41 protein-coding genes and 1 pseudogene (2 of these 42 only partly in view) are annotated in these 57,671 nt (G+C 41.6%); 16 read left to right on the forward strand and 26 right to left on the reverse strand.

Annotation, left to right across the window (positions count from 1 at the left end; genetic code table 11):
• The 7 genes from NO991_RS10745 to NO991_RS10775 all read right to left on the reverse strand — a co-directional run.
• A protein-coding gene (locus NO991_RS10745; protein WP_371352004.1) for an MFS transporter crosses the window boundary here: on the reverse strand, window positions 1–368 show its 5' portion. Its footprint begins 820 nt before the window's first position; the window shows 368 of its 1,188 coding nt (coding positions 1–368); it begins with the start codon at window positions 366–368; its stop codon lies off the left edge, out of view.
• Window positions 365–1,657, reverse strand: coding sequence for a lysine N(6)-hydroxylase/L-ornithine N(5)-oxygenase family protein (locus NO991_RS10750; protein WP_300358249.1), 1,293 nt, complete (start codon window positions 1,655–1,657; stop codon window positions 365–367). The genes NO991_RS10745 and NO991_RS10750 overlap by 4 nt, the downstream gene beginning before the upstream one ends.
• Window positions 1,650–3,194, reverse strand: a complete 1,545-nt coding sequence (locus tag NO991_RS10755) for an aspartate aminotransferase family protein (protein WP_300358247.1) — start codon at window positions 3,192–3,194, stop codon at window positions 1,650–1,652. The genes NO991_RS10750 and NO991_RS10755 overlap by 8 nt, the downstream gene beginning before the upstream one ends.
• Before the next feature lie 464 nt (window positions 3,195–3,658).
• Window positions 3,659–4,228, reverse strand: coding sequence for a PepSY-associated TM helix domain-containing protein (locus tag NO991_RS10760; RefSeq protein ID WP_300358245.1), 570 nt, complete (start codon window positions 4,226–4,228; stop codon window positions 3,659–3,661).
• Complete coding sequence (locus NO991_RS10765; RefSeq protein ID WP_187489954.1) at window positions 4,221–4,691, reverse strand: DUF4920 domain-containing protein; 471 nt, start codon at window positions 4,689–4,691, stop codon at window positions 4,221–4,223. Before NO991_RS10765 ends, NO991_RS10760 begins: the two co-directional genes overlap by 8 nt.
• Before the next feature lie 88 nt (window positions 4,692–4,779).
• On the reverse strand, window positions 4,780–5,415 hold the full coding sequence (locus NO991_RS10770) for a response regulator transcription factor (RefSeq protein WP_054551862.1): 636 nt from the start codon (window positions 5,413–5,415) through the stop codon (window positions 4,780–4,782).
• A gap of 3 nt (window positions 5,416–5,418) precedes the next feature.
• Window positions 5,419–6,315, reverse strand: coding sequence for a sensor histidine kinase (locus NO991_RS10775; RefSeq protein ID WP_371352005.1), 897 nt, complete (start codon window positions 6,313–6,315; stop codon window positions 5,419–5,421).
• 404 nt (window positions 6,316–6,719) lie between these two features.
• Here NO991_RS10775 and NO991_RS10780 point away from each other — a divergent pair, with 404 nt between their 5' ends.
• The 4 genes from NO991_RS10780 (at window position 6,720) to NO991_RS10795 (ending at window position 10,900) form a co-directional block, all read left to right on the forward strand.
• On the forward strand, window positions 6,720–7,532 hold the full coding sequence (locus NO991_RS10780) for a MipA/OmpV family protein (protein WP_371352006.1): 813 nt from the start codon (window positions 6,720–6,722) through the stop codon (window positions 7,530–7,532).
• A gap of 15 nt (window positions 7,533–7,547) precedes the next feature.
• A complete protein-coding gene (locus tag NO991_RS10785) occupies window positions 7,548–8,201 on the forward strand; it encodes a hypothetical protein (protein WP_054551859.1) in 654 nt (217 codons plus the stop codon).
• A 112-nt stretch (window positions 8,202–8,313) separates the two neighbouring features.
• Window positions 8,314–9,681, forward strand: coding sequence for an alkaline phosphatase PhoX (locus NO991_RS10790; protein ID WP_300358235.1), 1,368 nt, complete (start codon window positions 8,314–8,316; stop codon window positions 9,679–9,681).
• Window positions 9,682–9,823: 142 nt separating this feature from the next.
• Window positions 9,824–10,900, forward strand: coding sequence for a hypothetical protein (locus NO991_RS10795; RefSeq protein WP_300542366.1), 1,077 nt, complete (start codon window positions 9,824–9,826; stop codon window positions 10,898–10,900).
• Here NO991_RS10795 and NO991_RS10800 read toward each other — a convergent pair.
• From NO991_RS10800 to NO991_RS10810, 3 genes are all read right to left on the reverse strand, one after another.
• Window positions 10,897–11,592, reverse strand: coding sequence for an ATP-dependent Clp protease proteolytic subunit (locus NO991_RS10800; RefSeq protein WP_300583197.1), 696 nt, complete (start codon window positions 11,590–11,592; stop codon window positions 10,897–10,899). The genes NO991_RS10795 and NO991_RS10800 overlap by 4 nt on opposite strands.
• A 43-nt stretch (window positions 11,593–11,635) precedes the next feature.
• On the reverse strand, window positions 11,636–12,556 hold the full coding sequence (locus tag NO991_RS10805) for an alpha/beta fold hydrolase (protein ID WP_235376970.1): 921 nt from the start codon (window positions 12,554–12,556) through the stop codon (window positions 11,636–11,638).
• Between the two features lie 158 nt (window positions 12,557–12,714).
• The gene (locus NO991_RS10810; RefSeq protein WP_054551854.1) at window positions 12,715–15,084 is read right to left on the reverse strand and encodes a TonB-dependent receptor domain-containing protein; all 2,370 of its coding nucleotides are present in this window, start codon (window positions 15,082–15,084) and stop codon (window positions 12,715–12,717) included.
• A gap of 251 nt (window positions 15,085–15,335) precedes the next feature.
• Between NO991_RS10810 and NO991_RS10815 the strand changes: the two genes are divergently transcribed.
• The 5 genes from NO991_RS10815 (at window position 15,336) to NO991_RS10835 (ending at window position 24,294) form a co-directional block, all read left to right on the forward strand.
• Window positions 15,336–16,589 (forward strand): MFS transporter, encoded by a 1,254-nt coding sequence (locus NO991_RS10815; RefSeq protein WP_138619685.1) that lies wholly within the window; start codon window positions 15,336–15,338, stop codon window positions 16,587–16,589.
• A 308-nt stretch (window positions 16,590–16,897) separates the two neighbouring features.
• Window positions 16,898–20,458, forward strand: coding sequence for an ImpA family metalloprotease (locus tag NO991_RS10820; protein ID WP_371352007.1), 3,561 nt, complete (start codon window positions 16,898–16,900; stop codon window positions 20,456–20,458).
• Between the two features lie 139 nt (window positions 20,459–20,597).
• Complete coding sequence (locus NO991_RS10825) at window positions 20,598–21,071, forward strand: VOC family protein (RefSeq protein WP_054551851.1); 474 nt, start codon at window positions 20,598–20,600, stop codon at window positions 21,069–21,071.
• Window positions 21,072–21,167: 96 nt separating this feature from the next.
• Window positions 21,168–22,481 (forward strand): DASH family cryptochrome, encoded by a 1,314-nt coding sequence (locus NO991_RS10830; protein ID WP_371352008.1) that lies wholly within the window; start codon window positions 21,168–21,170, stop codon window positions 22,479–22,481.
• Window positions 22,482–22,611: 130 nt separating this feature from the next.
• Window positions 22,612–24,294, forward strand: coding sequence for a sensor domain-containing diguanylate cyclase (locus NO991_RS10835; RefSeq protein WP_235372885.1), 1,683 nt, complete (start codon window positions 22,612–22,614; stop codon window positions 24,292–24,294).
• Here the strand turns inward: NO991_RS10835 and NO991_RS10840 are convergent.
• From NO991_RS10840 to fucP, 8 genes are all read right to left on the reverse strand, one after another.
• Window positions 24,280–24,849: a DUF2799 domain-containing protein gene (locus tag NO991_RS10840; protein ID WP_300358851.1), complete on the reverse strand. Its 570-nt coding sequence runs from the start codon at window positions 24,847–24,849 to the stop codon at window positions 24,280–24,282. The two genes, NO991_RS10835 and NO991_RS10840, sit on opposite strands and share 15 nt — an antisense overlap.
• 116 nt (window positions 24,850–24,965) lie before the next feature.
• Window positions 24,966–26,633: an asparagine synthase-related protein gene (locus tag NO991_RS10845; protein WP_300358854.1), complete on the reverse strand. Its 1,668-nt coding sequence runs from the start codon at window positions 26,631–26,633 to the stop codon at window positions 24,966–24,968.
• A 112-nt stretch (window positions 26,634–26,745) separates the two neighbouring features.
• Window positions 26,746–28,629 (reverse strand): propionyl-CoA synthetase, encoded by a 1,884-nt coding sequence (locus NO991_RS10850; protein ID WP_138619532.1) that lies wholly within the window; start codon window positions 28,627–28,629, stop codon window positions 26,746–26,748.
• Window positions 28,630–28,789: 160 nt separating this feature from the next.
• A complete protein-coding gene (locus NO991_RS10855; protein WP_371352009.1) occupies window positions 28,790–31,006 on the reverse strand; it encodes a tetratricopeptide repeat protein in 2,217 nt (738 codons plus the stop codon).
• Window positions 31,006–31,764, reverse strand: a complete 759-nt coding sequence (locus NO991_RS10860; RefSeq protein WP_300358862.1) for an ABC transporter substrate-binding protein — start codon at window positions 31,762–31,764, stop codon at window positions 31,006–31,008. Before NO991_RS10860 ends, NO991_RS10855 begins: the two co-directional genes overlap by 1 nt.
• An 84-nt stretch (window positions 31,765–31,848) precedes the next feature.
• On the reverse strand, window positions 31,849–32,229 hold the full coding sequence (locus NO991_RS10865) for a hypothetical protein (RefSeq protein WP_054551843.1): 381 nt from the start codon (window positions 32,227–32,229) through the stop codon (window positions 31,849–31,851).
• Complete coding sequence (locus NO991_RS10870) at window positions 32,229–32,609, reverse strand: hypothetical protein (protein ID WP_300358869.1); 381 nt, start codon at window positions 32,607–32,609, stop codon at window positions 32,229–32,231. The genes NO991_RS10865 and NO991_RS10870 overlap by 1 nt, the downstream gene beginning before the upstream one ends.
• A 150-nt stretch (window positions 32,610–32,759) precedes the next feature.
• Entirely contained in the window at window positions 32,760–34,037 is a 1,278-nt protein-coding gene (fucP, locus tag NO991_RS10875; RefSeq protein ID WP_300581461.1) for an L-fucose:H+ symporter permease, read from the reverse strand.
• A 155-nt stretch (window positions 34,038–34,192) separates the two neighbouring features.
• Between fucP and NO991_RS10880 the strand changes: the two genes are divergently transcribed.
• The gene (locus NO991_RS10880) at window positions 34,193–35,323 is read left to right on the forward strand and encodes an ROK family transcriptional regulator (RefSeq protein WP_300361222.1); all 1,131 of its coding nucleotides are present in this window, start codon (window positions 34,193–34,195) and stop codon (window positions 35,321–35,323) included.
• Between the two features lie 32 nt (window positions 35,324–35,355).
• On the opposite strand, the gene NO991_RS10885 is transcribed toward NO991_RS10880, so the two are convergent.
• Entirely contained in the window at window positions 35,356–37,395 is a 2,040-nt protein-coding gene (locus tag NO991_RS10885) for a prolyl oligopeptidase family serine peptidase (protein WP_371352010.1), read from the reverse strand.
• A gap of 141 nt (window positions 37,396–37,536) precedes the next feature.
• Complete coding sequence (locus NO991_RS10890) at window positions 37,537–38,769, reverse strand: TMEM143 family protein (protein WP_300419993.1); 1,233 nt, start codon at window positions 38,767–38,769, stop codon at window positions 37,537–37,539.
• A gap of 236 nt (window positions 38,770–39,005) precedes the next feature.
• Here NO991_RS10890 and NO991_RS10895 point away from each other — a divergent pair, with 236 nt between their 5' ends.
• From NO991_RS10895 to NO991_RS10905, 3 genes and pseudogenes are all read left to right on the forward strand, one after another.
• Complete coding sequence (locus tag NO991_RS10895) at window positions 39,006–39,914, forward strand: GGDEF domain-containing protein (protein WP_054551839.1); 909 nt, start codon at window positions 39,006–39,008, stop codon at window positions 39,912–39,914.
• A gap of 59 nt (window positions 39,915–39,973) precedes the next feature.
• The gene (locus NO991_RS10900; RefSeq protein ID WP_054551838.1) at window positions 39,974–40,558 is read left to right on the forward strand and encodes a YqaA family protein; all 585 of its coding nucleotides are present in this window, start codon (window positions 39,974–39,976) and stop codon (window positions 40,556–40,558) included.
• Window positions 40,559–40,652: 94 nt separating this feature from the next.
• Window positions 40,653–42,239 (forward strand): annotated as a pseudogene (locus NO991_RS10905) (L-lactate permease).
• Between the two features lie 58 nt (window positions 42,240–42,297).
• Here the strand turns inward: NO991_RS10905 and NO991_RS10910 are convergent.
• Both NO991_RS10910 and NO991_RS10915 read right to left on the reverse strand, forming a co-directional pair.
• Window positions 42,298–44,238: a phytase gene (locus tag NO991_RS10910; protein ID WP_371352011.1), complete on the reverse strand. Its 1,941-nt coding sequence runs from the start codon at window positions 44,236–44,238 to the stop codon at window positions 42,298–42,300.
• Window positions 44,239–44,296: 58 nt separating this feature from the next.
• Window positions 44,297–46,597, reverse strand: coding sequence for a TonB-dependent siderophore receptor (locus NO991_RS10915; RefSeq protein WP_054551835.1), 2,301 nt, complete (start codon window positions 46,595–46,597; stop codon window positions 44,297–44,299).
• Between the two features lie 284 nt (window positions 46,598–46,881).
• On the opposite strand from NO991_RS10915, the gene NO991_RS10920 reads away from it, so the two are divergent.
• Together NO991_RS10920 and NO991_RS10925 are read left to right on the forward strand one after the other, a co-directional pair.
• Window positions 46,882–47,799 carry a sensor domain-containing diguanylate cyclase gene (locus NO991_RS10920; RefSeq protein WP_138599929.1) on the forward strand — a complete coding sequence of 306 codons (918 nt, stop codon included), beginning with the start codon at window positions 46,882–46,884 and terminating at the stop codon, window positions 47,797–47,799.
• A complete protein-coding gene (locus NO991_RS10925) occupies window positions 47,783–48,781 on the forward strand; it encodes an AraC family transcriptional regulator (protein WP_166339122.1) in 999 nt (332 codons plus the stop codon). Before NO991_RS10920 ends, NO991_RS10925 begins: the two co-directional genes overlap by 17 nt.
• A gap of 36 nt (window positions 48,782–48,817) precedes the next feature.
• On the opposite strand, the gene NO991_RS10930 is transcribed toward NO991_RS10925, so the two are convergent.
• From NO991_RS10930 to NO991_RS10940, 3 genes are all read right to left on the reverse strand, one after another.
• Window positions 48,818–49,888 carry a cytochrome-c peroxidase gene (locus tag NO991_RS10930; protein WP_054551832.1) on the reverse strand — a complete coding sequence of 357 codons (1,071 nt, stop codon included), beginning with the start codon at window positions 49,886–49,888 and terminating at the stop codon, window positions 48,818–48,820.
• Window positions 49,881–52,532, reverse strand: coding sequence for a TonB-dependent receptor plug domain-containing protein (locus tag NO991_RS10935; RefSeq protein ID WP_300360209.1), 2,652 nt, complete (start codon window positions 52,530–52,532; stop codon window positions 49,881–49,883). Before NO991_RS10935 ends, NO991_RS10930 begins: the two co-directional genes overlap by 8 nt.
• A 291-nt stretch (window positions 52,533–52,823) precedes the next feature.
• Entirely contained in the window at window positions 52,824–55,583 is a 2,760-nt protein-coding gene (locus NO991_RS10940) for a cadherin-like domain-containing protein (RefSeq protein WP_300360211.1), read from the reverse strand.
• A gap of 263 nt (window positions 55,584–55,846) precedes the next feature.
• Here NO991_RS10940 and NO991_RS10945 point away from each other — a divergent pair, with 263 nt between their 5' ends.
• Window positions 55,847–57,199: a magnesium transporter gene (locus NO991_RS10945; RefSeq protein WP_054551829.1), complete on the forward strand. Its 1,353-nt coding sequence runs from the start codon at window positions 55,847–55,849 to the stop codon at window positions 57,197–57,199.
• Here the strand turns inward: NO991_RS10945 and NO991_RS10950 are convergent.
• Window positions 57,196–57,671, reverse strand: the 3' portion of a protein-coding gene (locus tag NO991_RS10950) for a LysR family transcriptional regulator (RefSeq protein ID WP_300360215.1). It continues 424 nt past the right edge of the window; the window shows 476 of its 900 coding nt (coding positions 425–900); the start codon falls outside the window, past its right edge; its stop codon occupies window positions 57,196–57,198. The two genes, NO991_RS10945 and NO991_RS10950, sit on opposite strands and share 4 nt — an antisense overlap.

Genomic DNA, 57,671 nt, shown 5'->3' on the forward strand with positions numbered 1-57,671 from the left:
TCGATACTTAGAACAAAGGGGTAAATAAGCAGGTAACTTGCTTTAAATACCAGCATCAGCTGTGATAACAGCCAAAAGCTCCAAACGTTTTCGCTGTAAAAGCACGCAACACCCAATAGCCCAGCCATTATTTGGGTGATCACCCATAAATACAGCTCGTGCACGTGCTGCGCTATTTTCGCCCATACAGGAAAAGCACACATCACAGTGATGCAGCAAACAGCGATATAGGCACCAATGTGATTACTTGATTGCAAACCAAATTGGGCACTAAAAAACTGCGGGTAAAAGGGCAAAATCATGGTGTCGCAAACAACAGAAATAATCGTCAGCAGCACCAAGCTTGATTTTAATGCGGGCTGTTTCATGCTATTTGCTTCTGTTTTTCGTTGACAACATCGGGTAAACCAAACTCTTGAAAGGCAATTTGTGTTTCAACAGGGTAGGGTGCATAACCTAAAATTGAGCGCAAAATATGGCTGTTTCGATAGCAGGCCATGCCCAGATCTGGCGTTACAAATCCATGGCTGTGTAGCTCAGCATTTTGTACAAACAGCCTTTGTAGCTTGTCGATACTATAATTTCGCTCAACAGCAAAACACCCGTTATCTAGCCAATTTATTTCGCTCATTAAGCCACTTAGGAAATCGGGTAGCTGATAACTAAAGCCTGTTGCCATAATGACCTGATTACTATGTAAGCTAAATTCAGCCTGCTGTTCAGTGTGTCTAAAAACTAACTTACTGCCTTGTTTTTTAATGAGCTCGCTGTTGGTTAGTAACCTTGCGCGGTTCACACCTTGAATATCAAGTTGATAGAGCTGATCATAAATCTGATTAATTAACTCTGAGTTGATGCCTTTGTATAAATTACGTTGCTTGGCTAGTAACTCCTGTTTGGTTGTCTGTTCTAGGTTATAAAAGTAATCAACATACTCAGGAGAGGTCATTTCTAGCGTGAGTTTCGTGTACTCAAGAGGAAAGAAACGCGGCGCTCGCGTTACCCAATTGAGTTGGTAGTTATGCTGTTTAATGTCACACAACAAATCATAAAATACTTCAGCAGCACTTTGCCCTGAGCCAATCACAGTGATGCTCTTGCTATTTACTAATTCATCCCGCTTATACAGATATTCTGTGGCATGGCAGAGCTGTGTATCTTCAGCCTGAACAGCGGGTGGATAATAAGGTGAGGGACCTGTGCCCAGTACCAAGTGACGACAATAAAGCGTTTTTGTTTGCTTTGCAGATTCAACAGTGAGTACATAGAGCTGCTTTGTTTGATCAAACTGGCTATGAATGACTTTATGACCAAATTGTATGTTACTTAATTGGCTTGCTGCCCATTGGCAATACTGGTTGTATTGCTCACGCAGTAAAAAGAAGCTTTCTCGAATATAAAACTGATACAGCTTACCTTGTTGTTTCGCATAGTTTAAAAAGCTGTATGGATTGGTTGGATCTGCCAATGTAACTAAATCCGACATAAACGGTGTTTGTAATGTAACGCCATCGAGCATAAGCCCAGGATGCCAATTAAATTCATCACGTTGCTCTAAAAATAGCGAATCAAGTGTTTCAATTGGTTCAGCTAAACATGCCAAACTGAGGTTGAACGGACCAAGACCTACGGCAATTAAATCGTATACTTTATTCATGGCTAGTTTCCTCAACTTTTAGGCGTGCCTTGATGCTGTAGGCGCAGGCTTTAATATCAGCTGCAATACTTTTAATGTCTTCAATCTGTGTGTTTGGATTAAGTAACGTGAACTTTAAGTAGTTGATACCTCTAAATTTGGTGCGAGCAATGGCACACTCACCTTGTTTGAATAGCTCATCTTTAATTTGATAATTAAGCAGGTTTAATTGCTCATCACTGAGGTTTTTATCGTTAAAGCGAAACACTAAGGTGCTGAGTTCAGGTTGGTGAATTAGCTCAAATTCAGGGTCTTGTTTGAGCGCCACATAACTACTACGGGCTAATGCCATAACAGAAGAAAACACTTTGCCAATCTGTTCGTGGCCCATAATGCGTAAAGTTAGCCAAAGTTTTAAGGCATCAAAACGGCGAGTCGTTTGAATGCTTTTATCAACAAGGTTTGGCGCTGCTTGTGGGTTGTCGTTAAACGGATTTAAATAATCAGCATGATGAGTTAAATGTTTAAAATGCTTTTTATCAGCAACAATAAATGCACTGCTACTAACAGGTTGTAAGAATGATTTGTGGTAATCTAACGTCACCGAGTCAGCCTGTTCAATGCCATTGAGTAAGTGACGGTGATCGTCTTCAGCAAGTAGTCCACAGCCATAAGCGGCATCGACATGAAGCCATAAATTATCAGCTTTGCACCGCGCTTTTAGCTTTTCGATAGGGTCTATTGAACCAAAGTCAGTTGTGCCTGCGGTAGCGACAAGCGCTATAGGAATATTGCCTTGCGCTTTACATTCATTAATCGCTGTATCAAGTGCGGCTAGGTCCATTTTAAATTCTTTATCAACTGTAACCGGAACAACCGCGTTATAGCCAAGGCCCAGTAAAGCGGCTGACTTTTGAATACTAAAATGGCTGATTTCAGAACAAAAAATACGGTAGCGATGGGCATCAGGACTTAAACCAAAATCGCGAATAAGGTGTCCAGACAAGCGCTCTGCAGCATGGTCTCTAGCAAGTAACAGCGCCATTAAATTAGATTGACTGCCGCCACTTGTGAATATGCCATCGGCAGTAGCACTTAAGCCAATGCGTTCGATACTCCAGTCAATTAACTTTTGCTCAATGAGCGTCCCGCCAGCACTTTGGTCCCAGGTGTCTAACGAAGAATTTATAGCAGTTAATAACTGTTCGGCTATCACCGCAGGGTAAGCAACGGGGCAGTTTAGATGGGCAATATACTTTGGATGATGAAAGTAGACAGCATGATCTAAATACAACGATTTTACTTCATTTAGCGCTTGCTCAACGTTATTGAGAGGTTGATTTAGTTCTACTCTGGCTATTTGTTTACTGAGCTCTTTGTGGCAGACGCCAGAATGAACTTGTTTTGCAGAACGCAGCGCTTGATGGATGAGCGACATTGTTTGCATTGAAGCCATCTCATATTTGAGTAAATTATTTTCGTTAAAAATAAACGCATGGGGCTGTTCATCAACGTTTATTGATGAATGAGCATTAAGCACGGGGGCTAATTGATTCACGACTCAATTCCTTCTTGGTTAATTTGAATCGGGATCGTAATGATAGTGATTATCAATATCAATAATGATAAATCATTAATTTACTTTACAATTTAATTACCTTTTATAAGTTGAAAGTGTTTTGTTTTTAAATTTATTTAGTAATAAATAATTGCAATTTAGTCATAAATTATGACTAAACTAGTCCCTTTTTTAGGTTCTGTTTGACAGCGTTTTTTGCTTTTTCGATGAAAATGCTCACAAATAAAAGCAATAAAGCCATCATTTTAAAAAACAATAATAGGTAGGTGAGAGGTTTTAAGAGCTAAGTAAACACACTCTAAGTTGCTATAAAATACGCAAGCACAGGGAGGGTTCTGTGAATAGTTATTTTAAAAAAGACTGTGTTACAAAGTAGGTGAGGATTAAATTAATTAAAAAAGTTGCCATCGTTCTTTGTGAGGATGGCAACAGGGAGCTTTAGCTTATAAAAACACATAAGCAGCGGGGAGCAACATACCGCTAATGACTAATACTGAGCGGCTGCCCCATGGGCTATTTTTACCTTTGATCATAAACAAGCCGCTGATCGCTAAAAACAGCAGCAGCCCTGCAAAAATATCAGAAAAAATAACCCACGAAGCGGTTGTCTCGTTCAAGTGTAAACGGTTAAATGCTTGAAATACATGACGAGGCTCAATGGCTTCATAACTTATGATATCTTTATTAAGTTTAAGGCTGAGATTGTTACCGTTTTTTAAAAACACCTTAAACTCTTGCGGCGACACCCAATAAGAAGCCTTTACCGGCTCGCTTACATCAGCATGAGAGATAATTTGTTCAATCAGCAACTCGTCATTATCTAATTGCCAAGTTTCATCGCCCACACTGATTTGCTGGTGGCTTACTTTGTAGTTTGGGTTCCAATCATCTTTGTGGTTCACTGCAATGCCAGAAACCGCAAAGATAATCACTAAACCAACACAAAAATAACCAATATCGCGGTGTAAGTTTCTGTTTAACTTAAACCAGTTGATACCTCGTTTGTTACTCAATGATTTCAACTCCGCTCGGTACGAGCTGATAAATAGCCATTGCTTCAGTCACAGAGTTTACATCAAAGCTTTCGCCGGCTTGCTGCGCTTTGTGAGCAAGTAGCGCTTTAGTGCGGCCAAGGCTAAGCTGAATTTTATCGAGCTTACCGGTTACGATAGCTTTACTGCCTTTAGCCGTCATTGGGAATACCATGTCGCCATCTTCAACTTTGATACGTAAGTTTTCAAAGCGTTTGTCTGATGCGAGCGTCATCCAGCAACCACGTTTTTCGCAAACCCCAGTGATAGTCCCTTCCACGGTAATTGGACTTGCAAGGTAATCGTCTGGTGAGGCCATAACCGTCGAAATTTTAATGAGTTTGTCACTGTCGACTTGATTGCCAAATTGTAAGCTAAAGGCGTGTTGGCTAAAGCTTAAAAGCGCCAATGAAAATGCAATAAATGTTTTTGATTTTAGGAACATAGCGGTTGCTTCTTTAAAAAAATTAAGCCTTAGTTTAAGCGATTTACTTGTATGATAAAAGCTTAATGAGATTAAAAATGATTTGCAATTATATCAAACCTAGATCAATTGCTTTTAATGCTGCACGGGTTCTATCACGTACATCTAGCTTTCTGAGAATAAAAGACACTTGATTACGGATAGTCCCTTCAGACTTATAAAGTGCCTCGGCGATTTCACTATTTGAATAGCCTGCAGCGATTAAATTGAGCACTCTAAGCTCGCTTTTACTTAATTTATCAGGAGTTGCTAAAGAAGTATCGGTTGTTTTAGTGGGCTTATTCAAAATTCGCTCGGTGATCGCAGGAGCTAGCGCTGAGCCACCTTTAGCAAGTGTTTCGATGGCGCTGACCAAGCGCTCTAAATTAATATCTTTTAACGCATAACCCTTAGCGCCATAGCGAATACATTCTAGCACTTGTTCACTATCATCAAAGGTCGTGAGTACCAGTACTGGTTGCCTCAGCTGTTGTGCTTGCATACTTTTCAGTACGCCAATACCGTCTAGAATAGGCATGCGAATATCAAGGAGTACAACATCAATAGAATGTTGCTTGAGCATCTCAAGAGCCGTTTGGCCATTGTCAGCCTCAGCCACGACTTGAATACTTGCTTTAAGAGCGAGTAAGCTTTTTAAGCCTTCTCTTAATAATGTTTGGTCATCAACGAGTAATACCCTAATCATTTTTTACGCCAAAGTATGTGGATTAAGTTTATGAGGTAACGTTGCAGCAATCGTAAACCCATTATTATTTTGTTCAAACTCGATTGCCCCTCGCACTAAAGCTAAGCGCTCTTGCATGCCTGTTAAGCCATTGCCTAAGTTCAGCTTGGGCATTTCGCCGCCGTTATCATAAATAGTGAGATGCACTGAATCAGCTTGGAGGTCTAAGCTTACCGACAGCTCAGTCGCATCACTGTGTTTAATACAATTCGTAATCGCTTCTTGCACAGTATGAAATAACGTTTGTGCTAATAACGTATCACTTATTTTTATATTTTCATCGTAATTGAGTGTGACATTTAAGCCTGTAACATGGCTGCACAGTGAATTAAGCGATGCATGCAAATCAATGGTTTGGTTTTCTCTCATTGACGAGACAGAGTCACGCACATCATTTAATAACAAGCGGGTAATTTGCTGTGCTTTAGTTATGTGTTTTGGTGCTTCATGATTAGCACAATGATTGGCGACTTCTAAGTGAATACTGAGTCCCGTAAGGTGGTGGCCAAGGGTATCATGTAAATCTCTGGCAATACGAATACGTTCATCGCGAGTTGCGGTGTCGTTTAAAAGCGCTTGAGTTGCTTTTAATTCACGTAATAAATGGGCTGCTTGTTCTTTGGCTTTACGCTCAGAAATAAGCCGAGTAGCAAAGCGATAGGCAAAGCTATTGTATAAAGTGAAAGCCAACCCGTTGAGCAATACAAATTGCTTATCAAAGCCATAGTGAAGCGTCAGCGCCATCAAAAAGGGCAGGCAAATGAGTAAATAGAGGCTGGCTTTGTTTGGCTCGTAATCGCTGAATTTAACTAAGAAGATGATCAATAGAATTGCAACAAAGCCAATATTAAATAGCCACATCAATAGCACAACATTAGCGATAGTGAAGTTCAAAATACGGGTTTGATAGTGCTTAAATCGTGATCTGAAAAACTCAAAATAAATTAAAAAAGCAAAAAAGCTTATAAATAACACACTGATCAAAAACGTATTTATTGTACTAAAACTTAGCTGCGCCGATTCTGCTCTTTGCGACCAAGCGTGCAGAGTATAAATAAACACAAACCCCCAGGTGATTGCTGAGAGTATGAAATCGCTTCGATGTATCAACGTTTGCAAGAGTTTGTTCATACGCTTAGTTTAATCCGCAATTATTCGTTTATGTATATGACAAATGTCACGATTAAATATGTGACATTTGCAGCAAGTCAGCCCTAATGGTGAGGCGTTAAACTGCATTAAAACACCAATATAGGGACATTATCATGACCAAACATGAATTTCTGCGAAATAGTCTTTTTTCTTATCTGCTGATAGCAGCTTATTGTTTAGCAGCATTATTTGTTGATGATGCCAAGGCCGATGAGCAATCACAGCAATGGCAAATGGAGGTCGGTGCTGCACAATTGGCCATTGATACAGCATGGCGAGATTACGATATTCAAACCATGGTCTTGCCATACTTCAACGCCCGAAAAGGCAACTGGCGCATAGGGCCTAAATATGGCTTAGTGCAATATGCCTTTTTACAAGGCGCAGAATTTGAAGCGTCAATGGGGCTTAGTTTCCGAGATGAAACCTACGATAGCAGTTTAATCTTTAGTGATGATTTGTCGGATGATGAGGTTTTCACTGACTATAAAGACGGCAAAGGTGAGCTAACCTTCAGAACTCAGCTGCAATATAAACAGCTTTTTGTTCGTTTAGCGCAAGATATTTCGAATCACTCCGATGGACTTACGTTTCTTGCCCGCTATAACCTACCGATTTATGGCCAAGGATTAGGGTTACAGCTAAGTGCTGATCTCGGTTTTTATTGGCAAGATAAAAAATACACTCAATACCTGTATGGCATAGCTAATGGCAATATCGCCCCTGAGTTTGGCAGATATGAATATCAGCCAAGTGCAGCCCTTAACCCATTCACCTCGCTAAACCTGACTTATGTTTTTAATGAGCAGTGGTCTGTTTTTACGAGCTTGCGGTATGAGCAACTTGACTCAACTATAAAAAAAAGCCCGCTCGTGGGAGAAACTGCCAAGCAGCAATTCACTGCAACTATAAATTATCGTTTTTAGAAAAAGGGATGAGCAATGAATTATCTACTGAGATTATGCATTTTACTCTTACTAACTGGTTGCAATAGCGCTGAAGAGGAAGTGTTTGACGAAGACGATTTATACCAAGGTGTCTATGAAAGTGACTATTATGTTTATAACTTTAGCGAGTACCCGGTTGATTTTTATATGATGAACCTACGAAACAACACACCAACAAGCGCAATTTATAAGGAGCAGAACTTCCAACAATCAATCGATGGCTACGGTGGTTTTGAAAAGCTTAACTTTAAGCGTTCTGTGGTCGGAAAGGTTGGCTTTGCAGCTTTTTATGATGCTGAAATAAAAGCTCATCTACAAAAGTGGGTTGTTAGTGATATAGCTAATTATGTGATCATTTATATGGATGGCGAAACGCTGAAACTGGCTTTTTTAGCACGCACTGAGGCTGTAGATAGTGGTGATTACCCTGTGGTTAGGCTGGTTAGTTTTATCGGCAATACGAACTACAGCTATAAACTTGCTAATAGTGAATTAACTGAAGCAACAGCAACAGCTTATATACCGTTAACTCATTGCGCTAGTGACTTACAAATTGCCGGTTTTGAATTTGATTTTTGTAACTTAGAGCAGCGTGGTTACTTAATTGTGCTGCTACCTAATGAGCAACTAGCAATCATCAAAGAGTAGTGCTTTATGACAATTTCGTGAATATTGTGATAATGTAACTTTTTATAGTTTCATTGCTTTATAATGCCTTTTTTATTTGTATGATAAAGCTGGTTTTGAGCTTGGAGTTAGCATGGTTTCACGTCGAGAATTTTTAGTAGGGGCGGGCACATTAGCCTTTTTAGGATTATCAAAAAGTGCCATAGGTAAAGTGTCGTTAGGTGATTTAAAAACAACGGCTGTGGGCTTTGGTCCGTTAATTCCTGATCCAGATAAATTGCTCGACTTACCCGAGGGCTTTAGTTATCAAGTAGTTTCAAGCCTAGGTGAGAAAATGTCTGATGGGTTTACAGTACCGGACAAAGCTGATGGCATGGGCTGTCTAGCGCTTGGTAATGACCGTGTTGCATTAGTGCGAAACCATGAGCTGAAACCAAAAGACTTAGCGAAAGCTGAAGCAAGTATTGCCAATCATAAAACACCTCTGGCTTTTGATACTAACAGTGACGGTGTGGCGTTACCGGGTGGCACAAGTCATATCGTGTATAACTTAAAAACCCATCAAAAAGAGCAAGAGTACTTGTCATTGGTCGGCACTATTCGTAACTGTTCTGGCGGTATTACGCCATGGGGCACCTGGCTTACGTGCGAAGAAACCACCGATACTAAAGCCGATGGATTTAACCAAGATCATGGTTATATTTTTGAAGTACCCGCAAATAGCAAAGGCTTAATTAAACCTGAGCCATTAAAAGCCATGGGTCGATTTAACCACGAAGCGGCTGCCGTTGATCCGCGTACGAGCATTGTTTATTTAACTGAAGATAAAGGTGATAGCGTCTTTTATCGTTTTATTCCAAATGAATATGGCAAGCTGCATAAAGGCGGGCAATTACAAGCGATGGTGGTAAAAGGTAAGCCACAATTCGATAGCCGTAACTGGAATAATAAAGCCATGGGGCTACATCAAGAGCTTGAGGTTGAGTGGGTCAATCTAGATAACCCTGAAAGCCCTAAAGACGACCTACGCCTACGCGGCTACAAACAAGGTGCAGCATTGTTTGCTCGCGGTGAAGGTATTCACTGGGGTGATAAAGAGCTTTATTTTTGCTGTACCAATGGTGGTAAAAAACAACTTGGTCAGGTTATGAAATATCAGCCATCAGAATTTGAGGGCACAGATAAAGAAGCACAGCAACCTGGTAAGATCTCGTTGTTTGTAGAAAGTACTAGCAAAACTCTCTACAACTTTGGCGATAACCTAACCGTATCACCTAATGGTCACTTAATTGTTTGTGAAGACCAATACACCGATGTGGTTGATAATCATCTTCGTGGTGTGACACCCCAAGGCCAAGTTTATAATTTTGCCCGCTTAGTGGCGCAAACTGAGCTGGCTGGTGCCTGTTTTTCACCCGATGGTAGCACTTTGTTTGTGAACGTTTACTCACCTTCAAAAACACTTGCTATAACAGGCCCATGGCATCAATTTAGTGTTTAATTAAAGTCTATTTTAAATAGCCACTGCGAGGTGGCTTTTTTTGTATCACGAAAATTTATGTTCCTCTTTTTATAATCAGCTGTTCTAGTTAGAATCACTTTGTTTCACAGGAAAATAATAATAAAACGAAAATGGAGTTGATATGTCTGTTACTGAGCAGAGTCGAGAGCAAGTTAAAGCAAAACTAGTTAAGCAAAGTCCACTTGCAGCCGCAATAGGCGTAGCGTGCTGGAGTATCCCAATCATTATTTTATGGATCGCAGTATTTTCAATTAAAAGTGCTATTGGGCCAGTAATGTTAGTGATTAGCGGCGTACTCGTTGGCCTAGCCGTTCGTATTCATGGGCGTGGCTATGATCGTATCTTTTCAGTTATTTCACTTATTGCATACCTATCTGTAATCGCTGTTGCGCTCAGTTCGGAGGTTTTGATCAGCGGTACATTGTCTTTATCAATTTATGCTTTGTTATTTGCACTTGGCTGTTGGTCAGCAGCATTTATTGCACGTAAAAGCATTCCATTTATTGACCATAAGTTATTTGCTGAGGTGTATGAATCGGGGGAGCTGGCAGGGTATAAAAAAATTAAAAATCATTGGTTGGTAGTATTACCGAGTACCCTAATTGCTACATCATGTTTGAGTTTTGCAGGCGCCGTTGGTGCATTTGCTCACCAGCAGTATTTGTTTGTTGAAAAACAGGTGGAGCAAGAGCAACATCAAGCAGCTAAGTTTAGAGCAAAACATATTCCAACAGATGATGAGTTTCTTGCAACCTTGTCTGACAAAAAAGCATTTAGCTATGCTTTTGCCTACTATTCGGGTCGTCACTTTGATGAGCGAGGCGTTTATCAGGGGAATTTTCCACAAGATACATTTAAATCAGAAACTATTTTACGTTATCTCGTTGAACATAAAAATGAACCTAGAGCGCAATTTATTCTGGGAAGAATGCTTGCTTTTGAGCGTGGTGAAGCACTCATGGCAAGCTCAAGGCAGAGCGGTGATCAGTTCGCTCGGCTATATGACATTTATCAATTCGGTTGCCATATAGATGCAAAGCAAGGACGTACGCTATTGCAAAGCTTTAAAAAACTCGTAACAGAGCAGTCGGTGATCATCGATATTCAGCAAATGCAGAGTAATGATTTTCGTGATTATTGCGACATTCTAGATGACACCGAATTTGATTACCGTTATATCCGTGATTACAAAAGCTAATCCCCAAGGTCACTAATTATTAGTAACGGAAAGTTCTTTGCTGAGCTGGGCTGCCAATCTGCAAACTCAATATTACTCACATTCAGTGTATTGAGTGCTTTTTTTGAGTAGCTCCAGCCTCTGGCTTTTTGTGCCACAGCTGCACGTTTTAGCTCTTTAGATAAACCAATCGTTAGCAAGTCATGATTAACTCCGCGTTTTGCATAAAAGGCTTTTTCACGAGCCATGGCTTTTGCGATTATTTCATCGTATTGAGTGCGCAAAGCCTGCCACTTGGTTGTTTTTTCTGGCTCTTTTAAATGGCTTACCATGGCATCAATATCGCTATCTCGCCAGCGAGCTGAAGCGGCATCGCCGTGCCAACCGACAATGGCGTTCTTAGCTATGGTGGTAGGGTTTCCTGCAAGTAATACGTAATTAGCACACGACGAAAAGCAAAATTGTTTTACATGAACTTTTAAATTATGCGCCAAAATCAATTCGGCGAGATCCATACCTAAATCAATGTTTCCGCCACCACTGGTGATTTGTATGCTGTTTATGTTTTGCTGCTCAGCCAAAAGCTGTGCAACATGTTGATTGTTTTTGGCATTAATTTCGCCTTGATAAATAATGCGCTGCTCGCTCAGTGACACACCGGCAAAGCTTAACCAAGGGATGATTAAAAACAGACTAAAAAATACACGTAACATAAAACGCTAACCTTATAAATTATATGATAATTCTATCATGCTTTTAGGGTTTTTTAGCGGCTTTTTTGGCGCTGACTTTAGCTGCATGTTTAGCTATCCACTTAGTCATTTTTTTCATTAAAGCGGGCGGAAAATCATGGCCCATTCCGGGCACGACTCTTAACTTACTGCGCTTTATTAACAGGGCGGTGTTGATACCCGCAGACAGCGGCATAACAAGATCAGCACTGCCGTGAATTACTAACGTGGGCGCTTTAATCTTTTTTAGTAATTGCTCGCGATAAGGCGTTGCGGCAATGGCTGCAAGCTGACGTTTAAAGCCTGTTTGATTTGTGTGGGCCCGCTCAATATAGCGTTCAGCGTTGGCGTATAAAGCGTGTTCATCTTGTGGGTAGGCTGGGCTGCCAATGAGTTGGTTGAGCCTAACATTGTAATCAATCGCGGCTTCTTTATTATTGCTTCGGGGGCGTATTTTAGCGAGCTTTACCAACAGGTTAATGTTTGAACCCGAAAACGATAACGGCGAGCTACTCGACATAATTGAAGTTAAGCTCAGTACACGTTTTTTATACTTTGCCGCGGCAATTTGCGCAATCATGCCACCCATCGACGCCCCCACTAAGTGCGCTTTTTTGATAGCCAGTGCATCCATTAATTCTTTTACATCGCGAGCCATGTCATCGAGCGAATAGGGCAGCTTTGCGCGAATGGGTAATCGGCGGCTAAGCCAATGCTTTACTAGACTCGGCTTGCCTAACTCATCTAACGATGAGGATAGCCCTGCATCACGATTATCAAAACGAATAACCCGAAAGCCTTTTTCGACCAAGCCAAAATATAGCGACTCTGGCCAAACGGTAAATTGAGCACCTAAGCCAATAATTAAGATGATCACCGGCGCATTTTTATCGCCTTCATCTTGATAACTAATACAGATACCGCTGGCTGTAAGGATATGTTCCATAGACTGACAAATAGGCTTACGCAGGTACCATCAGCTTAATGTGTGAAGTTGGCAATTTAGTGACAGTAAAAAGAATACTGATAATAGGAGCAGTAATAGGGACGGTAAGAAAAATAGACAGCATATGACTACATGCTGTCTATTTTCAGGGAGTTTACTTAGAAGTAAGCGGTAACGCCAATCCAGAAGTTACGGCCTTTATCTTTAACGTTGTAGTCGTCTGTGAATGTAACTTCGCTAACTACACCGCGACCTGTTAGGTATTCGTACTCACCATCGCCATTTAGGTCGGTATAGCTTGTGCTATAAGAGGTGAAATCTTCGTCTAATAGGTTGTTTACACGGGCATTGATTTGCACGTACTCATTTACATAAAACTGCGCACCTAAATTAAGTAGGTTGTAGTTTTTGTAATACAGCGCTTTATCGTGCACGTTATCCCAACCGCGGTAACGGTCTGAACGATATACACCTTGTAGGTATAAGTTCATAAAGTCTGTCGCTTCCCAGTTTAGGGTAAGGTTTGCCATGTGCTCAGCTGAGTTAGTTAATGGTTGACCTTGTTCAGGACCGCTCTTTTGTTCGCTATCAGTCCAGGTGTAGTTACCGTTAACAGACACTGTTTTAGTGATTGTGTATTGACCAGCAATTTCAACACCTTGAAGGTCTACTTCGTCGATATTGATCTTTTGGCTGTAGCTATCGTAGCCAAGCTGATCATATTGACCTAGGTTCACACATGGACGTACGTCGTTAGTTTGTTCACAGCTTAAAATTGTATCGCCGCTGGCAATTTTGTCTTCAAACTTGGTGTTGTAGTAAGTCACGTTAATGTTGTGATCGCCATCAAGTGAAGTCCAGTAAAGTGCAACTTCTGAGTTAACACTGGTTTCTGGTTCTAATTCAGGGTTACCTGCAAATGGGCTTGTGCCTTGGCCACCAAATCCGGTGATCCCGTCATAAAGGTCAGTTGTTTTTGGTGTTTTGTAACCTGTACTTACACCACCTTTTAAGGTCCAAGTGTCAGATAAGTTATATACACCGTAAACACGAGGTGATACTTGGCTACCAAATACATCGTGGTCATCGTAACGAGCACCTAGTGTAAAGGTGAAGTTATCAGTTGCCATCCAGTTATCTTCGGCAAAGATTGAGTACATGTTTTGCTCTTGTACTTTGCCAGCTTGATCACTTTCAAGACCAAATACACCGTCTTTTAATTCACCGTCGATAAGCTGGCCACCAATTGCTAGGTTATGGCTGCCAAAGCGCCCCTCGATTGGAATATCAAAACGTAAGTCATAGGTATATTGGCTGCTTTCAAGTGGGCGAGCAGGGCGTGGTAAGAATGTTTCTTCAGCTAAGTCTTTACGTGCTTGCTCGTCCATTCCTTCGTATTCGCCAGTACCATCGTACATAGCTTGCAGCTCTAATCGCTCGCTTACACTCAGTGGTAAAGTACGGCCATTGTTTTGCGTATCAACATAAGACACAGAGGCTTTTACCGTTGCCCAGTTAAGATCGCCATCATAACTGAGTGACCACCATTCACGGTCAAACTCTTGGTCTGCCGCGTAACCTGCGCGCGGGTTTACTTGGCCGCGGCGATCTTGCCAAATTGATTCAATGTTATCTTTAGTACCAAGTGGGTAAGTAATGGTGCCTGATTCAATGTCGTAGCTAGGTGTGTTGTCGTACACTTGGCTTGAATTGTCATAATCAAAACGTAAATGATGAGATTCAAACGGGGTATAAGTTAACGTAAAACCATACTGCTCATTTGTGTTATCAACGGTACGACCGCCACTGCCAAAGCCTAATGAACGAGTATGTACAACACCGTTAGGATCGGTCGCAGGTTCAAATGTTGGCGATGATGCTTGTTGTTCGTAAACACTGCCGCGCACACCTAAACTTAATACGTCTTTAATTAGCGGGCCCATCACACTAAAGTCAGTGGTAATGTCATCACCAAAATCATCGTTTTGCTGTAGTGAACGGCTAAAAGATACTGCACCACTCCAGCTGTCAGTGTGCTTTTTAGTGATGATATTGATTACACCACCCAGCGCATCTGCACCATAAAGTGTTGATGCAGGACCGCGAATTACTTCAACTCGCTCAATCGCATCAACCGGTGGTACGTGGTTAAACGCGTTGCCACCAAAATTGTTTGGGTAAATGTCGCCATGGTTATTTTGGCGTTTACCATCAATTAGTAACAGGGTGTATTCACCTGTTAAACCACGCATACTCACACTGCCTTGGCCCGTTTTATCACGAGTTGTGCCAATGTCGATACCTTCTAAATACTGCACAGCATCAAGTACTGAGGTGAAGGCATGAGACTTAATATCTTCATTGGTGATAATTGAAATACTTGCAGGTGCTTCGGTAACTTTTTGCTCAAAACCTGTTGCAGTGATTACTAAGCGTTCCATATCTTGTTTTGGCTTAGCGTCATCAGCAAAGGCTGAAAAATGTGTTGCTATGGCAAGTGCCAGTAAGCTTGGTTTTATTGATTTCATTGTAGGGTTCCAGTTCTTTTTGTAGGTTATCCCTTTGAGGGACGCTGCGTATAGTACAGAAATGAAAAGCACAATCAATAATTATTCTTATTTAGATTAATCTTTTTCAAGTTGCATTTACAGTTATTACAACTTTTTTCTATTTATGTTTTTGTTGATTAGTAAAATAAGATGATTAAAGCGAAGTCAATTTACAATCTTAAAGCCTGTTAATGTATAGTGCTTCCATCATCACCATAAAAATTAAAATAATGAATTCAGACATCTCTTTAGCGCGCTTTAAGCAGTTTCCTGTGCTTATGTGGATCTTCTTATTTGGCTCGTTTATTACCCGTGGCAGCTATTACATGGTATGGCCATTTCTCGCGGTGATTTTGTACGAAAAGTTTGCTTTATCGGCAACAGAAGTCGGGTTGGTACTTACCAGTGCTGCGGTGATTTCGGTGTTTACCAGTTTTATTGGCAGTAGCCTATCCGATAAAGTGGGCCGGCATACGCTGATGTACATTACCGGCGTGCTGTATATCATTTCTTTCTCGCTGTTGGCTGAGGTAGAAACCGTGGCCGGTTATGTGATTGTGATGACCTTATGCTCGATTGCGACTGCGCTTTGGCGACCATTAACCAGTGCGGCAATTGGCGATATTATTGATGATGCACAAACTCGCGAGCTGGCCATGCAGTCGCTGTACTTTATTGTTAATGTGGGCTGTGCGGTGGGCCCATTAGCTGGGGTATGGCTAGGTTTAACCGGTGAGCAGTCGAGCTTTTATATTACCGCAGGGGCATTTGCTATTTTATTAGTGCTGCTTGTTTGGGGCTTTAATTTTAGTGATAAAGCCGCCAAAAGTACTGCCGCAATCGACGAGCCAGAAGAGAAAAAACCAGCTGTACAAGGCAAGCAAATCTTACGTATTCTATTTGCAGATAAGCTGCTGCAGTGTTTAATTTTAGCCAATATTATGTGCATGTTTATTTATGCGCAAATGGATAGTTCACTCATACAATACCTAACTCGTGCAGAGGCACCCGACCTACTTGCATTGATTTCTGCGCTTATTTTTACCAATGCGTTAGTGATCATTTCAAGTCAATTTCTGCTGTTAAAAATGATGGCGCGATTTAGCCTAACGGTGCGCATTCAAATTGGCTTGGTGCTATTGATGGTGTCGCAGTTTTGGCTAGCACTTAATCCAATCGATTTATTCTGGGGCTGGATTGGTGCGATAGTGGTGATGAGTTTGGCCGAAACCATTTTGTTTCCGACGATGAACGTTCACCTTGATAGGTTGGCGCCTTCACATCTTCGTGGTGCCTACTTTGGCGCAGCTTCGTTTTATGATTTAGGGTTTGCTTTAGCGCCACTAGGAGGTGGTTTAATTTTAGACTATTATGATGGCCCAACGTTATTTTTCGCAGCGGGAGGGCTTTGCATTGTGGTGATTTATTTATACGCCATACTCGAAAAGTTACCCAGACCCGATTTTGCAAACCCAAGCTCGTAACCTTTAAATAGCCCCTTCATGGGGCTTTGTATGGCTTAATACCAACCCGCAATAATACTTAATCATTTTGAGGGATTAAACCTGTCGCTAACTGCGTTAAAAATTTCTCATTTAGAACAACTAAATAACGAAATTTTTGCCTTGTTATCAACGAGGTTTCATTGCCTCAAAATAGACTACTTAATTAAGCGGATTGGTATAAACAATTAAATGACAGCGATATCAATTTACGTATTTTTTCCGAGATATTAGTTTGTAGTATCGGCTTATAATGTTAAAAAATTGTTTACCATACCGATAAGAACTCAATGAACGCACCTTACTCTTTGTGCAAACGCTCGCTATTATGCTCGGCTGTATTGCTAACACTTGCTGCTTGTGGCGGCTCAGGCTCAGATGAAAAACAAACAACAACCCCTCCTGTAACCGAAACACCACAAAATCAAGCGCCGCAAATCAGTGGTCAATCACAGACTTTACGTGTTGGTGAAACCTTAAGCTTTAGTCCTGAAGTCTCTGATCCAGATAATGACCCTCTTACTTTGTCTGTAACAAACTTACCAAGTTGGCTAAGTTTTAATGAAGCCTCAGCAAGTATCAGTGGCACGCCAGAGCAAGCAGGTAAGTATGCAAACATTGAGTTTACGGTCACTGATGGGCAGCTGTCTGCCCAGCTTTTGATTGATATTAATGTAGAAGCCAAGCTTGTCGAAAATACGCCGCCAACGCTCACGTCTACACCATCGGATAGCAATGAAGGCCAAGCTTATACTTACCAGCTAACATTTACTGATGCACAAAATGACACTGTGGTAATAAGTGAAGTTAGTAAACCTGATTGGCTTAGCTTTGATGCGACTAACCTCAGTTTTAGCGGCACGCCCTTGTTTGCGAATACGGGCGAACAGCAAATTCGTTTTCGTTATTCAGATGGCGAAGTGACGCAGCAGGCAGAGCAAACATTTAACATCGCTGCCAGAGCAAACTCAGCGCCGGTGGTTTCTCCACTGAGTAGTGAAGTGCGTGCTGAGCAGGCATTGAGTGTGCAGTTAGTCAGCAACGATGCAGACAACGATGATGTGAGCTTAACCGTAACAGGTTTACCAACGTGGCTAAGTTTTGATGAGCAAACTAGCATCTTATCAGGCACCGCGAGTAATGAAGAACTTGGTGAACATAAATTCACAATCACAGCCTCTGATTCACGTACAGAGACTAGCTTCGAGTTTGTGTTAAACATTACTCAAAGTTATGTGGCCGAGGCACTCGAAACGGGTAATGCGCTGGTTGTGCCAAACAGCGAATTACTTCTTGATGCGACACTTAATGAAATTGATACCCACAAAGCGCGCTTTCAAAGCATTAAAAATAGCTTATTTGGGTTTGGCTCAAGCCCCACCCTTGATGAATTAAGCTGGTATCCAACTTGGGATGCAACGCTATTAAATGCCAAGTATCCATTCAATGAGCCGCTACTACTTACCAACAATAGTTGGCAAGATGGCTACGAGACAAAAATTAGAAATCTTGCTGTAGTCGGGACTAGTGATGGTGAGCAAGGCCGTTACTTGGTATTTGGTAGTAATCCTTATCGAAATACCATTAACGAGCAAATGACTCAGTTTTTGAAAAACAGCACCACATGGTTAGCTGGCAGAGAAATAACCGCAGAGCAGCCACTCAAACTTGTATTAGCACAACTAGATCAAAGCTATTACTTTCAAGATAGGATCAAAACGCGAGAGTGGTTTGATAGTCAATATGAAGGCATGGTGAGCTATAACGACAATGCAAGTTGTGACAACGACGCTTTAGCAGCGTGTTTAACATCTGACACGGATATCCTGATTATCTCTCAGCATGAGCGTGAAGGATTAAATATTGATAATGTTGTGGCTGCAGTAAAGCAAGCGCAAGCAAATGATATTGCAGTGATCTATATTCAGCGTGATGGTAGTCAAACGGCACTAGGTAAAGCGCTATTTGAATTACTCCATGTGAGCGTTGCAGGTGATAACTACTGGCACCGGTTAGAATTGGCAAATTGGAACCCAATTGCTATCAACGACAGCTTGCCAACTGATGCGCAAACTATTAAAGACTTACTTAGCCGCTTTAAAAGCAGCGAATTTAGTGTTGATTTAAGTGCTTGCGATAATCGAAGCTGTCCAGCTGAAAGCCAATATCAGCAACAGTTTAGTGATGCGGCAACGATCATTAATTCGGTGTTCAGAGGTTTTGACCAAGCTAAAACAGATATTTTTACTGAGCAAGGCTATCGCTTTTATCAGTTACTGGCGCTGCTTGCAGATCATTATCGCCAAGTAGTGAGCTTCCCGATGGATAAACTAAGCACCGATAATACAAGCTTCTTTCGTGCCCTGTTTACTGATCATGCGGTATTAAATATACGTAAAGTTAACCCACTTCAAGTTGATATGGGGAATTTCAGCCGTAGTGATTTTAGTCATGTAACACCTAAAACCGTCACCGTGAATATGCAGAGTAAGGCGTATTTTCGCTCAACGGGTGTGTATGCCTTGCCGGGGCAAACATTTGCTATAAAACGCACCGATAATCAAGCAGTGAATACCAAGGTGTTCGTTAATACTCTGCGCGATGGCGCAACACATTACATGAGCAGCAATGGCTATAACCGACCCGCTAAATTGCAGTCGGTTCATGTGCCTATAGAGACAAATGAAACAGTCTATTTTACGTCACCTTATGGTGGGCCAATTCAAATTGAGTTTGATCAAAATGATTTAGATGTCAGCTTTGAATTTAGCAATGTAGGTGAGCACCCGTATTGGCGTAGCAGCAGTGATGATGAGCGCTTTGCTGAGTTGCTTGAAAAAGGCGACTATGATTGGGCTGAGGTCGCAACCGGTGGCTTTGAAGTGCATTCAAAGCTCGAGAAAATGCGTATTTCAATTAACGATGGTTATTGGCCTGTAGCGTCTGACTTCGCCCATGCTGTAGAGCGTTATACCCATAACTATCCGCATGTACTTGCTGGTTTCAAAGGGCCGGGCATCGATGTGGTTAGCGAAATTCATGACTTTGCGAGTGAACGCAATATTGAAGTACAAACAATTGATATTGTAAAACATATGAACGCTGACCAACCGACCTGTGGTTGGGGCTGTTCGGGCAATCCGTATGACGCAGGTTGGAATTTTAATCCAACAGGGCATGGCGATATCCATGAGTTAGGGCATGGACTTGAAAAAGGGCGTTTTCGTATCGAAGGGTTTGGTGGTCATTCAAATACCAACTTTTACTCCTACTACAGTAAGTCGAAGTTTGAAGATGAAACCGGCTTTTCGGCATCGTGCCAAAACTTGCCATTCGAGAACTTGTTTGATCATTTACAAGCCAGTAAACAAAGCGCAGACGCATTTGCTTATATGCAAGATTTAGCGATGTCAGAGTGGTCGCAAAGTCACGCTATTTATTTACAAATTATGATGGCCGCACAGGCACACAATAAGCTTGAAAACGGCTGGCATTTATACCCTCGCTTACACATTTTGGAGCGTGCGTTTAATCTAGCTGATAACAGCGAGACTAATTGGCAGGCACAAAAAGATACACTTGGCTTTTCAAGCTACAGCTTGTCAGAGGCACAAAGCATAGGCAACAATGATTGGCTATTAATAGCGCTTTCAGAAGCAACCGAGCTCGATTTGATCAACTACTTCAGCATGTGGGGCATGGCAACGTCAGACAAAGCAAAACAGCAGGTTAAAGCGAAAAACTACACGGTATTAGGTGATGTTTACTATGCCTCATCTGCCACCGGCTATTGTACGACGTTAAATCAAACAGAAGTTGCAATTGATGGGACGCAAAGCTGGCCTGAATAATACACCGCGTTGTTAAGTTGATTGGTATTCGTATTTAAAACGCCAGCGAAATATTTCGCTGGCGTTTTTATCATTAGATTAGTGAAATTAGCTACAACTGCTACCTTTATAACTCACACATTTAACGTTGAGGTGTAACATGGCTGTTTCTGCAATCCCAAAAGGTTACCATGCGGTAACCCCGTATTTGGTTATTGAAGGTGCCACTAAGGCGATAGAGTTCTACAAACAAGCTTTTGCTGCTGAACTTGTAATGCAAATGCCTCTGCCTGATGGTGGGGTGGCACATGCTGAAATAAAAATAGCCGACTCTCATATTATGCTTTCTGATAATTGCCCTGATGTGCAATTTAAGTCGCCGCAACAACTTGGCGGTACGCCGGTGAGCATTATGCTGTATGTTGAAGATGTCGATGCTGTTTTTGCTAAAGCATTATCGCTTGGGGCGAAAGAGCTGCGTCCAGTACATGACCAATTTTATGGCGATAGGTCAGGGACTCTAGAAGACCCTTTTGGTCATATTTGGACTATAGGTACACACAAAGAAGACCTCAGTGAGCAAGAGCTTATGCAGCGCATGAGCGAGCTTATGAGTAAAGAGCAAGATGCTTAATACCTATCTGCAAATTATAGTTAATCATTTTGTTCTGATATTTAAATCCGGATAAGAAGGGTATTCGTATGTATGTTAAAACATATGAGTTATCCCATGAAAAAACGAGTTTTATATTGGCTACAAAATGATTTACGCCTAGCTGATAATGAAATTTTATCTGAATTAGCAGATTTTGCTGGCGAGCTTGATTTAGTGTTTGTGATTGAACCGCGTTGGTTTAGGCAAACTAATTACCAACAGAAGCCATATGGGGAACATAAGTACAACTTTTTACTTGAGAGCCTATCTGCATTTGCAAACGCAGTTGAGAAACTTGGCCAAACACTTCATGTGATCACAGGTGAGCCTGAGTATGTAATCAGCCAGCGTTTGCAAAAATATAATATTGAAACATTGGTTTGTACCGAGCAAGTTGGCGTTTATGAGCAAAAACAGCTCGAAAAAATTAAAGCTTTATGCCCTCAAGCTGCCGTGAAAACTTATCAGCAAGATACCTTGTTTAAAGCAGCGGACTTACCTTTTCAGCTTGATGAATTACCAAAAAATTTTACCGCCTTTCGAAAAAAGGTAGAAGCTGAGCCAACCTTTATAGCTGCACCGCGACCTGCGGTCAGCCGATTACCTCACCCAGTACAGTTATGCGCTGAACACAATATTGCTGACGTAGTTACCCAGTCAGCTAACTTTAAAGGAGGTTTATTTGCAGCTCAGCAACATTGCAGTGCGTACTTTTCCTCAAAAGCACCAAGCAGCTATAAAGAGACTCGCAATGAGTTAGATGGCTTTAGCAACAGCACTAAGTTTAGTGTTTGGCTCGCTGGAGGCACAATTAGTGCTAAACAACTGTATAACGAAGTTGAAAAATATGAGCATCAAAACGGTGCAAATGAGTCGAGCTATTGGATAAAGTTTGAATTGCTATGGCGCGAATATTTCAAATGGCATGCACTGCAAGCGGGAGCAAAGCTTTTTTTATTCAAAGGTCAAAAGCAAAATGCGCCGCTAACAACGTTTAACAGCCAGCGTTTCACTGCTTGGTGTAATGGCTGCACTCCATTTCCATTGGTAAATGCGATAATGCATGAACTCAACACAACAGGCTTTATATCTAACCGCTCGCGGCAGATTGCAGCAAGCTGTTTGGTTAATGAGTTAGCTCTTGATTGGCGCTATGGTGCAGCTTACTTCGAACAGCAACTTATTGATTATGATGTGGCTGCAAATTGGGGCAATTGGCAATATATTGCGGGTGTCGGTGTCGACCCGAGAGGTGGGCGTCACTTTCATATCAATAAGCAAACAGCGCTTTATGATCCTTTGTCACGTTACATTCGCAAATGGAATGGCGAGCAAACGACCACAACGCTTTTTGACTCGGTTGATGAGGTTGACTGGCCGTCAAAGTGAAAAATACCAATCCGCAATAAATCTGTAAGAGTATATTTATTTGATTATATTTTAGTATTTTTTGCCTTTTTAACTAAAATAATGAATAAGACTTAATTGTTTATCATTAGGCTAGTTATTAAGGCAGATTATGGCATTTAGTGAAGCTTACAATGAACTAAAGTCGCAGCTAGGACTAGATATTGCACAGTTGCTTCTCGAAAGTGGTGATGTGGGAGTTTGGCTCTGGAATGTGCAAACAGGCGAAACAATTTTTAATGATAAATGGGCAGATATCATTGGCTATTCTCTGTGCGAACTAGAACCCGTTTCAATTGATACTTGGCTTACCTTTGCTCACCCTGAAGACTTAGTGAAATCTGAGCAATTATTAAATGAGCACTTCGAAGGTGAATCAGCGCGATATGTCTGTGAAGCGCGTATGAAACATAAACGAGGCCACTGGGTTAAAGTGCTTGATAAAGGCCAAGTACAAACGTGGGATGAAAACGGTAATCCAGAATGGATGGTTGGAATACATATTGATATTACGGAACAATGGCAAAAAGAACGCGAAATTGAATTCCTACATCAAGAACTAAAAAAGTTCACTGATAACCTCCCAGGCTTTGTTTATCAATATGTAATAGACAATAAAGATGAAGCGTTTTTCCCATTTGCTACATCAAAAGTATTTGATATCTATGGCTGCTCTCCCAAAGATATTGAGTCATCAGCAGATAGAGTTATGCAAGCGATACATCAAGATGATCTGGAACGTATTGTACGAAGTATTGAGCATTCACGTGCAGAGCTAACTGATTGGTGTGAAGTGTTTCGCGTTAACCACCCCAAAAAAGGACAGATCTGGATTTCGGCAAAATCATCTCCTATAGCCCGAGCTGATGGCAGTGTAGAATGGAATGGTTATTCTGAGGATGTTACAGAGGAAGTTAAAAGTAATGAGAGAATTAAACTATTAACGGCTGTTTTTTCTACAACTAGCCGGGGGATTCTGATCACCACCGCTGAGTCTGTGATTGTTGATGTAAATCCTGCTTTTGAGCAAATAACAGGGTTTAAGAAGCATGAGGTAATAGGTAAAAAACCTTCAATACTTTCTGCAAAGAAGCAACCAGATGAGTTTTATCAACAAATGTGGACTGAGTTGCTCGATAAAGGCTGTTGGCAAGGAGAGGTATGGAATAAGCGAAAGTCAGGAGAGGTGTTTCCTGAGCAATTATCCATAGATGCATTGTATGATGAAAATGGCTTGGTTTCTCATTATATCGGTGCATTTGATGATATCTCTTCGGCGGTAGAAAAGCGCCAGCTTCTCAATGAGCTAGTTAATCAAGATCCACTTACTAAGCTATTGAATCGCAGAGGACTCGATATTCAATTGCGTGCTTTCTCACAAAGAACGCCAGCAGAGCATAACCAATTTGCATTGATCTATCTTGATCTTGATAATTTCAAACTCGTTAATGATACATATGGTCATGAACAGGGTGATAATTTGTTACTGGACATTAGTCAGCAATTGCGTTTACAAATGAGAGATAAAGATGTGCTATCGCGCATTGGTGGTGATGAGTTTGTTATTGTTTTACCTTCATTAACAAAGGCTAGTTTGTGCCAAGATATAGCGCTACGATGTCAGCAGGCGGTTAAAAAAGTAGCGCAAGATTATGAAACGGTTCAGCCGGTAAGTGCGAGTTTTGGTATCGCCATGTATCCTTTACACGGACACAGTGCAAAGGAACTATTGGCCATCGCTGATAAACAAATGTATGAAATGAAATTGGCTCTAAAAGTCTCACCACTCGGTTGATATTTCAACACTAGGCAGTTTATTCAAAAGCGGAAGTAATGTGCGTTCTTTGCGCAAATCTTTACGCTCGTTTTCTAAATCTTTGCGTTCTCGATAAAGCTCTTTTTGCTGAGTATTATTAAGTTGGTTACTGTTAAGCTCGCCACGAATATCTTTTAATCGACGGTCGATATCGTCAATACGATTATCAATATAACTCAGCCTTTGTTGCACTTGATATCTATCGTTACCTTCTTGCCATGCTTTACGAAACGCTGTGCTATTACAGACACCATTGTATGACGCGCCTTGCATGCCTAACGTAAAGCCATTTTCCGGTTCACAGTATGTAGCGAGGCCCTGATCGTATCCCACTTTATATTTAGCAATGTCAGCATTTACACCATACTCACTGCATTGTGATAGTGCATCTATGCCATCGCGATACTCAGTGCCATCTGCACCATGTTTATAACCAATACCATACCAGTCAGCTTGTAAACATTCATTTTTGCTAACCGAGGTGCAGCCTGCTAATACGATTAGTGGCAGTAGAGGAAGAGTCCATTTTCTCATTAAAATCTCAGCTTATGATATTAATAACTTAATAGATTCTAGCCCGAAAAGTTCGTTGTTAGAAAGCTGTTTTTACTTCAAAGCAATTAATTCAAAATGGATGGCCTGAACTTCATTCACCATTGGCAGAATTTCTGAGCAACACGTAAATTAGGCTGAACATTCTTTAAATGAGTTAACTGTAAGATGCAAAGTAAAGTGAAATGGCAGCGCTTTATCAATAAATGGCGGTCAAAAAACATAATTTTAAACCATAGCTTTAATAGTTCTGTGGGCGACATAAGTTTTGCGCTATTCAATTGCCATTGGGTTTGATGCTTGACGGTTATTGGGCAAGGCAAGTGTCCTGGGTAAGTTTGCCAAGGCGCAAGTAAAGCTCGTGGGTAATCGGTTTTTAACCATCGTTGATAAAAACGGTGTTTGCGAACATACTCCACCGGTAAACCCAACGGATACTGTAGGACCTTCCACGAATAAAATGGATGGAAAAACTCCATTTTAAATTCGCAAACCTGCTCGTTAGGAACACTCAAATGGTGGTGTTGATCGTTAAGCAGCAAGAATAATTGAAATGCTTTTTCAAGTGGTAATTCAGCGAGTGGTTCGAAGCTAATTTTTAAGTTAGCTATCAGTTTTTGTTGTAATTGTTCAGCATTATGAACAACTGACTTAGGTAAAAAAGCGTATTGTTGTTTGAGGTAAGCACTGATTAGTTTATCTAAGTTGTTTTCTTTTGCTGCAGCATAAATTTCATCACCGTAATAAATAAGCCCGACCCCAACACTACCGCCATTTCCTGACCAGCTTATTTGTGGTCTGCATACGTTAGTGAAATCTTGATGTTTCGCTTTACGCCAATATTTGCCAAGGCGCTGTTCGACAGATAGCCGCTGGGTGTCTGAAACTTGTATTACTTCTAATGGTACTGCATTTTGTGATGCATATTGTTTAGCACAAAATAGATCTTGGCTATCAGATTGCGAAAAGTTAAACGACTTCAATTGCACGCCTTGGCGCAATAACTCACTGTTAATAAGCCTAGAGTCTAAACCGCCAGATAAAGTGCAAAGAATTGTTTTATCTTTATGTTTTGCCTTTGCAACTAAAGTTTTAAAAGCCTTTGAGATCCCTTCAATTGCATCTGGTGTAACGAGCTTTTGTTTTGCAAGTGATACCCAATCAAAATATCTTTTTCTAGTTACACCCTGTTTTGCATTAAAGCATAGCATTTCACTTGGGTATGAGCATTTTACGTCTTTAAACGGCGTATGATCTAAAAGAGGATAACCAAGCACGGCAAGCTCAGTTAATGCATCCGGATTGTTCTGTAGTTGGATATCCAACTGCTTAAATAAATTAAGGTTAGTGGAAAATAGTAAACCATACTGTGTTTGTAAGGTATAAAAAGGTTTTAATCCAAGTGGATCAGTCGCTAATGTTAGGCGCTGGCTCTGCAGATCAAATTGACAAAAGCTAAATACTCCTTCGCATTGCTGCAAAGAAAAGTCGAGAGACTCGCAGCCCGCAAGTGTAATTAGGTCCTGTGTTCTAGAGCTTGATATGAGAGGGTGTCCAATGAGTGTTGCAATTTGCGACTCAGTTCGCAACCAGCTCGACTGCTGATATGCATCAAAATCATACTGAAAAATGGCTCCATACTCGCAATTAAAAAAACGAACATGTTTTTCTTCATAGTTACTAAATACATTAGCTAGTTGATTTATATACTTAAAGTCAGTTTTATCTGAATCATTGAATTGGAAATAACCTGCAATAATAGCCATGTTAACCACCTTTTCGTTTGCTAACTTATTAGTAAAGTTGCAAGCCATAGGCCAAAACGAATAAAGGCCTTAAACAAGGCCTTTGGTAACATTACAAAATTACAAACGCAGATCAGCGATTGTTAAGTTGTTGGTTGATTTCATCAAATATACTCGCATCATCAATGGTAGATGGAATTTGTAGTTCTTCACCATCGACCAATTGGCGTAAGTTCTTTCTGAGTATTTTTCCTGAACGGGTTTTTGGTAGGCGCTCAACATGCAAAACATTCTTTAAGCAGGCAATGGCACCAATTTGATGCCTTACAGAATGGACTAGCTGTTGCTCGACTTCTTTGCTATCGCCAAGGTAATCGTCTTTGAGCACTATCATCGCCATAGGTAATTGCCCTTTGAGTGCATCGTTAACGCCAAATACTGCACATTCAGCAACAGCAGGGTGGGCTGCAACAATTTCTTCCATTTCACCGGTTGATAAGCGATGACCCGCAACGTTAATTACATCGTCGGTACGACCCATAATAAATAGATAACCATCGTCATCAATATAGCCACCATCACCAGAGAGGTAATAACCCGGATACTCGCTTAAATAACCCGCTTGAAAGCGTTCATTGTTTTGCCAAATTGTTGGTAAGCAGCCAGGAGGTAAGGGCAGTTTAATTACCACCGCACCATTTTCGTTTGCTGAGCACTGCTGCCCATTCATATCAAGAATTTGTACATCAAAGCCCGGTGTTGGCACTGTTGAGCTACCCGCCTTAGTGGCAAGCTGTTCAATACCAATTGGATTACACGCAATGGCCCAACCTGTTTCTGTTTGCCACCAATGGTCAAGTACGGGCAAGCCGGTGTTGTCTTTTAGCCATTCATAAGTGGGAGGATCTAGGCGTTCACCGGCCAAGAATAAACGTTTTAAACTCGAAGTATCGTATTGTTTAAAGCCCTCTGCGGTAGGGTCTTCTTTTTTAATAGCGCGAAACGCAGTAGGAGCACTGAATAAGGCGGTGACTTTATAATCTTCTACAACACGCCAAAACGCACTGGCATCAGGGGTTCTTATGGGTTTGCCTTCATAAAGTACGGTAGCGCAGCGATAAATAAGCGGTGCATATACAATGTATGAGTGACCTACCACCCAGCCAATATCAGAAGCAGCCCAAAATACTTCGCCGGGTTTCATGCCATACACGGTCTCCATGCTGTAATGCATTGCAACAGCGTGACCACCGTTTTCTCGAACCACCCCTTTAGGTGTGCCTGTGGTGCCTGAGGTGTAAAGAATATAAAGCGGGTCGTCACCTGCAACCGGCACGGCATCGACTGAACTTGCTGCATCAGAGGCTGATTGCCAATCGATGTCTCGGCCATCTTGCATCTCGGCAATGGCTTGCTCACGCTGAAAGACAATACAGTGTTCAACAGTATGCTGGGCGTTTTCGAGTGCTTCATCAAGCAGTGGTTTATATTCAATCACATGATTGATTTCGACCCCGCAAGACGCAGTAAGCACAAGCTTAGGCTTTGCATCATCAATACGCACCGCGAGTTCGTGCGGTGCAAAACCACCAAATACAACGGAGTGAATGGCACCAAGGCGAGCACACGCTAGCATACCAATAACCGCTTGTGGGATCATTGGCATATAAATGACTACACGGTCACCTTTGCTTACGCCAAGGGATTGCATGAGTCCTGCAAATTTAGCAACTTGAGTTTGTAACTCGCCATAAGTGTATTGTTGTTTAGTATTGGTAACAGGGGAGTCGTAAATTAGTGCAGTTTGGTCGCCATAGCCTGCTTCGACATGTTGGTCGAGGGCTAGATAACAAGTGTTTAGTTGACCATCGGCAAACCAATGGTAAAAATCATTATCGTCATATTGATAAGGGGCACTTGGCTCTTTAAACCAAGGAATTCGTTTACTTTGCTCAAGCCAAAACTGACCCGGATCGCGCTGGAACTGTTGGTATTGTTGTTGATATTCGCCCGCCATTGTGAGGCTCCTATACTTTTTAGTGAGAGATTTGTACAACGTACTAAAAAATATAGGGCGATATTTGATTAAATAATATGCGACCTTGGTCGGCATTAATTGGGCTAAATGTCGTGAAATCGCCCTGTTTAGGGGCGGTTTCAGGGAATCGAGATGCTAATTAAACCTGTTGTTCACTAATAAGCGGTAAGCAAATGAGTATCTTAACGCCACCTAACTCACTGTGCTCAGCCTTGATAGTACCTTTGTGCGTTTCTATTAGGCTTTTACAAATCGCCAGTCCTAGGCCTGAGCCACCCGTTTGGCGGCTACGTGATTTATCAACGCGGTATAAACGTTCGAATATTTCAACTAACTGATTGTTAGTCACGCCGGGTGGGGTATCTTCAATGCTAAAAGTAATACTCTGCGCTGAGGCTGTCGCTATAAATTTAATTTTGCCGGGTTTATCAGTATAAAAGGTGCTGTTTGATAAAAGATTAGCCAGTACTTGCTTAATTTTATCGATATCCCATGTCACCTTTATATCAGCAGTAACATGAATGTCACTGGTAAATTCAAAGCCTTTGCTTTGTACAAAAGCAGCAAAGTCTTGCTGCCAAACGGATAATACATCAGCAAGTAAATAGGGTTTGAGGTTCAGGTATAGGCTATCTGAGTCTGCTTGTGCTAGTTGGTGGATATCACGGATCAGTATATTGATATCGGTTAGCTTTCGATTAATGGCATCGTAAGAGGCATCAACGTCTTTTGCGATATTGTATTGCAATGCTTCAACTTGCAATTGTAGCGCTGTGAGTGGTGTGCGAATTTCATGGGATACATCGGCTAGTAAGCGGTTCTTCTTATCAACGACTTCTTGTAATAGTTGTGCTCGCTCGCTGGCAAGTTTACGCTTTTTAAATGAGCGGTAACCAAAGCCTGATATCAATAAAATCACACAGCTTAGGCCGAGTAACCAGGCTTTAAATTGCCATTCACTTTCGCTTAGTTGTGCTGCTTGAATTTGTTTATCTGCACTTAATTGGTTTATTTCTTGCTGATTTCGCATAAAGGCGACTTGGCTTTGCATCGCGGCCACAGTTAAGTCGTGCTGATTTTTACCCGTTTTATTTTCAAGGGTTTGATAGCGGCTTTGCGATTCAAATGCCTGTTTATAAAGTTGTAATGCAAGGTAAGAGTCAGTGAGTAATTTATTTAAGCTAATTTGATCTTCGACATCTTGTAACTCATTAGCCTGGTTTAAGGCCTGTTCTGCGGTTTTAATTGCTTTTGCATGGTCATTAAGAGCTTGATAGATACGTGTTTGGGTGATCGCTAAAGACACTAAATGGGAGCGAAAATTAAAGTCAGTGGCGATTGCCATGGCGCGATCAATATAGGCTTGCGCTTCACTAATGTTATTTTGTTTTAGAGCAATTAACGCCATTAAATTATATGAACGGCACAATCCTGTGTTTGAAGATGAGGGTAGATAATAGCTAATCGACTTTTCAGCATAGTCTGTGGCTGTTGTAAGCTCACCTTGTTTTAGCGCTGCATAGCCGACCTTCATGGCACTATTACCGATATCGACTTTAGAGCCAATTTCTAAATCCAGAACGTGCGACATTTTAAAGTGCTTTAACGATTGGGCACTGTCACCCATACGTCGATAAACTTCGCCAATTTCATAAAGTGCATCAGCAATGCCTTTTTTATCGTCAAGTTTTTGATGTAAAGAAAACGACAAAGTAAGATTGGCTAGTGCGTCGTGGTGGTCACCAATAATTGCTTCAATAATACCTAAGTTCTGCAATGCAGAGGCATAAGATTTAACGTCATCAAACTCTTGTAAAATATTGACTGCTTTTTGTGCTTCATTGAGGGCAGCTATGTACTTATCTTGCCAGCGTAAAATGGCTGCTAATCGCTCATAGGACTGGGCAATCAGCACTGAGTTATTTATCTGTTTGGCAATGGATAATGCATCGCGGTAGTGTTGCTCTGCCTTAAGAAAGTTACTTTTTCTGCCTTGTGCGTAACCTTGAATAAGCATTGCTCGTACTGTTACTGACTGGTTATTGTGCTTTTCCCCGTAATCAAGCAGCTGCTCTGCATAGCTAAGAGCTTGGTCATAATCGCCACTGCCCATATTCATAAATGCCAGTGATTCGAATGCCTCTTGTATGATGTTAGGTTCATTGGAAAGGGTCGAGTCGTTAGTTAATTGCTCAAATATTTTAGTGGCTTGGTTTGGATTACTATTACGTAACAATTGTGCTTCGTTAAGCTTCTCTAAGGCTTGTTCAGGGGTAATAGCAAGGGTATTTAGCGATAAGCAGCTAAGCAAAATAGCTAAAGCTAAGCCTTTGTAAGGTGATTGCGTGTTTTTCATTATAATCTAGGTAAAGGCAGATGCCATTTTTGTAAAATTGCTTGGTATTGACCGTTTTGTTTCAATGCTTTTATGGCATCACTCAATTGCATAGCAAGTTGCTTGTCCAATTTTAGATTCGCGGCTAAATAAAGGCCTGATGGGTAGTCGTCTAAGTGGAGGCTCTTATTAATGTCACTAGGGAGAACTCCTGATAACGCGAGTTCGTTTTGTAAGGTAAGCGTGTTGGTTAGTACAAAATCAATTCGTCCTTTCTCTAGCATTTGCCAAAGTTGATGGTAATGACTGACCAGCACCAAATTTTTATTTTCATTAAAGCCAGCTTGTTTCAAATAATGTTCACTTGAATAGCCACGAATTGTTGCCACACGATATTTCTTTGCTTGTTTTAAGCTTTTTATTTCGTGGTTTTGTTTGGCAAGCCCAACTAAATAAGCATCGGCAAAATAGGTTTGTGCTAGCCATTGGAATTTATATTCACGAGACTCATTTTTTAGCAATGAAATCATCAATATGCTTGGGTCATTTTGAAACTCATGAAAAGCTCGGGCCATTGGCATAATTGCGAATTCGCCAGCGATGTTTGTTTTCGCTAGGGCAGACTTTATCACTTCAACAAGCGCACCATCGGCTTTACCTTGCTGATTTTTAAAATGGTATGGGGGTAAATCTTCGGCAATAAAGGTCAGTGTTTTCGCCGTCGTAGCACTACTGATAAAGCAGAAGATAATAACAATCAGCAATGAACGAAGAAGCATAAAGAACCTACACCTTTAAACATATTGTTAACATAGTAATGAATATTAATAAAAAGGTATAGGTTTTTAATCGGTGAATCGGAATTAGTTGTTCTTTTTGCTTCGTGGCGCACCGAGTAAAATACCGATGTGGCAAACACAGACAGATAAAAACGCACTCAACCCTAATGCACCGCCATAGCCATGTAAGCGCGGCACGAGGTACTCAAACAACAAAGCAAATAGTAATGACGCAATGGCTAATGTAAAAATGCCAAAGCGTTTTGGTGCGCTCATACCGATGAAAGTACCGCCGAAAAATGCCACGCTGTATAGCTCAACATCAACGGGGAATAGACTCAAAATCGCAAATGCAATAATGCTGGTGGCCGCTGATGCGCGAATGCCGTCGAAGCGATTATGATGTGCTAAAAAGTAGGTTGAGTAAGCACCTAATAACGCTGTTATCGCAATAAATATATTCATCAAAAAATCCCTTTTGCAAGCATATAAAGCGCCACACTGGCAAAAGCCACACTACCAAGTCGGCCGCCAAAACCTGCAAATAGATTCATAGTCAAAATATAAAGGCTGGCACCGATCAATGAAATAAGACTTAGCTCCCAATAACTGTTTATTAAACTTGAAGAGCACATGCCAGCAAAGCTACCAGCGTAAATGGCCGCATAAGGGTGTGATTTTAACGTTTTTGAAAAAGGTAAAAACGTACCGATTAAGCCTGTCGCAGCAGCGGCTACAACAATAGGAACACGAAAATATTCGTGTAAGACGAAACAGATAAAGCAGCCAAAAAAGAAACAAATATACTTTATTAAAAAAAACCGAAAGTGCTCAAAGCTACTCATGTTTTTAAGCTTTGCTGTGTAATTTAAGATAAAAAGCTTAAGTGATTTCATACTCACTTATAGGTAGTTAGAAAGATAGTGATTTTCACATTATCTAACCACAAAGTACAATTATAAAAGGCATCTGACTTTGCAAGATGCCTTCAAAAATTATGATTGCTGGTGTCGTGGTGACCTAATGCTGTGGTGCCCATAAAGAGATACGATAAGAAAACATCCAAGTGGTACAACAAACGAAACCGCAGTGTTAAAAGCATCTATGGTTGCGGCTTGGATCAGAGGTAAAAATGCGCCCCCTAAAATTGCCATGACTAAACCAGCCGCACCAACTTTTGCATCTTCGCCAAGGCCTTCAAGTGCTGTGCCGTAGATGGTTGGAAACATCAAAGATAGACAGCTTGAAATAGCTACAAGTGCGACTACGCCCACTAAATTCACTTGTGTGGTAACAATAAAACACAGCACGGCTGCAATTAAAGCCATAAAACGCAGTAATTTAGCGCCGCTAATAAAGCGCATTAGCCATGTCATAATGAAACGAGATACTAAAAACACCAACATCGAATATTGTAAGACTTGGCCGCCGGTAACTTCTGTAGTGTTAAGTGCTTCCATGGTGTAGCCAATGGTGTAGGTCCATACACAGGTTTGCGCGCCAACATTAAAAAATTGTGCCAGCACACCAAATCGATAATGCTTGTTTTGATACAAATGTTGAAAGGTCTTTTTAAGTTTACGCGGCTGCGCTGTTACTTTTGTTTCTGTTGCAGGAGAGCGGCTAAAGAAGATACATAGCCATAGTAAGATTAAGCAACAGGCCATACCCACATACGGCACCATCACTGCATCGAGCTCTGCACTCACAACGGTTTTTAATTGCGCTTCACTCATCAGGGCACGGCTTGCGCTATCAGCTTGATTTAAGTTCGGTAAGATTAACGTCGCCGCTAAAAACACACCAATATTAGTACCAACAGGGTTAAAAGCTTGCGCGAGGTTAAGTCTGCGGGTGGCTGTTTGCTCGCATCCTAACTGCATGACGTAGGGATTGGCAGAGGTTTCTAAAATAGACAAACCACCAGCAAGAATAAACAAGGCCAATAAAAAGTGGCTATAGAGCATGGTTTGACTAGCAGGGTAAAACAATAAGGCACCACAAGCGGCCATGGCTAAACCCACTAACAGCCCTGTTTTATAATTAAATCGTCTATTGATCATGGCCGCCGGTAAAGCTAAGCAAAAATACGCGCCGTAATAACTAAACTGCACCAGTGCTGATTGCAACGCACTCATAGAGAATGTTTTGCTAAAAACTTTCACTAATGGGTCTGTCATATTGGCCGCAGTACCCCAAGCAGCAAAGCAAATCGTAAGCAGAATAAAAGGCCAAAGCATTTGGCGCGATACAATAGCAGGCTGTGTTTGCATAGTTCACCAGGTTAATGTGTTCATATTGTTGTGGCCGACAGTATTCACGACTATAAATAATAAATCAACCTAGTTGATTTATTATTTTGACTGGTAGATAGTACTGCAAACAGGTCTAATAGGCCGCTTATCAAGCTTGTATCAAGAAGGATGTTATGAAGAGCAGTTTATCGCGAGCACCAAGAAGCAATAACGAGCGCGCAATCTTAAGTTTAATTAGGCAACAGCAAAGCATGCCTAAAGCACAAATAGCAAAAGCGTTAGCCTTGTCTGCTCAGGCGGCAACAGTGAATATCAATAAGCTTGAAGAAGATAAGCTGTTGCTTCGTGATGCACCTGTTAAAGGCCGAGTAGGGCAGCCAAGTGTGCCATTTAGGCTCAATCCAGATGGCGCATTTAGTTTTGGTTTGAAAATTGGGCGACGACGCTTCGACCTGATACTCGTTGACTTAAAAAGCACGCAAAGAGCATCGGTATCTGTTGAGGTGAATGAAGCGTCGGTTGATGAGCTTAAATCATTCTTAGAAACATATATCCCAAAGCTAATCAGTCAATTAGAGCCTGAACTGCGCTCACATGTGTGTGGGCTTGGGGTCGCTATGCCGTTTGATATTTGGCAATGGCAAGCCGCTTCAGACTCAGCAACAAATACCCTTAGCCAATGGCAAAACTTCGACTTAAAAGGTTATTTAGAAAGCCAGTTCCAGTTACCTGTTTATATTAGTAACGATAATAATGCTGCTTGCTGTGCAGAACTAAGCCTTGGTAACCCTAATAACTACAGCGATTTTTTATATGTTTATTTGGGGGCTTTTTTAGGCGGCGCTGTAGTGATTAACCACCAACTTCTCGAAGGTAAAAGTGGTAATGCCGGTGCTATAGGCTCAATGCTAAACGCTGATCGCGAACAGTTACTTAGCCAATGTTCATTACTATCACTGCAAAGCGAGTTTGATAAGCAGCAACTTGGCATTTCAGTGTATGAGCTGACAGACAGTCAGTTTTCAGATCATAAACGACTTGTTCTGCCTTGGCTTGAAAATGCCGCTGAGGCTATCAGTATTGCCATGCATAACAGTTTAAGTTTATTAGATATGCAAGCTGTGATTATTGATTCGCCGTTACCGAGTAAAGCACTTGAACAGCTCAAGCAGTTATCAATTGCCGCATTTGCACGTTTAGATAGTCGTGGACTACGTAGCTGTGAAGTGGGTTTAGGCGTGTGCGGGGAAAAAGCGCAGTCGATAGGTTCTGCTCAACTTGCGCTTAGTCATCATTATTTTTAAGAGGAGTGAGCATCTCACTCCTGCTTAATTCATTACTTCTGATATTGTTTGAACCACGCAAGCGTGTATTCAATTTTCGAAATCATACGTGATGGACGACCCGCAATACCATGGGGTGAGCCCGGTACACGAATAAGCACGGTATCTACCTTTTGCAGTTTTAATGCTTGATAGAATTGCTCTGATTCTGAAATTGGCGTACGGCGGTCTTCTTCACCTGTCATGATCAATGATGGCGTGGTGACGTTACCCACTAATGAAAGCGGCGAACGTTTCCAGTAGTGCTCAACATTATCCCAAGGCATGCCAGGGAACTGGTTACGAATTTGACCAATATAGCTGTCAGCTGAAAGCGTTTTACTTAACCAGTTGATCACAGGCTTGGTAATTGCCGCAGCGTTGAAGCGGTTTGTTAAACCAACCGCATAAGCCGTTGCAATACCACCTGCTGAACCACCCGCAATAAATAGGTTATCTTTGTCGATAAAGCCTTTAGCAATCATGGCATCAACTGCTGAGTTGTGGTCAGTAAAGTCTTCTTCTGAACTGTATTTACCATCTAGCAGTAGTGCAAAGTCTTTACCGTAACTTGTTGAACCACGGTAATTCACATACACAACCACATAACCTTCAGCGGCATAACGTTGTAATTCAGCAGTAAAGCTTGGGCCATAGGCTAGGTGTGGGCCACCGTGAATTTCAACCATTAATGGGTATTGTTTGTTTTCATCAAAATCAGGTGGCGTAATGTACCAACCTTGAATAGCTTGGCCATCGAACTGTGACTTAACATTTAGTTCGTGCACTTTACCAAGCTTTTTATGGCCTAACACATCTTCATTTAATGAAGTTAGCGTTTTACTTTTACCCTTGTATAGGTAGCCTAAATCAGCTGGACGGTACTCGCTGCCTGTGGTGTACGCAATAGCGCCATTATTGGCCATGCTGAAACTACCACTGATATACGGACGACCAATTGAAGTGCCCGATACGGTATCAGTTAAGTCAGTGACCTTACCGCGGCTGTTTACTTTAGCAAGCTTACGCTTACCAAAATCATCGTACTGAATAACAAAGTCGCCGTCGCCTGACCACTTATAATCAGCCACTGAACGGTCTAATTTTTCAGTAATATGCTTGATTGATTTATCGTCTAAATCGAGCATAGATAGTGTTGAGTTAATGTAAGGCACAGGGGCGTTGTCACGCGCAACAAAGGCTAGTTCATCACCGTCTTCAGCGTAACGCGGGTTACTCTCACGGCCCGGTAAATCAGTTAGTTGCGTAAGCTCGCCTGATTTTACATTGATTTCATAGAGGTCTGACTCAGTTGTGCGATATTCCCACTCATCATTGCGATCAGCAGAAAAAGCTAGTTTTGTGTTACTTGGATCCCAAGCAAGTGGGCCATAGTGCTGATAATCACCCGATGTTAATTGGCGTGGTGTGCCACCCGAAACCGGAATAACAAAAACGTGACGATATGAAGGCTCTAAAAAGCCAGCGCCATCAGCTTGATAGCGTGCTTTTTCAAACACTCTCACTGGTTTTGACCACTCAGCGCCTTTTGGTTTTTTCGGCAGTTTTACCGATTTAGCGAACGCAGATTTACCTTCAGGAATGCTCATGGTGAAGGCAATTTGTGCAGAATCATTTGACCACGTTAAGTTACGTACTGATTTTGGTAGTTGCGTTAATAATGCTTGTTTATCTTGCGCTAACCAATAAACGTGAAGTTGATTCGAACCGCTTGAGTTGCTGGTAAAAGCAATTTTCTTGCTATCTGGAGACCAAGTGGGTTGGCTGTAGTTATGCTCATCAGAAAACAGCGGCGTGTGTTGACCTGACTTTATATCGTACAGCCAAAAGCTACGCTTGTTACCATCTTTCATGATGTCGTAGCCGCTGCGCACATAAACGATTTTTTTACCGTCAGGGCTTATTTGTGGGTCGCCTGCGTATTCAAGTTGAAAAATATCTTCAGAGACAAACTTGTCGTTAGCATATACTTGAGCCGTCGTTGCTGCGCACAGCAAACTTGCTCCAATAAGAATTGTTTTTTTTAATTGCATGGAATGGTCTTTTTTTAGCCGTAAAATTTTATCCTAAAAGCAGAGCATTCGCTGCGCAAGCACATTGAGATAAAGTTGCATTTACCCCAGTTGAATTGACTCGAAGTTAATGTGTACTTGCTAGTACCTGATTTTAAAGGCTTAGGCAAACTTAAAATAGTCATCCCAACGACTATCTAAGCGCTGTTTGGCTTTGGTTAAATCAACGGCTGTATAAACGTTATTTTGTTGATGAACCAGCTCAAGCCTTACTAGCTTGTCTAAAGCGTCATCAATTTCAAAGTCGAGCTGGCAATGATGCTGCGCGTTAAACCATTGCTCAATTTGACTATCTAATTGCTGTGCAGTCATCGCTGATTCGCTTTTTAGTAAAAAGGTGTAGGCAAGTAGCGCTTCTTTAACATCTTCTTCTTCAGCTGCATCGACTAGGGTATGAAAAACCCCGGCGTTGTTATCGAGGTTTTTAAAATACAAATTGTCGGCCAGTGCTTTCATAAAACGAATTTTGCGGTTTTTAAACTTGCTCCATTCTTTAAAAATAAAGCTGCCAAACACCCCCATGCCGATTGCAAAGGTAATAAAGTGTTGCTGACTCATATGCACTTCTTCACTGCGCCAACCACCCCAAAAGGCAATCATAGCAATCAGGAGTAAAATTGACGCACCTAATTTTGTTACCAGTACCACAGCTCCACCAATCAGTGCTGATGAACCAATAATCAGTTTATCTATTGGACGCATTTTTACTTCGCTATTCGGAAACAGCATTTCTAAATCGGCTTTTGGCACATTCTGGAATAATTTGACGATGGTTGAGTTTGGCTCAAAGCCTACCGGCATTTTGCCTTTTTCTAAAAAGTACTGCTCGTCTTTAAAGCGGATGAATATGGCAACGCGGTCATAGTTAGTAAACTGAATCTGCTTTTTCTTAAGCCCCCAAAAACTGCGTAGCGTCTCGGTTTTTTGCGATTCGCCGCGACGGTAAAAGACCACTTCTGCAAAGTCATCAAACTCAACGGCTAAACGTACTTTAAATAAAGACTCTTCATTCAGTGCATCTTGCAAGTCTTGATTGGTAATGGTTTCAAAATTGGCAGCATTGAGTACGGTGGCAAAGTTTTTTGCAAAGGCAGATTGGTAGCTGGCACGTTGCTCGTTGGTAATCGGTGTTAGCGTGCGGGTGTCGCTATTTGGGTCAAATGGCGCATAGTTGTTTTTTAAAGACTCCAGCAGCTCGTGATATTGATAATGAGTCACGCTTTGCAAAAGAGTAGCAAACTCCATAAACGAAGCTGATTGCGGCTCACCCAAGTAAGCTTGGCAAAGATTTATGATGTCGTGTTTTCGAAAAGGGATGAATCGCGCGTTGCTCATAGATTTGTGTAATGACATTAAAACTGGCTGGGATAATAAAAAAATAACGACAAAATTGCGACCGTTAGTGGCAAATGGCATGAACTTAGACTTTTTTACTGACTAAAACGGCTTATATTTAGAATATTTACTCCAGTAAAAACGCTGGTTTTTCCCCTTTATAGTGGCTTTATCATGCACTTTTAAATTTGCTTTGCTAATGTTTAATTCATTGCAGCAAGTTGTCGTGATTAATTATGAATAAGCAAGCACCCCCTCCAGAAGTAAAGGCTGAGTTAAATTCAGTACCTCTTGTAGTAAAGCAATTCTTTATTAGCTTTTTTGTTGTCGTTTTATTGATGATAGTCGTGACTTATTTGTATAACTTTAATCGGCTTGAAAGTGATGTTTACTTAAATGGTGTGCTCAGTGATGCTATTAATTTGCTGATTTTGATTTGTATTTTTGCGTTTGTGCAAACTTCGGTGGTTGCTAAGCGCAGTTACTTATTTTTAAGTGTGGGTATCTTCCTTTGGAGCGTCGGACTTACATTTGATTTTTTAGATGAGCTGGTGTTCCAACCAATCTGGGTCGGCATTTATATCGAAGATATTACCCGCACCTTAGGGATGCTTATCACTGGGTTTGGTCTTTATTTAGCGCTTACTGATTTAGCTAAAACCCGAGAGCAGCTCGAAGAAGAGCTAAAAACCGATGTATTAACAAAGGCGTACAATCGTCGTTATTTTTACCATTATGTGCAGCAAAACCAAAGTAAACCACATAGTTTAGTGATCGCCGATATTGATCATTTTAAGGCGATTAATGATGAATATGGCCATGATGTAGGCGATCAGGTATTGATAGACTTTGTTTATCAGTGTCACCAAGCATTAGGAGAAGACGTTCTATTTGCGCGAATTGGTGGTGAGGAGTTTGCAATGTATGTTGCCACAGATGATGCAGATGAATTACATGCTACCTGCGAGCAACTGCTGAGCCTTGCCAGTAATGTGATGGTGACACCGAGTAAAACGCTCAGCGTGAGTGTTGGTTCAGCGATCAAACGTGCTACTGAGACCTTTAGTAGTACCTTGAAACGTGCTGATCAAGCGCTTTATTTGGCTAAAAATCAGGGTCGTAGTCGCTATGTTCATAAACCGTAAGGGACGGTTAAGACTTTTTGTTGTAACCTAAAATGCAACAAAACGATTAAGGATGAATAATGGCGATTGCAAAAAAGCTTAAGCAAAAAACACGGCAGTTTATTGACTCAAAACATATGCTTAAATCGATTACGGTGGCATCATTTTTAGAGTCAACCATAGTGCCTATTCCTCTTGAAGCTGTGCTTATTCCGTTAATGCAAGCCCGCCGTGAAAAGCTTTGGTTAATTGCCTTAATGGCGACCATAGGTTGTATAATCGGTGCTATTTTTGGCTATGCCCTTGGCTATTATCTATTTGATGTAGTGGGCGATTGGGTGATTAATACCTTCTCAAACCCTGAGCAATTCGAGCAAGTTAAGCAAAAAATGCAGGCACAAGGTTTTTGGTTTGTATTGACGCTCGGTATTGTGCCCATCCCATTTCAAATTGCCATGCTTGCCGCTGGGGCTACTAAGTATTCGATTTTTCTATTTTTACTGGCAACGGTCATTGCGCGTTCAATTCGCTACTTTGCTCTAGCTGCCGTTGTTTATTACGCGGGTAATCAGGCTGAGCGAATTATTCAAAAGCACAAAACCAAAGCCTTAGTGGCTATTTCTGTGTTAGTACTGTTACTTTGGTGGCTAAGTACGCTCATTTAATACACTCATTTAACAAATAAAAAATACTGATTAGGGTTATCCTGTCTATACTTTTAATTAAGGAAAGCGCTTAATAAAAACAACAGGATGACCCATGAATACCCTAGTGGCTGCACTGCCTATTTTGGTGCTGATCTGGATGATGGTAAAAAGCAGCCCCATCGCCTCTTATATTGCCTTACCCATAACAGCGCTACTCGCTGCTTTACTGCAACTGTTTTACTTTCAAGCTGATTTAAGGCTGTTGCTTGCTAATTCGTTTGCTGGTGTATTGTCTGTTATGACGCCTATTTCGATTATTGCTGGGGCTATTTTACTTAACCGCATGTTGGCAATATCAGGGGCCGAAACCACGATTAAACACTGGCTCGAATCAATTAGCAGTAATCAAGTTGCACAGTTGATGATCATCGGCTGGGCATTTGCATTTATGCTCGAAGGTGCATCGGGATTTGGCACGCCTGCGGCCATCGCTGCGCCTATTTTGGTCGGGCTTGGTTTCTCGCCTTTTAAAGTGATTATTTTCACTCTTATTTTAAACTCGATCCCCGTATCTTTTGGTGCAGTTGGCACACCAACATGGTTTGGCTTTTCAGCGCTACAATTAGATGATGGGTAAGTGCTGGCTATTTCAAGATGGACGGCGCTTTGTCATGTGATTGCTGCTTTGGTTATTCCTATGATTGCGCTGTGTCTTGTTTTACCACTAAAAAAAGTGCGTCAAAATAGCGTATTCATTTATTTAAGTGTGTTTTCATGTGTCTTACCTTATTGGTTGTTTGCCCAGTGGAACTATGAATTTCCATCACTGATTGGTGGCGCAGTGGGTCTATTAGTCACTATCTATTTAGCCAATAAAGGAGTGGGGTTAGATAACTCAGCTGTAAATGCACAAAACACGAAAGGCAAAGCTGAGTTCACACCCAAAGCGCTATTTTTAGCATTATTCCCGTTATTACTTTTGATTGTTGTGCTGGTGATAACCCGTATTCATCAGTTGGGCATTAAAGCATTGCTCAACGACGAAACGCTCTGGCTGAGTATTCATTTGGGCTTCGCACAATTTGAATTAAGCAAAGCACTGATCTTATCTTTACATGAGATATTTGGCACCTCAGTGGGGTGGTCGTATAAAACCTTGTTTGTACCAGCCTTGATCCCGTTTGTATTGGTGGTACTGATCTGCGTGCCGTTACTTAAAATGAGCAAGCCACAAGTAAAGCAAATGTGCTCCGACACCTTAGGCTGTATTGCTATGCCATGTATCGCTTTAATCGGGGCGCTGGTGATGGTGAATGTTTTAATGCAAGGCGGCCATAATGCGCCCATATTTTATATGGCGAGTACCTTTGCTGATTTAAGCGGGGAGCACTGGGTGTTATTTGCCTCGTACTTGGGGGCACTCGGCACTTTCTTTTCAGGCTCTGCAACCGTGTCTAATCTTACCTTTGGCGGTATTCAATATGGTATTGCACAGCAAGTGGGCTTGTCAGAAACCTTAGTGCTTGCGCTACAATCAATAGGGGCGGCGATGGGGAATATGATCTGCATTAGTAATATTATTGCTGTAGCCAGTATTGTTGGTGTGAATAATCAAGAAGGGCCTGTGCTTAAGAAAACCTTTTTGCCGATGCTGATTTACGGTGCAATAGTTGGGTGTTTTAGTTATCTATTTTACTGATTAAACATGTTCAGATAAAAAAGGTGCCCAGATAAACCGAGCACCCTTACAGAGTAATTTATTGAATGGCTTTTTTTACTTCGCGCCAGTCAATAATCTTAAAGTTTTGCGGTGCCTGTGGCATGCGGTTGTAACCATCTTGCACAATGAGCACCCCTTCAGGGTAGCCCGGTAGTGCAGCCGGTGTGACCGTTAGGCCATCGGTTTCTGATACGCCATCTATTGCTAACTCTAGGTTATTGCTGATTGCAAATTTACCCGCAAACGCTAGGCTAGGGGTAGTGCCATCGATAATTTTATAAAGCACATAGCTGTAATCACCTTGGCTAGAAACCACTAAATAGCGGGCATCTTTTGCGTGGTAGATTTCCATGCCTTCTACATCATCAACCAACAGATCGTTCACGGTTTGCAGCATTACAGGTTTATTTCCAGCTGTTGGCTCAGCGCCAATAAACCAAATACCTTCGTCTTCTTCACCTAAAAATAGCTGTGCGGTTTTATCATCAGCACTACAACCTTCTGGCTGGCTTGGAACACTAAACTCGCGCACTAGTTGTGCAGATACGTTCTTATTATCACCTGTTAGTTTGTATTGCTGAAATAGGCCTGATTTGTCATTCATAAACACATAGTTGCCTGTGTTTGATGAGTACATACACATACCGTAAATTTCGTTTAGAGTCGTTGGCAGCTCAGCAAAATGTTGCACCTGATTGTGAGTATCGACGCTGTAAACACTGATGCTGTTATGAGTACGGTTACTACCTGCAATCCAGGTATTCGTTGCGTTGTTGATACTGGCATGTTGGCGCACATCAACATTATTTAAACGGCCTGTTTCTAGTGCTTGTAGCTCTTTGCCTGCAAGGTCATACACCATTAAGCCACGGCGTTTATCGGTACCTAAGATCAAGCTTTTAGCTGCATTATTAGGGTTTACCCAAATTGCAGGGTCATCGGCGGCATCACCAAAAGCACGTACTGCATCGGTTTGCGCTTGTGCATTGATGTAAGTAACAGCCGCTGTTTTAGTGCTATTTTGTCGCTTGGCTTGTGCTTTAATTTGCCCATCGATTTGACCTTTTACATAATGACCTGATTCATCATCGTATAACACGATATCAGCTTGATTATTGTTAAAGCGCACTGCGGCAGACTCAATCGCCAGTTCTCCTGCAAATTGCCAGCTACTAAAACGCTTTGTGTTATTTTCGTAGCGATGTAATTGGTTATCTTCAGAGGTGGTAAACCATAAGCTGCCATCTTCTGTTGTGCTTAAACCGCCAACTTCAGGCGCTAAGCTGCCAAATGGCGACATCATAGCAAGGGGCTTTTTATCGGCGCGCGATTCAGCGTCGGCGTTAATTTGCCAAATGCCTAGCTCGCCTTCACTTAAATAAAGAGTTTTACTGTTATCATCAACCGCGCAGCCTGATGTTTCACTTACACCAGCAAACTCACGTAATTCAAGGTTTAACGCGCGCTTGCTTGCCATATCAAACACCAGTGTTTCGCGGATAAGACCACGAGCGTCTGCCACAAATGCCGACACGGCTTGAGTGGTCGGGTTGGCAAATAAGCACACCGCCTCAGGTTTTGCTTTTGGTGGGCTGATACGGCTAATTTCAGTTAGCTGCCATTTAGCTGCTTTTTGTAAGCTAAAAATCACCGCTTGGTCGGCTTCGTTGTCGATGCTGGCAACAAGGTAACTGTTTTTGTCGATCGCCTTAACAGATAGCGCTTCGAAGTTACCTTTTTGTAATGCGTGCTGTTTACCTGTGACATCAATAAGTTGTAGGCCTTGGCTTTGTGAGCTTAATAGCCAAGCGTCATCAGCAAGGGCTGCTGCTTGTGAGCCTTGCATATTTTCAGTTGTGCCAAAGGCTGTTAATTGGTTTTTACTTGGTGCCTCAGTTGCCGTTGTTTGGCTACACGCTGCTAGGGTGCTTAGCATCACTGCACTGGCAACAAGATTAAGTGGTTTTTTAAAATTCATGGGATCCCCAAATATACAACAAGGCAGCAATGCGCTGCCTTAATAACTATTATGTGTATTAAAACGCGTAGCGCAGCATTAACTGGATAACAGGGCCTGCTTCTTCAGACTCCAGTTCGTACTCGTCAAAATCGCGGTTGATTTGGTCATCAACCGTGTCGAACTTGTTGAAGGTTTCGTCTTTGCTTGCATCAAGTAGGTTTGAGCCTACTAAACGAAGCGTGACGTCTTGCCAGCGTTTTTCTACGAATACTTCAAGGTCTGCGCCGTAGTGTGTGGTCACTTCTTCACCCACGATACGACCATACGCATCACCTTGTTTACGGTAAGTTGCACCGAACGAAGCGCCTAAATCAGGTAGGTCTTGAATAAAACCCACGTTAAACACATAGTCTGATTGGTCGTTGAATTTACGACTACCGAAAGTGTCATCTACTTCTGAATCAAGCCATGAGTAGTTAAAGAATACCCCGGTGTTTGGCATGCTAATGGCGCTTAGCGGCGTTGATAAATCAAGCTCGATACCTTTTACGTTGCCATCACCGGTGTTACGCGGTTGCAAAATGTAAGTACCATCACCTTCTGAGCCTTGTTGGCCTGTATTGGCTATTTCGATAAGGTCAGTGACATCGCGATAGAACACATTAATACCCACGACGCCGCTTTTACCTAAGCGATATTCATAGCCTAAGTCCATACCCCACGATGATTCTGGTTGTAGGTCTGGGTTACCTAAAAAGTCGTTATCGCCTAGCTCTTTTTCAAGTAGAGCAGGGGTGATGTAATCAAAGTCAGGACGACGTAAGCTACGTGCAACCGATGCACTAACACGGCCGTTTTCAGAGACGTTATAGCGTAAATGTGCCGATGGTAAGAAGAAGTCATAATCGTTTTTAGCGCTTACACCTTCTACTTTGTCAGTAATGGTTGAATCAGTTGTTTCGTAGCGCACACCTAACTCCCATGAGAAGTCTTGGTCTTCGTGCTTAACTAATGCAAATACATCTAGGCGGTCTTCCTCGAGTTTATTGACACCACCAGCGGCTGCTTCAAACTCGTTATTAAAGCCTGCCAGTGACAGTGGTGTTTTGTTGAACTGATCCCAGCTAGTAAAGCTTTGTTCGCTTTCACCTTCGGCTTGATAAACAGCAGTATCGCGCTCTTTACCTTGTACAAAGGCACCGAATTGAATCGTTTTGTTCTCGCCTGCAAATAAGCTATGTTGCCATTGTAATGACCATTCTTTGTCATCCAGATCTACGGTTTCTTCTTCTTCCTCAAACACCATAGGTAGCTCAGAGGTATCGATTTCTACTTCTTGCTCGTAAACAGACTCTTCAAAGCTTGCAAAACCAAGCTTAAATTTACTGGTGCCACCAAAAAGGGGTAACTCATAACCCGAGTTGATGTTGTAGTTGGTTTGATCGATGAAAGATACATTGGCGTTGTCGGTCTCAAGGTTACCGCCTTCAACAATTGAATTATTGATTGCTGTTGGGTCGTCATATTCGAATGAACGCTCATCTTCAGTACGGTCGGTATCAACCCAAATCGCGCTGATATCAAACTTGCTGCCGTCATCAAAAGCTATTTCGTAGCTGGCGTTTAGCGAGGTGTCGTCACCGTCACGGGTGTCTGATTGATCTTCGCGGTTATCGAATTCTTCGGTTTTGTAATTGGCGTTATTCTCTGGGCTGTCGCCATAGCGTAGGCTTGATTTTTGTTTTGGGTTATAACGGCCTTGTACGTTCGCACCAAGTAGTAAACGGCCACCAGCAAACTCAGTGCCGTAAACACCTGCAAAGCTTTCTTTTAATTCGCCATCGTCATAACGTAGGCCACCTGCACGCAAGTAACCACCATCTAGGCTGTAACCGTCACGCAATACAATGTTTAGCGTACCGGCAATGGCATCGGCAGAGCGGTTTGCACTTGAAGCACGAATAATTTCTACACGCTCAATTAGCTCAGCAGGAATACGGTCAACAAAGAATGAGCGGTCAGCACCTGCACCAGGGACTTCTTCACCGTTAATAAGTACCTTTGTGTAAGCTGGGCTTAAGCCACGCATACGTGCGCCATCAGACTCTAAAACATCCGATAAAAACGTGACACTCGGTACACGTTTTAATGCATCACCGGCAGTCAGCGGTTCAAAACGTTGAAAGTATTCTTGTGAGTATTCAAGCGTCGGTGCCAGCTCTTGTGAGCGGTTGCGATAGCCGATTTCGCCATATACAACAAGCTCTTCAGAGACTTTTACTTTTTTCTCATCGCTGCTTTGTTCGTCTTGTGCGTAAGCGGCAAATTGGCATAAGGCGAGGGCGCTTACTAACGCCTTCGTTTTAAATTGTTTCATGGGGTTGCTCCTGGTTGTCCTTGGTTTGATGAGCAAAGTACGCAGCTTAAATGACGCAAATGTGACAGAAAATCGCTAACAACCAGTAAAAACAAGTGATTAGCGGGTTTTAAAAGTGCTTTTGAGCTGTAATAACCCCACCTTTTTAAGGTAAATACAGTGCTGAAGGGGTTTAACAAGGTATGACTGTCGTTTTGCTGTCACATCATTGAGCTAATATGACCCTGCTGCTTTAAGCGCTAACGAGTTAGCATGGCAGCGTGAATTATTGTTAGGTACTAAGAATGCGATATAACCCTTTTACTCATCATCGATTTTTAACCAATGCCGTTATTGCTTTGTTTGTGATTGCGTTTTTGCTAAGCGCACAAGCAGGAGAGTTAAAGCCTTTTGCCGATATTGCTTGGTTAGATATTTTAGGCGAGGGTGGCATTGTGCTAATGACCCTGACTTGGATAGCTGCGCTACTTATTTCGAGGCCGCCCGGCAAAGTCACCAGCTTTTTAGTGCTTGGGCTAGGGCTTTTTATGTTTTCAGCTTCCCTTGATTTATTTGATGAGTGGTTACATCAACCAACCAATACGTGGCTTACTTGGATTGAATCATTGCCTGCGCCGATAGGCATGATTTTCACAAGCCTTGGGCTGTATCAGTGGCACCAAGAGCAATACGTGCTTAACAGGCAACTAAAACGCCGTGAAGCTCAGCATCGTGAGCATGAATTAGTATGCTCAATAACAGGGCTGTATAAGGCTGATTACTTACAAGCTGTGTTAAAAGAGCAATTAAGTGAGCCACAGCCTCTGCAACTGGCCGCTATTGATATTCGTGGTTTTGCTGATTTTAACGCTGAATTTGGCTTTATCGAAGGCGACCGCTTACTAGGTGAAGTAAGCGAGCTTTTATTGATGAATTGTCGCCTTAGCGATGTGGTGTGCCGCTATGCAGGAGACTGCTTTATGGTGCTAATGCCAAACACCAGCGCAGTACAAGCGAAAGAGCTGGTGGCGCAAATTACCTCGGCGCTGAGCCATTGTGCATTTAAGGTCGAAGGCGAAAAACACGCTAAGTTTCAAGATGTAACAGCGGCCTTAGTGGGCAGTATGCATGGCGATACACCACAAAGTTTAAGCTCGCGTTTACACGCTAAGTTACAACAACAAAAACAACAAAGAGTCAGCCATTGTGAAGCCGTATCTTAATCAAGATGACAAATACCTCACCGCACAGGGACTGATCACCACGCTGGTGGAGCTGGCCTTAAGTCGCGGCATTGCACTGCATAAGTTACTCAGAGGCACAGGGGTGTTTGAGCAAGACTTAATGAGTGTGCAGCATCAGTTTAGTATTTCGCAGCAAGTACGCTTATTGACGCAGTTTAAGCAGTTGATGAAATCCGCCGACAGTGGCTTTTTATTAGGCAGTCAACTAGCAAACGATACCTCTGTTGCCGCCCAAGGCGTGTTACATGCAGCGCATATCGGCCAAGCTTTAAAGCAGTTACACAATTTACGCATGCAACTAGCCCCTTTGTTATTTAGTTACAGTTATGTACATAACGAGCAGTATTACATTGTGCTGCAAAATGCAGTGGGCTTGGATGATGAAATAAGCCAGTACGTTATGGAAATTTACAGCGCCGCGTTTTACCAAGTTCTTAAAAAAGTGGCGGGTGAGCGAGTCCCTTGTCAGTTTGAGTTTGCCTGTAAACGCGCCAGACATAGCCAAGAATACGAGCAGCATTTGGGCCTTAAAGTTGCTTTTGAAAAGCCTATAACCCGCTGGGTATTAAATAAACACGCGCTTAGGCTTACTAACCCCGCGTTTAGTAGTTTTCGGTTCTCACAAATTAACTCGCAGCTAGCGGCATTAGACTCAGCAAATAGCACTTTTGTGGAAGCCGTAAGCCGATTAATTTATCAAAATCCGGCGTTAAATTTAGACCAAGTCGCCAGCCAATTTGCTATGAGCCCTGCAACTTTCAAGCGCAAACTAAAAGCTCATGGCGTACGTTTTTCTACCTTGTATGATGAGCAAAGTAAGCGCAAAGCGATTTACCTACTTGCCATGCGCGAACAATGCAATGAGCAAGTCGCCATGCGCTTATCATTTTATGATATTGCTAATTTCAGACGAGCATTTAAACGCTGGACCGGGCTTACGCCAAGTCAATTAAAGGGGTAAGAAAGCCCGCTCTTATCGCTAAGAGCGAGCGTGCAGTTAAAGGGTTTCTAAAAATGCGATAAGCGCATTTTTTTCATCTTTACTAAGTGCTAACTTATGCAGTAACTCTGTTGTTTGTGGGTAGTTTGGATCATCTTTAAATTTTTTGCTCGGTTTTGGCCTTGCTCCACCTGCATTATAAAAGTTGACTATCCCCAGCAAACTTTGAAAGCCACCATGGTGCATCCAAGGTGTACTTTGTTGTAACGCTAAAAGAGAAGGGGTTCTAAACTTGCCTATATCAGCTGGGTCTTGGGTGGCATCAAAACGTCCTAAATCTTGAAGTTTTCGACCATAAAAATGCAGCCCCGTAATATGAAATTCATTGTCGCTGAGTAAAGCACCTTCATGGCAAGTCATACACCTTGCTTTGGTTCTAAAAAGATGCAAGCCTTCAAGTTGTTGATCGTTTAAAAGTGCAACCGCTTCACTAGGACTCGTTTGCGCTTTATCGATAAAGCGCGTGAATAATGATTCTGGAATATCAAAGGTACGTTCAAAGGCAACAAGCGCAAGAGCCAATAGTTCTTTGTTTAGTGCTTCTTTGCCAAAGGCATTGAATATTGGGCTTTTATAGTCCTCAGCACTGTTTACTTTGTTAAGCACAAGATCAACGGAAGTGCCCATTTCTATCGGGTTTTCAATCGGCATTAATGCCTGCTCTGTCGCAGTTTTAGCCCTGCCATCCCAAAAGAAACTTTGCCAATGGTCAACACCAATAATGGCTTGGGTATTTCGGGTGCCCACTTGGCCATCAATGCCGACAGCTAGTTTTCGCCTATCTGAGAATGCTAAACGAGACTCATGACAGCTTGCGCAGCTTACCGTGTTATCTCGTGACAAACGGGTATCGTTAAATAGCTTTTCGCCTAATGTGATGATCTCATCACTTTGATTAAACGGTTTAGCTTTTAAAGGTTTGAGCGGGGCAGCTGGCACATCTTTACTGCTAATAATCGCAGGCCACTCATGCTGTGGCTTTGCGTATAACTTGCGTAATGATTGCTCTTGTGTGAAGGCGCTCGTTGTAAAAATGCCGCAAGTTAAGAGAAATAACCATTTATTCATAGTTATAAGATACCCCTAACCAAAACATTCTACCTGGTTCAATACCTGAATTTCCTTCTGTAATAGCGTGACTTCTGGCATTAAATAAGTTGCTGATATCAAGGCGAACTTCAAGAGATTGAGATTGACTAACTTGATACTCCCAACGGCTACTTAAGGCAAATATAATACGAGCGTCAAAGGTATGTGCTTCGTACTTTGGCACAAATATTTCAACTGCTTCACACGTAGTACACTCACTACCAATACCAATTCGTTGATCGCTACTAGACTTAATTGCAGTTGTGTAACTGCCGCTGTAGGTTGCTGTTAAACCTGTTGAAAACGTATCAGTCCAATCTGTATTCCAACCAAAGTTAGCAGTTACTGGGCGACCAAAATTCGCTTTAAGGGTATCTAACTCAGATAAGCTCATCAGCTCACCCTCATAGTAAACCAGCGACTCAATAGGGGTGTTGTCGGGTGTTGCAGTGTAGTCAATATTGCTTTCACTATTTTGGCTATAAGATGCATTGGCCCATATTGAATGGTCGCCAAATTTTGCATCCCAAGACAGCGAGTATCGCTCGCTTTCGCCAGTACCATTATTATAAATAGTAATATACTGATAACCGTCGTTTTTTAGGTTGGTTTCTTCATTTCTGGATAACTGGTCTTTTTTGTCGCGATGTACGTATTTCACTGCAAAGTTACCGAAACTCTCGGTAGCATGGCGAAGACCTAAGGCAATTTCATCATCGTAGGGGCTTTTCACATCGTCATAAATATAACGAAAGTTACCTGTGTAAGAAGAAGGAAGCCAAGCTTGTAAGTAGCCACTTTGAATAGGGCGGTACTCACGATAAGCGAACTTTTGTTGCTCTTTAATTTTATAACCGAGTAGGCCTGCATCGTAATAACGGTTCAAACCCGCAGTCAGTAGTGTATTACCATCGTTAAATACGTCATAACCCATTGAGAAGCGTGGCGCGATATTGTGATTTTTGAAAAAATCATCGTAGTCGTATCTAACACCAAAGTGAAAATCAAACTGCTTCCAAGTGATGACATCGGTTGCATACAGTGCTGCTTTATTTAAGCTTACATCGATATATTCACTTGGTGTGACAAGACGAGAGTTAAAATACTGAGCAGTTGTCGCTACGTTATTCGAGTAGGCAAGTAAGTGCTCTGGATTATTAAAATCGATACTGCCGCCTAATTGCTCGGCAAGGGTATCTAAATCAACATAAAAACTTTGTTCAACACAATCAAGAGTATAGCCACTACAGTTTAGTTGTGCGTTAGTTGATGAGTATTGAATTGGTGAGTCATACTTATAATAGTTCTGTTGGCGAGTTCGCTCATAATTTTGATGGTTGAGTTCAGCACCCACGCGAATTGCATGTTCGGTATTGCCCCACTTTTTACGCTCAAGTGTTAGGGTGTTTCGCCAATTAAAGGTGGTTTGCGTGTTATCAAGGTTGCCATAGCCGCCGTACTCTGAAACAGGAATTGAGTCGACGTTTTGATCGGCTAATTGACCCCACTCTTTGCCTTTAGCTTGAAGCCAAGTATAAAAATGCGCAGGTCCTGTACGGTTGTTATCACTTTGACTCATATTAAATTTGCTGCTGAAGTGACCAAAGCGTGTTTCTTCAGCTAAATTCGCAGTAAAGCCAAAACTTCCCCCTTCAACTTGATAGTCACTATTGAGCACGTCTTTTAAGTACGAGTCTGAAGTATAAGGGGCATACATAACGCTTAAATCGAGTGAATCAACCCAGCCATCGCGATAGCTGTATTTCAGTAAGGCATTGATGTTTTCTCTACTTTCGACCTTCTGTGCCGAGAGTGAAATATCCGAAATATCACTTTTTAAATAGCTCACGCTCATTAGTAAAGCATGTTGTTCATTTAACTTTTTTTGGATTGAAAAATCGATATTAGTTTTTTCATAGATTGGTGGCTCAAGGTCGTCTTTGCCCTCTGCGGTGTCATCAGGCTCATCGTTATCGATTATATGGTACTCCCCCCAATCACTGCGGTTACCACGAATACCAAAGCTCACACGAGTATCTGTAGAAAAAGGTGAAATCGTTTCGGCATCGACCACGCCACCAGAAAAGTCACCAAAGTCTGCTGGAATGTTATGGTCGTAAACAGTAATCGACTCAACAATTTGACTGTTAATGTTCATGCTCTGCACACCGCCTGATACCTCATTTTCAGAGACCCCAATACGGCTCGCGCTGGCAGGATCAAGACGATTGTTATAATTCATGCCATCAATCATAAAGCCTGTTTGCCAAGGCTTTGCACCCGAGATACTTATTTCTGGGGCGCTAATTTCAGCAAGGTTATCAATTGAGTAGTAGTCTTCACTTAATTGCACGCCCGGCAGTAAGGCAATTAATTCATTAATATCACCATTACCTTTGGGGGTTGCTTCGATAAAGTTTCTATCTAAATAGGCACGACCTATCACCTCAGGTACTTCAATTCCGATGTATTGCCCTTTAACAGTAATGCGCTCTATCTCTTTGCATTGCTTATTGTTCTTATCGTTACATTGAGGATCTGTTGTTTGTTGCTTTACTTCATTAGCGTGTAAAGGGGCATTAAGTAAAAGCATCAAACACGCTGATAAGTAGCGCATTTGCATGGTAAAACTCCTGAAATAGTACCAATTAGATTAAAGAGAAGGCCGCTTAAGAGCTGGCAATAGTTAATTACCTTTATTAAATTAGTTGCTTCATTTATTGCGTATTTTGCATAAAGGTAAGGGTAGGTGATTGTACCAATTAAAAATGCGAATAGAAATAGATCTCAATTGTATTTTGTGGTTTTTTAACTTTTTAAGGAATATTAAATTCCTTTAATTTGGTATACTTTAATTTTTTGGGTTTTTAACATGGTGGGCGAGGCATAGCTGCCTCGCCGTATTATGAATGGGCTATTCTCCTAAAGGAGTCACATCGATACTGTCTTCAATACCATCATTGTCGGCATCGTCATCAGCAATTAAGCCGGATTCAGCAATCGCTTGCTCTGATGCGCCTGATAAGAAGAAGTTAGGTTTGCCATCGTGGTCCGTATCGATACTTGCGATCGAAGATGCAGGGAAGTCATTTTTAGTTGCTCGAATTGCAGCAAAATTCGCATAAAGCGCTAATTTATCGGCTTCACCAAGTACAGATTGATTAATTAGCTCAGTAACTGCTGCATCGTCTTCAAGTCTTGCAAATAGTGTGACTAGCATAGCAGTGTAATCTATGACTAATTTTTCAGATTGCTTCATTAATGCCTGATTTGCATCATTAGCTAAATCATGAAGTGCAGCTATAACTTCATTATAAATTGACAAATATTGAGAGTTGGACGTTTGGTATTTTTTCAAAGATGTAACAAACGAATCTTGATAATAAACTCCTGTAGTTATTGGGGCATCACTTATTGAGGCTATTGCCGCCTTTTCTACTAAATCTATGTAATCTTCAAATTCTAAAGATGTTTTGAGATTTGAGATAATAAAATATGTTTGTAGTAGTTGTTGCTTAGCTACCTCTACTTCGCCTGCTCTAACTAAGTAACCAGTGATCGCTAAGTATTCTTTAACTTTTTCACTATCATCAGAGAGTAATGCAATATGTTGATTAATTATCTCTAATGCAGCTGTTAGCTCAGAGTTATCATTAATAAAGTCGTATATATTAATTAAATTACGATAAGCCTCCAGTGCCACTTTCGTGGTGAATAGCTCTGAGTTCGGAGAGAAATAAGTCGCGAGCATAGTTTTACATCTGCTTGCATAACTTTTAGCATGATCTAAGCCACCTAAAGAGATAGCTTTTTGCACTATCCCTGCACATCCATAAGTGCCTGTAATATATCTTGCATATTTTTGCTCTGTAATGAAAGCTTCAGAAAATAAGATGTCTGCAGCATAGTCTAGAACCTGCAACGCGAGTTCGTTTTCTCCTCTAGCTTCAAGTACAAGTACAGCGCCATCTTGGTTAGATTCCCAGGTTAAAGCTTTGTAAAAGCTGGTTATATTAACTTTGCTATCTTCTGTAAAATAAGTCTTTGCGTATGATACTGCATCGTCAATTCCCTGACCTGCAATGAGGTTTTTAGCAATGTCTTGTCCCATACTGTACTCAAGTGCGTCACTTATATTTGCTTCTTTTGTCATTAATTTCAAAGCAGGGTTTTCGTCGAGAGGTATGTTGTAAAGGCCGTGAATGAGCCCTGTAAGGCCTTCTAAGGGAAATTGATATTGATGTTTGGTTGCTTCATAGTAGGGACTGGCTTGGTACACATAGTTACTATCTAAGCCTGTAATACCATATAGTGATAAAGCTAAATTAACATACTTTTTGGCAAGTTCTGTTTCGTTTAGACGCAATAAAGCTTCAGCTGCCCTTAAGACGTATAGTACTTTAATTCGATCACTAGGTAAGCCTTTAAAGTCACCACTTTTTTCGATGAAGTAACCTGTTTGCTCAGCTAGTTCACCCATAGCAATAACGCTCTCAATTGCTTCCTGTCTTTTTTCTTCTGTTCTATCAGAGTAATAGTCTTCTCTTAATGAGTTAGATGTTTTGTAAAAAGAAGCTAAATATTTTGCGTAAGCGACTGTGTATTCATCGCTTTTTATTTCGTTTGCAAAAGTAGTGAGGGTATTGAGTAATTCCTTTGCTAAATTTGTTTGACCTGCACGATTATAGAGTTTGATGACATTCTGATAAAAATCAGGATCGTCTGAACTGATATTATTTAGCCCTTTTTCTGCAAGGTACTGATTGTAGGCTATGACAGATTTAGCACGAAACTCGGCTGCTATGTCATACTCCCCAAAGGAGTCATATTGTGAAGATGTGCTTCTGTAAGCTCTGGCTTTCTCATCTAAGCTGGTAATAGCATTAAAGTGTTGATTTGATTTTTCTTCGAAACCAGCAACAACATAACCAAGACCTAAGCTTGCATTAATTGTATTCAAATACACATCGTCATTGATATTTTCACTAATCGCTTCAGCTTGTTTTAAATGAGACTTATCTGAGCTGTAGTAGTAATTGAGCTTATCTTCGTTCGTAACATACGAAGGTTTTAATTCAATGGTTGCGCTGATAGGCGAGCTAATATTGCCATCGGTAAATTCAATAACAAAACTGTCGTTAATTTCTGACAGCGTTTCTGCGGTAAATGTAAATGCCCCCGTTTGCTCATCTAGAGTTAGGGTACCGTTAATAGGAGGCGTTACTAAAGACACAGTTATAGTGTCACCGTCGGCATCATTAAAAGTTAATGAACCTTCAGTTGTCGTTGAGGTGGTTACCGTGATTGATTGGCTCGTAAGTGTTGGTGCATCGTTAACGTTGTTAACCGTAAAAGTAAGTACAGCATCAGTACTTAAGCTGCCGTCAGTGGCGGTAACGGTTACTGTGTCTTGGCCTGCAAAATCTTCTTTTGGGGTATAGCTAAAACTACCATCAGCATTTAAAGCAAATATCCCGTTACTTGCTGCAGAGCCGAGGGTATAGCTAACAGCATTATCACCTGTTGCCACAACTTGACCTGTAATAGATGTATCTTCATCTAGAGTGAACGCTGAGTTGCTTGTGAACTCAGGTGCATTATTACTATCTGAACCGCCACAGCCAGTGAGTGCAAATGCAATCACAAGTGGTAAATACTTTATTCTGTTTTTCATGCTGATACCCGTATTTATTATTGAGAAAGTTAAGAAGGGCTGAGATGTTATCATTATAATGCGAATGATAATAGATCTTGATTGCGTTTGGGTGTGCTTTTTTATGCAATTGTGATTCTCTAGCTTGAAACAGTAATTTAAAAACGATGTTTTACAGCTGGGGGGTAATTGCTTGGTTTCAAAAAAATATACCTTTTCAGAGCAGTTATTTTTTGCCAGCTGCGTTAGACTGTTGTTATTGATGTAATTAACCGAGGTCTCAAATGATTGAGTATCCTGTTGACCAACTTCCCCAGTTAATTGATGACTTGCTTCAGTGTGACACCACAACACGCAAAAATAAGTTACTTGCTGATGCTAAGGAAAAGCTTTCTACTGAACATTTATCGTTATTGTTCGAAGCGTTACCTAAAGAACAGCGTTTAGAAATATGGCAATTACTTGATGAAGATACACAACATGAAATCTTCATTAACCTAGGTGGCGATAGCTGTCGCTGGTTATTGCAAAGCTTAGATGAAGCTGAAGGGTTTAAGCTACTTGACGAAGTGAGCGTAGAAGAATTACTTGAACTTGAAGAAATTATTCCTGAGCGCTTTGTTGATTATGCACGTAAACAACTTGATGAAGTTCAAACAAAACAGTACGACCTTGCACAGCAATATAATCCAGAGCAGTTAGGTCACTGGCTCGATTTTGATGCGCTAAAAGTGTCAGAAAAACTCACAGTGGCAGGCGCGCGTAAAATTTTTCAAAAAGGTTTACCGCAATATACCGAGGTGATTTATTTAGTCAGTCGTAAGGGCACTCTCATTGGTGAAGTGGCTATCAATGCTTTGTTTAAAGCCAATGATAACGACAGCCTACTGGATTACGCGAACCTTGATGTATCGGCTTTACATGCTGATGACGACTTATACGAAGCTGCTGAAGTGGTTATTCACAGTGAGCAAATGGCGATGCCTGTTGTGAATGCCGATAACAAATTATTAGGCCGATTGTCAGTGTCATCTGCTTATGAATTGCGTCAAGAAGTGACCGACGAAGCCGCTGCAAAAGCCGGTGGTCTTCGTGAAGACGAGGATCTGTTCTCAAGTGTCACTAAGTCGGCAAAAAACCGCGGTATTTGGCTTGGTATAAACCTAGCAACGGCATTTCTTGCATCTTGGTTTATTGGTTTGTTTGGCGCAACCATAGAGCAAGTGGTTGCGCTGGCGGTATTAATGCCGGTTGTCGCTTCTATGGGCGGTATTGCAGGTAGTCAAACGTTAACGGTTATTGTGCGAGGTTTAGCACTTGGTCAGGTTACCGACTCCAACCGCAAAGCACTGTTAAAGAAAGAGCTAAGAGTAGGGGCATTAAACGGCTGTGTTTGGGCCTTTGTGATTGGTGTACTCACTTATTTTTGGTTCAACGATGGTATGTTAAGTTTAACAATCACTATCGCTATTTTACTTAACTTAGTTGCCGCGTCGTTATCAGGGGTGGTGATCCCATCGATTTTAGATAAGCTTAAAATTGATCCAGCCCTTTCAGGTTCTGTGATCCTGACCACAGTCACCGACATCGTCGGTTTTGTTACCTTCCTAGGTTTAGGTAGTTTACTCCTTCTTTAAGGGATTGGATGCTGGCTAAAGTAGTGTTTAGCCAGCTCAACAAATGATTTCACCCGATTTGACAGCGCATACCTATGCGGATAAACCGCAGCAATCGTTAGTGGATTTAGGGTGTGTTGTGCTAACACTTCGACTAATTCGCCTGATTTTAAAAACGGGGCGACTGAATAACGAGGGGCTTGAATGATCCCATCACCCGCTGCCGCTGCTTCATTTAAAAATCGGCCATTATTAGAAGTCATTGCCCAGTTAAACTTGCGGCAAACATGCTGACCATCTAGCAAAAAAATCCATTGGTCATGACGAATATGATGACTGAAAAACAGTAATCTATGCTCCGATAAGGCTGCTATATCTATTGGCGTGCCATGCTTTTTTAAGTAGGTAGGACTTGCCCACAAAGATAATGATGAATGGCAAACTGTCTGCGCTATATGGTTGGCATCAGGTAATGAAGGAGCAACTCTAAATG

This window comes from Pseudoalteromonas sp. DY56-GL22 (assembly GCF_041414715.1).
Classification (GTDB): domain Bacteria; phylum Pseudomonadota; class Gammaproteobacteria; order Enterobacterales; family Alteromonadaceae; genus Pseudoalteromonas; species Pseudoalteromonas simplex.

What these genes read in the sequence shown, in the direction of transcription:
- NO991_RS10890 (WP_300419993.1), bottom strand. Translation starts at nt 38,769, where the DNA reads ATGAGCAACGCGCGATTCATCCCTTTTCGAAAACACGACATCATAAAT.
- NO991_RS10940 (WP_300360211.1), bottom strand. Translation starts at nt 55,583, where the DNA reads ATGAAAAACAGAATAAAGTATTTACCACTTGTGATTGCATTTGCACTC.
- NO991_RS10860 (WP_300358862.1), bottom strand. Translation starts at nt 31,764, where the DNA reads ATGCTTCTTCGTTCATTGCTGATTGTTATTATCTTCTGCTTTATCAGT.
- NO991_RS10775 (WP_371352005.1), bottom strand. Translation starts at nt 6,315, where the DNA reads ATGTGGCTATTTAATATTGGCTTTGTTGCAATTCTATTGATCATCTTC.
- NO991_RS10770 (WP_054551862.1), bottom strand. Translation starts at nt 5,415, where the DNA reads ATGATTAGGGTATTACTCGTTGATGACCAAACATTATTAAGAGAAGGC.
- NO991_RS10910 (WP_371352011.1), bottom strand. Translation starts at nt 44,238, where the DNA reads ATGAATTTTAAAAAACCACTTAATCTTGTTGCCAGTGCAGTGATGCTA.
- NO991_RS10895 (WP_054551839.1), top strand. Translation starts at nt 39,006, where the DNA reads ATGAATAAGCAAGCACCCCCTCCAGAAGTAAAGGCTGAGTTAAATTCA.
- NO991_RS10795 (WP_300542366.1), top strand. Translation starts at nt 9,824, where the DNA reads ATGTCTGTTACTGAGCAGAGTCGAGAGCAAGTTAAAGCAAAACTAGTT.
- NO991_RS10785 (WP_054551859.1), top strand. Translation starts at nt 7,548, where the DNA reads ATGAATTATCTACTGAGATTATGCATTTTACTCTTACTAACTGGTTGC.
- NO991_RS10945 (WP_054551829.1), top strand. Translation starts at nt 55,847, where the DNA reads ATGATTGAGTATCCTGTTGACCAACTTCCCCAGTTAATTGATGACTTG.
- fucP (WP_300581461.1), bottom strand. Translation starts at nt 34,037, where the DNA reads ATGCAAACACAGCCTGCTATTGTATCGCGCCAAATGCTTTGGCCTTTT.
- NO991_RS10830 (WP_371352008.1), top strand. Translation starts at nt 21,168, where the DNA reads ATGAAAAAACGAGTTTTATATTGGCTACAAAATGATTTACGCCTAGCT.
- NO991_RS10790 (WP_300358235.1), top strand. Translation starts at nt 8,314, where the DNA reads ATGGTTTCACGTCGAGAATTTTTAGTAGGGGCGGGCACATTAGCCTTT.
- NO991_RS10820 (WP_371352007.1), top strand. Translation starts at nt 16,898, where the DNA reads ATGAACGCACCTTACTCTTTGTGCAAACGCTCGCTATTATGCTCGGCT.
- NO991_RS10855 (WP_371352009.1), bottom strand. Translation starts at nt 31,006, where the DNA reads ATGAAAAACACGCAATCACCTTACAAAGGCTTAGCTTTAGCTATTTTG.
- NO991_RS10780 (WP_371352006.1), top strand. Translation starts at nt 6,720, where the DNA reads ATGACCAAACATGAATTTCTGCGAAATAGTCTTTTTTCTTATCTGCTG.
- NO991_RS10850 (WP_138619532.1), bottom strand. Translation starts at nt 28,629, where the DNA reads ATGGCGGGCGAATATCAACAACAATACCAACAGTTCCAGCGCGATCCG.
- NO991_RS10800 (WP_300583197.1), bottom strand. Translation starts at nt 11,592, where the DNA reads ATGTTACGTGTATTTTTTAGTCTGTTTTTAATCATCCCTTGGTTAAGC.
- NO991_RS10930 (WP_054551832.1), bottom strand. Translation starts at nt 49,888, where the DNA reads ATGAATAAATGGTTATTTCTCTTAACTTGCGGCATTTTTACAACGAGC.
- NO991_RS10825 (WP_054551851.1), top strand. Translation starts at nt 20,598, where the DNA reads ATGGCTGTTTCTGCAATCCCAAAAGGTTACCATGCGGTAACCCCGTAT.
- NO991_RS10840 (WP_300358851.1), bottom strand. Translation starts at nt 24,849, where the DNA reads ATGAGAAAATGGACTCTTCCTCTACTGCCACTAATCGTATTAGCAGGC.
- NO991_RS10750 (WP_300358249.1), bottom strand. Translation starts at nt 1,657, where the DNA reads ATGAATAAAGTATACGATTTAATTGCCGTAGGTCTTGGTCCGTTCAAC.
- NO991_RS10845 (WP_300358854.1), bottom strand. Translation starts at nt 26,633, where the DNA reads ATGGCTATTATTGCAGGTTATTTCCAATTCAATGATTCAGATAAAACT.
- NO991_RS10765 (WP_187489954.1), bottom strand. Translation starts at nt 4,691, where the DNA reads ATGTTCCTAAAATCAAAAACATTTATTGCATTTTCATTGGCGCTTTTA.
- NO991_RS10805 (WP_235376970.1), bottom strand. Translation starts at nt 12,556, where the DNA reads ATGGAACATATCCTTACAGCCAGCGGTATCTGTATTAGTTATCAAGAT.
- NO991_RS10870 (WP_300358869.1), bottom strand. Translation starts at nt 32,609, where the DNA reads ATGAGTAGCTTTGAGCACTTTCGGTTTTTTTTAATAAAGTATATTTGT.
- NO991_RS10835 (WP_235372885.1), top strand. Translation starts at nt 22,612, where the DNA reads ATGGCATTTAGTGAAGCTTACAATGAACTAAAGTCGCAGCTAGGACTA.
- NO991_RS10810 (WP_054551854.1), bottom strand. Translation starts at nt 15,084, where the DNA reads ATGAAATCAATAAAACCAAGCTTACTGGCACTTGCCATAGCAACACAT.
- NO991_RS10935 (WP_300360209.1), bottom strand. Translation starts at nt 52,532, where the DNA reads ATGCAAATGCGCTACTTATCAGCGTGTTTGATGCTTTTACTTAATGCC.
- NO991_RS10915 (WP_054551835.1), bottom strand. Translation starts at nt 46,597, where the DNA reads ATGAAACAATTTAAAACGAAGGCGTTAGTAAGCGCCCTCGCCTTATGC.
- NO991_RS10920 (WP_138599929.1), top strand. Translation starts at nt 46,882, where the DNA reads ATGCGATATAACCCTTTTACTCATCATCGATTTTTAACCAATGCCGTT.
- NO991_RS10880 (WP_300361222.1), top strand. Translation starts at nt 34,193, where the DNA reads ATGAAGAGCAGTTTATCGCGAGCACCAAGAAGCAATAACGAGCGCGCA.
- NO991_RS10865 (WP_054551843.1), bottom strand. Translation starts at nt 32,229, where the DNA reads ATGAATATATTTATTGCGATAACAGCGTTATTAGGTGCTTACTCAACC.
- NO991_RS10815 (WP_138619685.1), top strand. Translation starts at nt 15,336, where the DNA reads ATGAATTCAGACATCTCTTTAGCGCGCTTTAAGCAGTTTCCTGTGCTT.
- NO991_RS10900 (WP_054551838.1), top strand. Translation starts at nt 39,974, where the DNA reads ATGGCGATTGCAAAAAAGCTTAAGCAAAAAACACGGCAGTTTATTGAC.
- NO991_RS10885 (WP_371352010.1), bottom strand. Translation starts at nt 37,395, where the DNA reads ATGCAATTAAAAAAAACAATTCTTATTGGAGCAAGTTTGCTGTGCGCA.